We start from the raw sequence: 56110 nt of genomic DNA, 5'->3' as shown, positions 1-56110 counted from the left end.
TGCGTATACAAAGTCGCGGTCTGAAAAGAGGATGAAATGAACGAACCGATGATCCAGTTGCTGGTCCTGGCCGGAATTGCCGTTTTCCTGATCCTGCGCCTCAAAAGCGTGCTGGGCACTCGTGAGGGTTTTGAAAAGCCCCCTGTCCAGCAACAGCCCGATACAAACGCGTCGCGTCGCGGGTTCGAGGTGATCGAAGGCGGTCCGGATCATGACATCACCGACCATGTTGCCGAAGACAGCGAGCAAGCCCAAACGCTGGCTGCGATGAAGCGGGTTGAGCCCAGCTTCTCTGTCAGTGAGTTCGTGCAGGGCGCGCGCGGTGCCTATGAGATGATCGTCATGGGGTTCGAAAAGGGCAATCTGGACGAAATCCAGCCGTTCCTGTCCGAAGAAGTGTTCGATACTTTCGTCTCGGTCGTGGCGTCCCGTGAAGATCAGGGGCTGACCATCGAGGCCGAATTCATTGGCGTCCGCGAAACCACGCTGGCCGATGTGAGCTTTGACAAAGACACAAACCATGCAGAAATCACCATGCGGTTTGTGGGTGAGCTGACCTCGGTCGTGCGTGATCGCGGCGGCGACATCATCGAAGGCAACCCGAACACAGTTAAACGCCAAAAGGACAGCTGGACCTTTGCCCGTGTCATGGGCTCGGACGATCCGAACTGGCTGCTTGTTGCCACGGACGCATGATTGGCGCGCTCCGGTCGCTTATACTGGCGGCGGCGATGACCACTGCCGCCAGCGCTGAACCTACGCGATCCATCCTGTCGTTTGACGACCTTGATGGCTGGGCTGCCGATGATCATGGGGCGGCCCTTTCGGTTTTTCTGAACACTTGCGGCGATCTGGATGACCTGGACTGGCAAGCGCTATGTGGCGTGGCCCAAACCTATAAGGCGGATGCTGCGCGGTCGTTCTTTGAGTTGTTTTTCCGGCCGGTTCTGGTTGAAGACGGGGAAGACGCGCTGTTCACGGGCTATTTTGAACCTGAATTGGACGGCTCAAAAACGCGGACGGATCGCTTCAAATATCCGATCTACAAAATGCCACCCGAGGCACGCGCCGCTGACAAATGGCTCAGCCGTCGTGAAATCCTGACCGGGGACGCGATGCAGGGACGCGGGCTTGAGATTGCCTGGGTGGATGATCCAGTCGAGTTGTTCTTTCTGCAAATCCAGGGCTCGGGCCGGGTCCGTTTGCCCGATGGTGGTGCCCTGCGCGTGGGTTACGGCGGGGCGAATGGGCATCCCTATCGTTCCATCGGTGCAGAGCTGATCCGACAGGGTGCCTTGGGTGCACATGAGGTCAGTGCCCAGATGATCCGCGCTTGGGTGCGCAAGAACCCCGAGGCCGGTGCTGAGTTGCTGTTTCACAATCCCTCATACGTCTTCTTCCGTGAAGTTTCGCGTGTGGCACCTGAACTTGGGCCGTTGGGCGCAATGAATCGATCCGTCACGACCATGCGCAGCATCGCGGCCGATCCGACCTATACGCCGCTGGGCGCGCCGGTTTGGGTTGAGAAAGATGGTAAGTCTCCTCTACGCCGTTTGATGATTGCGCAAGACACCGGGGCTGCCATCAAAGGTGCACAACGCGCGGACATCTTCTTTGGCACAGGTGATGAGGCCGGAAAGGCCGCAGGGCGTCTCAAGGATCCGGGGCGTATGGTCCTGTTGCTGCCGATCCAGCGGGCCTATGCCCTGTTACCGGATGAGTTCTGATGTCCCGGCGCAAACTGACGGCAGAAGAGGTCGAGCTTTGGCGCAAGGTCACCAAACAGGCGGAGCGTTTGCACCCCGAACTGCCGCAATCGGTTCATCCGGTTACCTTGCCCAAACCGAAACCGACCAAAACACCAAAGCCCCGGTTTGAAGCCTTCGAGGTCGGGCAAAATGCGACCGGCAAACCAGCGCGTAACGCGTTGAAGCCTTCTATCGGCGAAAGCCTGAGGGCGAGGCCGGTGCAAATGGATACCAAGGCGTTTGGCCGCATGAAGCGCGGCAAAATCAAGCCCGAAGGTAAGCTGGATCTTCACGGGATGCGTGTGGACACGGCTCATCCGGCGTTGATCCGGTTCGTACTGACGGCACAGGCGTCAGGCAAACGGCTTGTTCTTGTTGTCACCGGCAAAGGCAAGGATCGGGATGAACCCGGCCCCATCCCCACACCGCGCGGTGTTCTGCGCAATCAGGTGCCACAATGGCTGGCCTTACCGCCTTTGGCTCAGGCCGTGCTGCAGGTCGCCCCTGCACATATCAGCCACGGCGGCGATGGGGCTTATTATGTCTATCTGCGCCGCACGCGTTAGAACGTCCGCACAGCGCGTGAAATCCCAATCCTGACTGACAGGCATACGAGGATAAAGAACCCTCCGATCCACAGGAATTGATCGTCCAGTGAGATTCCTCTGTCCAAAAGAACGCCGGTCAGGCCGGGGCCGATGGCAGACCCAAGCACCATCACCGCGGTCGCCATTGCCTTGATCGCGCCGATGTGCCGTGTGCCATAGAACTCGGCCCAGAACGCGCTGGGCAGGGTGTTATTGGCGCCGACGGTGAGGCCCAGAAACCCCATCGCGATCATGGCCCCGAAAATTGAGCTTGTCGTGCCCGCGACCACGAAGCCAATCGCGATGGGGATTTGGTAAAACGGCATCAGCCGGGCGGTGCCCCATTTGTCCAGCGCCCATCCGGCCGCGAACATTGAGATCAAAGAAACACCCGTAAAAACCGGAAACAGAGCGACCAGATCGATATGCTGCCAACCCTTCACCTCGGCCAGATGAACCTGATGAAAGAAAAACGCGGTGATAAAGGCGGACGGGCCCAACACCGCCGGTGCCATGAACCAGAAAAGCGGGTGAAACAGCGTCTCTTTCCGCGTCCAGTGCCGCCCCATCATCCCGGTTGCCGCGTATTCTGCGGCCAGGCTTTGTGGGGTTCTTTCTTGCCGCAAGAGACGCGTAAGAACCGGGATACCCATTAGGACGATCGCCGCAGAGATCACCCACAGCCAGCGCCAATCTAGAACCGTCATGGCGGCGACAAAAGCCAGCGGCAACAGCGCTTCACCGATTGCATAGCCGACCGAAGCGATCGACAAGGCCTTGCCGCGTGAAACAGTGAACCAGCGCGCCATCGCGACCTGTGCCAAATGGGTGCTCATTCCCTGCCCGAACAAGCGCAGCAGAAACACCACCAGAGGCAACAGGATCAGCCAGCTGTTTACCGCCATTGCCAGCGCTGCCACGGCCAGACCGGCCAGAACCGCTGGACCCAGAACGCGGACACGAAAGATATCCGTCAATCCTCCGGCCCAGATCATTACCACTGCGGACACAGTCGTGCCCAGCGAATACAGTCCTCCCCACGCTCCGTGGCTTAGGCAAAAATCTGCCCGGATGTTTCCGGCAAAGACCGAGATAAAGAAGGTCTGCCCAAAGCTGGACAAAAAGGTCAAAAGAACGCCCGCGCCCAGCCAGGTCGCATTGTCCCGCAGGTATTGCCGCAGTCTGAACTGCGTCACGGGGTGGTGACCTGCGCCTGTCCTGTTTCAGTCAGAACAATTTCCGTGGCACCATCCGCATTCCGCTCGCTGGGTGGGACTAGAATATCAATAACAGGTCGATCTTCACGCCCAAACGTGTTGTTGACAAGGCGCAACGAGCTGATGATCGACAACAGTGCCGGAGAGGTTGCAGCGACGAAATGCGAGGATTGGGCATCGCGGTTGAACGCAGTTGTATCGACGATACTGATCGGGAATTCTTCGAGCGACGCAACTGAGCTGATGTTTCCCAATCTCTGACCCTCATCCGTGCCGCGCAGGCGGCCCGAGATGTTCAGGATTTTGTCCTTTTGCGAGACCATTACGATGAATGGATCGGGCGGGTTGTCGATACGTTTCATCTGAGATCGAAACAGATCAAGATCCAGATCAGGTGAAATCAATACGACGCCTTCGATGTTTCGATTTGCCCAACCGGGCTCCTGCAATTCAGCTTGCCGCATCATTTCCATCGACAAAGCGCCACCCATGGAATGCGCGACGAGTGTAACGCGTTTGACACCCAAGGACTTCAATTCGCGAATGGTTTGTTCGAGGCCATCACGGGCGAACAACATGCTGTCCAGATCGTAGGCGTATCCGTAACCCGTCGCGCGACTGGGCCAGGAATAGACCAGCGTCGATCCCGGCAAACCAATGTCATGGGTCAATTGGGCCGCGCGAAAGATCGTTTCGGTTTGGGTCGAGTTGTAGCCATGTACAAAGATCGTAACGTCGTCCTCGCCGCGCAGATGCTCGCGCAGTCCGCTTGGCCCACTCAGCTCGGTGACGTTTGCCAGAACGAATTCTTTTTGCGGATTTGGGTTTGCGTAGGAAAATTTGAGCGTTCCGGGCGTATGGTTGGGTGGGATCGAGACTGTGGTGTCCAGAAACTTGATCGTCTCGCCCCGTCGAAAACCATAATATCCGTTCGCCTCGCGCGCCCGGCTGGTGCTGACAAAGATGGTCTCAGGCGTACCAATCGTCGCGGCCGATGGCACGACCTCGGACACAGTCCGGTCGACGCAGGCGTTCAGCGAAATGGATACGAAAAGAATTATGAAATAGCGCAGCACGGGTCAGCCCTTGGGGGTGAGTCGTGCATACGCTATCGCATTCTGGCGACACGTCCAGCAGATGGGCGTGATTTAAGCGGTGAAATCCGGCTTGTGGCGTTACAAAACGTAACGGCTGAGGTCCGTGGACTTGGTCAATTCGCCCAAATTGTCGTTCACGAACTGAGCGTCGACTGTAATTGCGGTGCCGGCCTTGTCGGGTGCTGCAAAAGACAGGTCTTCAAACACCCGCTCCATCACCGTGTACAGACGCCGCGCGCCAATGTTCTCGACGCTCTGGTTCACATCTGCCGCAATGCGCGCCAAGGCGGCGATGCCGTCATCGGTGAAGCTGACGGTGACTTCTTCGGTGCCCATCAGCGCAGTGTACTGTCGGGTCAGGGCATTGTCGGTTTCGGTCAGGATGCGCACAAAGTCTTCTTCGGTCAGCGCGCGCAGTTCTACCCGGATTGGCAGGCGGCCCTGAAGTTCAGGCAAAAGGTCCGAGGGTTTTGCGATGTGGAACGCGCCGCTGGCAATGAACAGGATATGGTCAGTTTTGACCGGTCCATGCTTTGTGCTGACAGTTGTGCCTTCGATCAGGGGCAGCAGATCGCGCTGGACCCCTTCGCGGCTGACATCGCCGCCGCGCGCGTCCGTGCGGGCGCAGACCTTGTCGATCTCATCCAGGAATACGATGCCGTTCTGTTCGACTGATTCCAGCGCTGCGCGATTGACGGTTTCATCGTCTAGCAGCTTGTCAGCCTCTTCGCCGATCAGTGCGTCATAGCTTTCGGCAACGGTCATCTTGCGTTTCACGGTCCGGCCACCGAAGGCTTTGCCAAAGATATCGCCCAGGTTCATCATGCCCATCTGGCTGCCAGGCTGACCCGGAATGTCGAACATCGGCATCGGGCTCGAGGTGTCGGACAGCTCCAGCTCGATCTCGGTATCGTCCAGCTCACCTGCTTTCAGTTTCTTGCGGAACATCTCGCGCGTGGCCTCGCGAGCATCCGTCCCGGCAATGGCTTCGATCACACGATCTTCGGCGGCCTGATAGGCGCGGGCTTTGACGTCTTCGCGCATGTACTCGCGGGTTTGGATGATCGCGGCATCCGCCAGATCGCGCACGATCTGTTCCACGTCCCGACCTACATAGCCGACCTCGGTGAACTTGGTTGCCTCAACCTTGATAAATGGTGCGCGGGCCAACTTGGCCAGACGGCGGCTGATCTCGGTTTTACCAACGCCGGTGGGGCCGATCATGAGGATGTTTTTCGGATAGACCTCGTCCCGGATATCATCGGCCAGCTGCTTGCGCCGCCAGCGATTGCGCAACGCGACCGCCACGGCCCGTTTGGCATCCTTTTGCCCGATGATGAAACGGTCCAGTTCCGAGACGATCTCGCGCGGGGTCAGGTCTGTCATGAGTTTTCTATCCAATTGTTTCGCACCGGAACCTAATCATACGCCACGAAAACACAAGCTGATCACGAAAATCTCACGCCAACACACGGGATGCACACGGAAATTCGTGGTGATGTGAATCGCCAGATGGATGTCGGCTGCGCATAGTCGCGGGCGACGGGCAAGTTCGCCTGCGTTTTGAAATGGAGACCCACATCATGATGACTCGTCGTTCGCTCTTTTTGAATGCCGCTGCAACCGGTGCCGCCCTGACGCTTGCCAGTGCCAGCGGTGCTGTCGCCGGAGGTGCAAAGAAAAAGGGCACTTTCGAGGGCCGTTCGAAACACATCACCACTGGATCGGTCAAAGTGGTCAAAGATCGCGATCGCTTTATCGTAGAGCTGGGCGAAGACTTCTCGTTGGACAATGGCCCAGATCCACGCGTGGCTTTTGGTAAGGACGGCACCTATGACCCGAACTCGAAACTGGGCGCGTTGCTGAACCTGAAGGGCAAACAGAAATACGCTGTTCCGCCGACAATGGATATTTCGGGCTATAACGAAGTTTACATCTGGTGCGAAGTTGCCGGCGTACCGCTGGGTGTTGCGGCGCTTTCGTAACCCAACAACGACTAACGCCCAGAGGCCGGGAAAATTCCGGCCTCTGACAAGGCGTTAGGTGGCAAAGCGCCTATCTGCTACACTCACCTGCAGGAACAAGTTCCGGGGTGCGTGTCATGACCAAGATTGCCAAGATCACACTGCTGTTCGTGGTGTTTGTAGACTTGATCGGGCAAGGTCTGGTCTTTCCCATCATCAACTCGCTCATCATGGAAACGAAATCCGGGTTTCTGCCAGAGAACACCCCGATGGGGCGACGCCATTTCTACTATGGCCTCGTGATTGGATGTTTCTTTCTGTCCTGGTTTCTTGGGGTGGTCTACGTCTCGAAGGTTTCGGACTCGATCGGGCGCAAGAATGCCTTGTTGGTCTGTCTGGGCGGGGCGCTGGCCGGGTACGCCATCACGATCGCTGCGCTGTATCTCAACAGTTTGGTGCTGCTGATCCTGGGCCGGTCCATCACCGGATTCACCGCCGGCAACCAACCCATCGCACAGGCGGCGATGATCGACGGCAGCACGGATGCTGCCGATCGAGACCGCAACATGGGCTATATCATAACCGGGGTCAGCTTTGGTCTGGTCGGCGGCCCGATTATCGGAGCCGTTCTGTCTGATGCCGCCATTCTGGGCAGTTACGCGACGTTGAAGATGCCGTTCTACGGCGCTTTTGTTTTAGTGCTGATCGCGATTTTCCTGGTGACGTTCTTCTTCAAAGATACCCGCACCGAACGGGCGGCATTCGTCTTCCGCCCCCGCGACATCACCGACAGCCTGATCGCGGTGCGTGATCACCCGATGGTTCTGAAGATTCTGCCGGTCTATGCGCTGTTCATGGTTGCGAACGTCACGTTCTATGTCTTCGTAGACAATTACCTGACCAGTGCTTGGGGATACGGTGTGATCGGTGGCAGCATGGCAATGGTGGTGATCGGCTTCGCACTGGCGTTTTCCAGCACGTTCCTAGTGAAACCGGCGCAAGAGAGGTTCAGCAAGCACAAGATCATCCAGACATCTTTGGTTGTAATGGTGATCTGCGGTTTTGCGTTTGTCTTCAGCCCAAGCGCCGTGCTCAGTTATGTTCCGATCTTCTTTTTCTATTTCTTCTTCGGTGTGTCTTACCCAACCCTGCTGGGCCTTTTTTCTTCCAGCGTCAGCGAGGCGGACCAAGGTTGGGTCATGGGGGTCACGACAGCCGTCTTCTGCCTTGCAGGCGGTGTGATGTCCCTGATCGGCGGCGGATTGATGAGCATCGACATCCGAGTGCCCTACTACATCGTCATTGCGACCGCCCTGCTGGGACTGGTCGGCATGTATCGTCGCTGGAAAGGCAAAGAGATCTCGGCGTTGCTGGCCTAGATCGTCTCAACCGTTAGATTGCCGTTGGTATAAACGCAGATGTCGGCGGCAATCGCCATGGCCTCACGCGCGACCTGTTCGGCCGTTTTGTCGCTGTCCATCATCGCGCGCGCCGCGGCGAGCGCGAAGTTGCCACCCGATCCGATGGCGGCGACGTTGTGTTCAGGCTCCAGCACGTCCCCTGCCCCGGTAATGACCAGCAGGTCGGTTCCGTCGGTGACGATCAGCATCGCTTCGAGCTTTTGCAGGTACTTGTCAGTCCGCCAGTCCTTGGCCAGCTCGACCGAGGCGCGGGCCAGTTGGCCGGGCGTTGCCTCAAGCTTGGCTTCCAACCGTTCCAGCAGCGTAAAGGCATCCGCGGTCGATCCGGCGAATCCCGCGACAACTTCGAACCCGCCGGGTGACAAGCGGCGTACCTTGCGTGCGGTCCCCTTGATCACGGTCTGGCCAAGGCTGACCTGCCCGTCACCGGCAATGACGACCTGACCGCCCTTTTTGACACCAATGATCGTGGTCCCGTGCCATCCGGGAAAATCGCTGTCCGCCATGAAAGCCTCCGTGTTCTCAGGGGCTATATATGGGCCGGGCGCGGGATCGGCGCAACCCGTTGCAAAACTGCCTAAAAGATATGCACAGAATGCAATTCGGGGTTACCAGACCAGCAATTGTGAGTCCGACAGCGTGGGACTACATGAGGCTTACAACCGACAACGGGTCGGCTGTTTCACAAATTAGGACCGGACACATGGCAACCACAGCAAACATCCATGCGCCGCTCGGAGCAGCTACCATCCTGCACGTAGCGGACGCGATCAAAGGCTTCTATCGCTCGACAGTCGAGTGGAACGAGCGCCGCGTAACGCGCAAGCTTCTGTCGGCACTGACCGACGCCCAGTTGGAAGACGTAGGTCTGGTGCGCGCGGATATCGCAAAGATCTGATCCCGCACTCAGAACCAGATTTTGGAACAGCCGCCCGGACACCCGAGCGGCTTTTTCTTTGTCAGCTTTGCACGTAGTTGCCAACCTGGTCGGGCAGAAACGCCTCAATCGCGGCGGTGGCGATGACATGGCGTGTCCCCGCAGCGTCATCCACAACATCCAGCCCGCCTTTGACGGCGCGAACCTCGGCCCGGCCTCGTGGCAGATCGGCAGCGACCTGATCGCAATCAACCGCATCGGGGTTTTGCACCGCAATCGTCACCTGAACCCGCATCTCAGTGTGGTCGATCCCTAGCTTGGAAAACAGCGTGATCGAGGAATGATGCAGCGCGTCCTGCACCGCGCGGCACGCGGCTTTGGTGTAGTCCTGACCATACAGGTCGTTGCCGGTGCCCATTTCCAGAATGATGCGTTTTTTGGTCATTAAGCGGGCTCCATGTCGAATGAGACGATGACGGCTGCATTGGCAATGACCGTGCGACCTTCAGTATGCGGCTTTTCGATATCCAGACCGCCCTGTGTGACGGTGATGTTCGGCTGGCCGTAGGGAAAAATCGCCTTCAACGCCTCGGTGTCCACCTTGCCGGGATGCTGCACACCGACCTCGGCATCAATGATCATCGCTTCTTTTGGAAACCCGAACAGTTCGGCCATGTTGACCGAGTTGTGCCACAGCGCATCTTTGATCGCGCGCAAGGCGGCTTCGGTATAATCCTCGCGCCTGAGGGATGTGCCCATCCCGAACTCCACCAGAACCCGTGTTTTGGGCATATCGCCTCCTGTTTCATTTACAGCGGTACTCTGCACGAGTTGGCTGGGACGAAAAGAGCCAGAACACCGAAGTGTATCCGGCCAAGGTCGATTGACCAGAAAATTGGCCCGAGTCCGCAATATCGAGTAAAATTGCTGGACTTTGAGCGTTGTCAGCGAAGGATTTGGTTCGATGAAGTCATTTCAACTCACATTAGCGGCGTTGGTACTTGGACTGGCGGCAACATCGGTGGTTGCGGAGGAGATAGAAGACCAACAAAAATTCATCGACCTGGTCGTCGGCAAAAAGCTTGTTCAGGGTGAGACCTGGGTGAAAATCCTCAAAGACGGGAAGGTTGAGGGCCAAGGTCCAAAGGCCGGTGATATCAGCGGGACTTGGGAGTGGAAGGGTCGTTACTACTGTAGGAACATTAACATCGAAGAGGTTGCCATGCCTCGCGACTGTCAGGTTGTTACGATTGATCAGGACAAGGTGACGTTCACGCACAAGGAAGGGATCGGCGTTTCGGTCCGCTGGACGATCGAATGAGGCCTTTTGAAAACGTGCACGAAGCCTTTGAGCTTTAAAAAAAGGCGCCCCATGCGGGACGCCCTTTGGATCAGTAAATCGGCAAATCCTTAGATGGATTCGTCAATCCAGCTTTGCAGCGCAGCCTTGGGTGCCGCACCTGCCCGGTTCGAGACAACCTGGCCATCTTTGAAGATGAACAGCGCCGGAATACCGCGTACGCCCATTGCGGCGGCCGAGTTCGGGTTGCTGTCCACATCCACCTTGGCGATCTTCACCTTGCCGCCATACTCGGCTGCCAGCTCTTCCAGAGCGGGGCCAATCTGCTTACAGGGGCCGCACCACTCGGCCCAGAAATCCACCACAACGGGGACATCGGAGTTTTTGACTTCGGCGTCAAAGGTATCGTCGGTAACGGCTACGGTCGACATATTCTGTCTCCTGAATGGGGTAACTCGGGAACAGAACGTAGGGGTCGGGCTGGGTAAGGTCAAGATATCTGGGTACGGTCCAACGCATCCGTCACAAGATCGTGTGGCAACCACATGAGCGTGGCTGTCCGGGTCCACAGGATTGCGGTTCGGATTTCATGGCTTGGATAGATCTGCGACATGGCCTGAGCATAGGCCCCCATTTGTCGCAACACGCCCTCGGGGCAGGTTTGCGCGTCCCTCGGCACGGTCGCATTTGATTTGAAATCAATGACCTGAACCTCGGTATCTGAGACAATCAGCCGGTCGATAATGCCGTGCATTCGACGCCCGTTCAGATCGGCCGTCACCGGCACCTCAGCCAGAGCGTTGTCGGCAAAGACTGCCTGCAGATGCGGTGCGGCCAAAACGTCGCAGGCCTCGGCCAACAGATCTTGCCGGTCCGGGTCTTGCAATTCGGGTAGAAGCCGGGCGCATAGCTCTGGCCAGCTATCCTGCGCGACCGAGGGCAAATGTTCCAACAACAAGTGCAGGCGCGTACCGCGAAGTTTTGCGGCCTCTTCATCCTGTCCCGCATCGCCAGGCAGGGCCTTGGCACCCCCAAGGTCCGACGGGCTGATGGTTTCAGGTTCCGCATCAGGTGTTTTTGCTGATGTCAGGAATGACGGCGGCATATCCCGGTCAGCCACTGTGGCCTCATGCGTTTCGATCATGGGCAGAGCGTCCCAATCCCCGTGCGAAAGACGCAGGGTTTCAGTGCCGGTCAATTGCACAGCCCCTGCCCGTTCCATCGCGGCTTGCACCATCAGATACCAGCTGTTGCCATCTTTACCGACATCGCCCGCAGCGCCGACAATCAGCCACTTTTCGGCCCGTGTTAGAGCCACATACAGCAACCGAAGCCGCTCATTCTCTTCTCGGGCGCGGGCCTCATTGCGGGCCTGTGCAATCAGCGCCGGAGAGGCATCGGCTGGCACCTTCCACAGGGGTGTTCCATCCGCAACCATAATCTCGGCGTCGCGCGGGGCTTGCCGTTTTCCGGTATCCGGCAGGATTACAATCGGTGCCTCCAGACCTTTGGAGCCATGCACCGTCATCACCCGGATCATATTGCCCACGCCGCTCATTTGACGTTTGATTTCCAGATCATCTGTCTGCATCCAGACAAGGAAACCTGTCAGGCTGGGGATGTCGGTCCGTTCATAGGCCAAGGCTTGGGATAGCAGGGCGTTGATACCATCTTCGGCCTCGGCCCCTAGGCGACCCAGCAATTTGCGGCGGCCGTCATGGCGGGTCAGGATACGTTCGATCAGGTCATAAGGGCGCAAAAAGTCGATTTGGCCACGCAGATCATTCAGAACGGCCAGCGTTTCCGGGAATTCGTCGGCTCGCTGGCGCAAGGCAGCCCACAGGAATTGTTCTTTCCGGCGGTGCGCTAGATCGAACAGCTGCTGCTCGCTCCAACCAAACAGCGGGGATTTCAGGACGGTGGCCAGTGACAGACTGTCCTCGGGCGTAGCCAGAAAGCTCAGCAGAGCGGCCAGGTCTTTGACAGCAAGTTCTGCGCCAACTTTCAGACGGTCTGCCCCGGCGATGGGCAACCCTTGCGCCTTGCAGGCTCGGATGATCTCGGCAAACAGGTCCGAGCGGCGTTGGACCAGGATCAGGAAATCCCCGGGCTGCACTTTGCGCCGGACAAATGTGCCGGGCTCGCCATCTTCGGGAATCGTTTCGCCGCTGTCGATCATATCCTTGATCGATTTGGCGACCTTCTCAGCCAGAATGACATTGTGATGCCGCGCTCCGGGCCGATCCACAGGATCGGTCCAGTCGCTGTCATCATCGTCTTCGACCTTTTCCACGACGGGCCACAGATCGACCCTGCCCGGCAAATCTGCTTTGAAGGCGCGGTGCTGGCTGTCCTTGTGAAACCCGGCCTCAGCTCTGTTTTCGAACAGGATATCCACCAAAGACAAAATCGCGCTGGAGGATCGGAAGGAATACTCCAACGTCGAATCCCATAGTTTAGAGCCTGATTCCGACAGTTTTCGCCCAAACTCGGCCTGCATCCTGTCAAAGGCCTGAGGGTCTGCGCCCTGAAAAGAATAGATCGACTGCTTCTTGTCGCCGACCACGAAAATCGTGCGCTCGACTCCGGACCGGGCCCCTTCCCCGCTGGTGAATTCCTGCGCCAGTTTTTCGACCACGTCCCATTGATCCGGGCTGGTGTCCTGCGCCTCGTCGACCAGAATGTGGTCGATTCCGCCGTCCAGACGGTACAACACCCACTCGGCCACCGCGGGATCGTTCAGGACTTGCCGCGCACGCAGGATCAGGTCGTCAAAATCCAGCCATCCCCGCAGCTGTTTGCGCCGTTCGTATTCCGGCAGGAAAGCGGTTGCGAACCGGTGCAGGAAATGAGTCTTTCGCGCTGCGATCAGGGCAAGCCGGTGTTCCCGAGCGGCCTCGACCCGCAGCATGAACGCCTCAAGCTGAGGCATCTGGCCCGCCAGAATCCCTTCACGCAGGGCTTTGGTGGGGAAGCTGTTGATTTTGGCGGTGAACGGCTCTTTCGCGCTTTTGCCGGTCAAAAACACGCTTTCCAACATGGGCAGGCTGGTGATCCGTGCCTCTGAAAAGGCTGACAGTTTTGCTGCCGCTTTGGCATTGTTCCCGCCGCTTTCATTCAATGCGGGCAGGATGGTGCGGATCAACTCCACTTCTCCGCCCAGAAACACGCGGCTGAGCAGGGTATCTTCGTCAAACCCTTCAGGCAGTTCAAATCGCTGCAGGACGCCGTACCAGTCCAGTGGCTGCGCAAACAGGTTGCGTTTGTGGGTGATCGCAGCCGTGAGATTGTCGAACCCGGTATCGGTGACAAACCGGGCGACATCTTCGATGAGTGTGGCCTGAGGGCCTTCTGCGAAATCCTCGACAATCTCTTCCCGCAAAAGGGCTGCCGCGCGGTCCTCCATTTCTGAAAATTGCGGGCTAACCCCGGCTTCTAGCGGGAAGCGCCGCAGCAACGAGGCGCAGAACGAGTGGATCGTCTGGATTTTCAATCCGCCAGGCGTTTCAATTGCGCGGGCGAACAGCGTGCGCGCCTGCGCCAGCCGATCCGGGTCGATGATCCCCGGCACACCCAGATCGGTCAATTGCGCCAGCAGCGGGTCATCGCCAAGCATGGCCCATTCACCCAACCGTTTGAACAACCGGTTCTGCATCTCGCTGGCGGCGGCCTTGGTGTAGGTCAGGCACAGGATGTGTTGCGGCTGCACGCCAGCCAACAACAAACGCGCCACCCGGTCGGTCAGAACCCGAGTCTTACCGGACCCCGCATTCGCTGCGAGCCAGGTCGAAGCGTCGGGACGTGCGGCCTGCACCTGCCGCTCGGTCGCGTCATTGCGGGCGCTCATGTCAGATCCTCGGGCGTTGTGTCATCGGTGCGATCCCACTCGCCAAACCGGGCCAGATGGTCATAGTCGCCAATGTCCGTGTCCTTGTGCAGCATCCGGCGGGAAGAGAATCCCTGATCAGGCTCTAAATAAGCTGAGATCAGCTCTTTGAGCTCGGCCAGAACCTTGTCGGGTGGTTCTTTTGCCAGTGGTGCCGGTATTTCTTTGTAGCTGCCGCCCATGCCGATAAAGACCGCCTCGGCCACCGGAAACGGATCAAACCCTTCGATACCGCCCTGCTCGGCCATCATCGCTTCGATCAGCAGCTGTTTGTCGAACTTGGATTGCTGGCTTTCGGTCGGAGGGGTGCCCGTCTTGTAGTCCACAATCCGCAGCGCGCCGCGGCTGTTACGGTCGATCCGATCCGCGCGCCCGGCAATGGTGAAATCCAACGGCGACAGCACCAGCTTCATCGCGGCTTCAAAGGCCACGGGACCACCGTCACCACGCCGCGCGGTTTCGGCGGACAGAAAATCATCTGCGATGCGCTCCAACCGGGCCAGCCAAAGTTTGCGCGCCGTCGGCCACGCCACGTGCTGATCCAGCAAGGTTTCTGCACGTTTCAAAAAGTTCTCGCGGGTCAGCAAAGCGCTGTCCAGAACGCTGTCCTTGATGAAGTGTTCCAGGACTTCGTGGATCACGATTCCGCGCAGCAAAGCATCCGGAGCCTGAACCAGCGGGTCCAGCGGTTTCAGTCGCAGAACGTGTTTGGCGTAAATGGCATAAGGATCACGGATCAGTCGTTTGATCTCGGTCACGCTCAGCCGGTTGGGTCGAGATGTCACCGGAGGCCGCGGTGACGGGCGCGGCGCGGGTTCGATGTGGGGCGCTGCCTCCAACTGTTCAGACCATCGCAGCCATTGCCGCCCACGTGCGCGCATCGCCGACAGGGCGTCCGGCCCACCCTGCCCTGGCAGGCCCTGCAACAGGTTCGTTAACCGGTTCAGCCAGCGCGACGGAACGGTTTCAGCATCATCAGAACGAGTCGCGCGGGTCAGCCAGACCTCAGGCGCGCCGATGGCCTGTTGGAAGTCATGAGCAGACAATCCGATCCGACGTTCGGGTAACAAAAGCCCGGCCTTGTCGCGCATTTGACGGTTCAGCCACGGGTCGGGAGCGGCGGCTTCTGGCCAGCTGCCTTCGTTCAGCCCGCCGAGGATCAGCAGATCAGCCCCCTGCACGCGCGCCTCAAGCGTACCCCAGATCATGATGTGTGGATGCGGGGCGTCGCGGTCGCGGACCTCTTCGCCTGCCAAAAGTGCGCCCAACAGGTCGGCAAAGTCGTGGGCGGTCATGGGGCCGCCGTGCTGCGCCTCTTCTTCCAGCCCGGTCAGTACGGCCAGTGCCTTTTGGCCTGCGTTCTTATCCCATAATGTGCCGGTTTCCCCCTCGCTTCCGGCGGAAATCGCTTCGGCCAGTTTGCGCAGGGCGAACACCCAGTCGGACAAGGGACGCTGACCAAGAACCTGTTGATCGCAGAAATGCGTTACCACCCACCGAACCCACTCCTCGGGTACCTCTTTGCGAATAGCAAAAGCAGTCAGGCTGGCGCTGTCAGGGAACGGTGGGCCATGGCGGCGCAAGTCCAGTTCAAGATCGCGGGTGTGAAGCAAATGCACCCCACGCTCGCCACCGTCGTGGCACAATGGGTGTTTCAACAGGGTCAGCAGCGCCTCACCATCCAGACGCCGGGCAAACAAACCCGCGACATGGCGCAGGAACCGGCCCGGCGGCGACAACTGTAGCGGCAGACCGGCGCTGTCATCGGGCAGGATATTCCAGCGATCCAGGGCGGCGCTGACCTGACGGGTCAGCATCCGGTCGGGCGTGATCAGCGCAGCGGTCTGGCCGGACTCAGCGGCTTCGCGCAAGCGCAGTGCGATGGCCAGCGCCTCTGACCGTGGTGACTGCGCCTCGACAAGCGTGAGGTCTTTGGTGGCACCATCCAGATCGGTCAGCTTTGGGCCTTCGGACATCCATGCGTCAGTGATCGGCGCTGGCCGTAAAGCCAGCGATGCCAAACGGTTACGAGAGGGCGAGGGTGCCGGATCATCGGTCCACGGACGAACCTGACCCGGCTCAAGCCCAAGCTGGGTCATCAGTTTACGGAACCGGTACTGAGGGTGATCTTCGGATGTCAGCGCATCGTCCAACCCATGCCAGACATCCTCTGGCTGATCGAAATCATACCCTGGCAGGATCAATGCACCCTGAGGCAAGCGGGCGACGGCCTCCATCAACATCAGTGTGGTCCCGCGCGAACCGGTCGAACCCGCAAGGATCACCGGATGCTGCGGGGGCGCGTCGTGCCAGCGTGCGATCAGGTTCTCCACCACCAGCCGTTGCCGCGCCTGTACGTCCAAAGCATTCGGACCGGAGTCAACAAAGTGATCCGCGATCCCGAAAAATGTCTGGGCGCGGGCCCAGTGCCCGGACATATCGCTGACGTCCAATTGGCGGATCGCATCAGGCGAAACCCCTTCGCCCTGCATCTCGTCAATCAGCGCGGCCAAGCTGTCAGACAGATCAAACAACGACGACCGCGCGGCCAGATCGGGCTGTTGCTCCAACAGTTTGGCGATCAACTGGGTCAGCTCCAGCCTGCGGCGCAGCGGAGGAACAGCCGGCGGGATCTGAGCCAGATCGACACTTTCCCCCAGATCGGTGACAAGTGACAAGCGTGGCAAAAGGCAAGCCGGACCCTGATCGAACAGATCTCGGACCCGCCGGGCCATGCGCCGTGTGTTGACCACCAGCTGAACCCGCGCCAGAGCGTCGGGCGGATGCGCGGCGCTGCGATTCCGAAGGCCCTGAACCAGCATTTTCGGAAAGTCCGCTCCGGGTGGAACAGCAAAAACGCGCGGCGCGGGGCTGGGCTCAAACATTGGCGATCAGATCCTCGGCCAAGGCAATCCCTTCCGGATGGCCGACATCGCACCACCGCCCGGGATAGATACAGGCAAACAGGCGGTTGTTCTGTTGCATTTTGTCCCACAGCAAGTTCAGCGAGAATGACGTCTCTGGGATATCCAACAACCCTTCGGTTTTCATGATCTGGGCACCGCCATAGATCAGCGTGCCGCCACGGGTGATCCTACCGTTTTTATCTGCAGTGAAATCACCTTTGCCGGCGTGCCCGACTGTCTGGTCCACCGGAACGCACATCAACAATGCGTCCATGCGATCCGGGTCCCACGCCTTTTGCAACAGGGTCAGCGGGTTTGGCCCGGACCAAATGGCATCGGGGTTAAGTGTGAAAACGGGTTGAGGTCCCAGCAAGGGCAGCGCAGCGCGCAATCCGCCGCCTGTTTCCAGTATCTGCCCGGTTTCATTGGACAATAGAACGCCTTTGGGGGCCAGATGTGCTTCCAGCTGTTCGGGCAGATAGTGCAGATTGGCCACCACGCGCTTGGGGCGCAGCTCGTCCACAAGACCCAGCGCGTGATCGATCAGCGGCTGTCCCGCGACCTCGATCAGGGGTTTGGGTCGGTCCTTCGTCAAAGCACCCATACGGGTGCCAAACCCGGCGGCAAACAGCATGACGGCTTCGGGTGTTTGGGTCATTTCTGTCTGAGCCTGTCCAGATTTTCAGGAGTGGGTGCAGGCAGGGCGTTGCGCACCAGATCAGCGACCGAGACCAGCGCGGGATGTTCCAGATCCCGCATCAGATGCGACCAGGTTGCCGGGATCAGGTCGATATAGCCGGGTTTGCCATACTCGGTGGCAAGCCGGGCAAAGACGCCCAGAATTCGCAGATTTCTTTGCGCTCCCAAGACGGCATAGGCTGTGCGGAAGTCGTGATCGTTCATCCCGGTCGCCGCAATGTAACGGTTGACCATCTGCATCTCGGTTCCGGGTGAAACATACCGGCGCACATCCTGCAGCAATGAAACCAGATCATAGGCCGGATGGCCCAGCATGGCGGATTGAAAATCCAGCAAACCAACGCGCTTTACGCCGGTGCGATCGGGCAACCAGATCAGGTTCTCGGCATGATAATCCCGCAGCACGACGGTTTTGCTGCCCGAGGTTTCGCGATGCAGGATGTCCGAGAACCGGTTTTCAAACCGATTTCGCGCATCGGTGTCATGAGTGCCCAGGATTGCCTGCGCGTATTTCGTAAATGACAACGCGGCCAGCTCAGTCATGAGTGACGGATCATATGAGGGAAGGGACAGGGTGGCTGCATTGTGCAGGTCGACCAAAACATCTGTAGCGGCAGCGTAAAGTTCGCGCTCTTTTTCGGGGGTCTGTTCCAGCACGCGGGCGAACAGATCGTCGCCAAGGTCCTCAAGCAGGAGGAACCCGTAATGAGAGTCCTCTGCGTATATTTCCGGAGCACTCAGGCCAAGGGACAGCAGGTATTGAGCGACGCGCACGAAATCATCGACATTGCCCATCTTGTCCGGAGGAGAGTCCATCAGAACCGCCGTTTTACCGGTGTCAGGATCGGTCAGCCGTTCGTACTTTCGGTTCGAGGCATCGCCGGCCAGTGGCGCGTGCTGTGCGTTGGCCCATGGTGTCTGCGCGATCAGCGCTTCGGCCAAAACCGCCCGGTTCGTCATTCATCAATCCTTAGTTTCTGAGGCCATTTCGGATCCGACCATGACAAGGTCAAATGGCGGATTCCCGTCGTGTTAGGGTCTGTTTTGAAGGTCAGAGTGGCAGCTGTTTCCGGCGTCAGCGGACCCAGCTTTCCAGGCCATTCAATCAGGCATATTGCGGTGTCAAAAGCCTCGGTCAGGCCCAGTTCTTCGACCTCTTCGACGGCGCTCAGGCGATACAGGTCACAATGCCAGATTTCTGCCTGAGGCGTGTCATAGGCCTGAACCAACGTGAAGGTGGGTGAGGGCACATCCTCTGGCTCGGCCATCAGCGACTGTATCAGACTGCGTGCGAAATGCGTTTTGCCGCTGCCAATTTCGCCTTCAAGCAACAGGATGTCGCCGGGCACAAGTGTTGCGCCGACGCGGGCTGCGAATACGGCGGTGTCCTCGGGGGAGTTCAAAGTCATAGTGCAGGGCGATTTGGTCATGGCGCCACAATGGCCCTGAGCCCGGTTGCCTGCAACCCGGTTCAGGCGCTGATTTGCTGCACCTCTTGCCGCATCGCCTCTGGCGGGTCCATGTTGAAACGAACAATGGTCGCCCCGTTCTGCATCGGGCACACGATACAGGTTAGCGGTGTTCCGTTGCGCAGATAAATCACGCCTGACCATTCTGCCCGGTTTTCGCGCATTTCCACAAAGTCCCGAATTTCGCCCAGGATCGGGGTCGCGGTGCAGTGTTCCTGCCAGGTTTTGGTGACATCCAGAACAGTATCCGCATCAAACCCGGAATCCCCGGTGTCGCCCCAAAGTTTCTGATAGGCATAGTTTGTAAACGCCAGTGTGCCATCATCGCTGAAAACCGCCACCGCGTCGGCCAGCTTGTCCAGAATGGATTGCATCAGGTCCATTTCCGACCGAAAGCGCCGGGTCAGAGTGATTTCGGCCGTAATATCCTCGAACAGAAAGGCGACCGCGCCGTCCGGATGCGGTCGCCCGCTGACCGAATAGACCGAGCCCGAGGGCAGGGACCATGTTTCTTGATAGTTGCCGTCTTCTGCCGCCTCGAGCAGGTCGTTCATCTGCCTGCGCCAACTGCGATAATTCTTGGGCTCAGGCATCATATGCTGGTCGCGCAGACGGTCGAAAAAGCTGGACAGGCTGGGGCGGCAGCTCAGGAAATCAGGGGGCAGGGTGGTCAGGTCAATCAGGGCAGGGTTGAACAGCGCCAACTGGCGATTGCGGTCGAAAATGGCCAGCCCAATGGAAAGCTGGGCAAAGGTCTTGGTCATTGTCTGAACGAATTTGCGCTGCGCGGTCTCAGCCTCGACAATCGCGTTGATGTCCACAGCATAAGACAGGTGACCTTCGGGATGATCGACCAGCGTAAGATCGAACCACAGTTTGTTGTCGCTGAATGCGGAGGAAATCGAGACGCGCGTCTTTGCGCTCAGCCTTTGGTCGTCGTCGTGCACCGGAAACAAGGGGGCGGTCAGGTCCGTATCCTGCCCCCGCACCTTGCGAACCAGCGAGACATAAGCCGCATTGCACCAGCGCACGGTACCTTGATGATCCAAAAGCCAGACCGGGTAGGGCGCCTTTTCCATCGCGAGGCGATTGGGATCGTTGGGTGCGCGGTGGGTTGAGGACGGGCACTCGCTTTGGTTGCGCAATTGCACCCGTACAATTCCGTCGATCCATTCACACATAACATCGCGTTCGACGGTGCAGTCGATGGCCGGAATGACCATGTTGCCCTCACGGCGAATGCGGTCTGGCGTTTCGGGAAAGGTCGGGAAATCCCGCTGTAGCAGGCGCCGCAAGTCGGACCAATCACGCACCTGTTCGAACCCTTCCAGCGCGATGTCCGAATGGCTGATCAACTTGTCCCCGTCGAACAGAAACACCGCGTCGAACAGCGACGCGGGCGCAGAAAGGCCAAAATTGTCACCTCCTTGCCGCCGACGTGGCAAAAGCCACTGAACGGCAAGACTTGCGGATACAAGGCTGATGATGGCCAGAAAGATCCAGTCGATCATGCGCTCTCCGGTATGCGAAACAAAGCGTTAAGACTATGCGCCATATTGGTTAACGGTGTCTTAACTCCGGAGCGTCGGGCGGTGATCAGGTCTGGAAGCGCTGGTTGACGCCTGATGGAACCGGGGTATCGCCGGTCTGCGCGTCCACAAGGTTTCTGGGCCAGGTTACCCTGACGATCGCGCCCCGGCGTTCAGGGTGGTCTGACAGGGTTTGATAGGGATCCGAGCCGTTTGCAAAATCCAACTCGGCACCGCTGCGTTCCAGCAGCGTTTTGGCAATAAAAAGGCCCAAACCCATGCCCTCGTATTCCGGGCGGGTCTTCTTATCACTCTCGCTGCGGCGGCGGCGCATGAATGGATCGCCAATACGGCCGATCATCTGAGACGGGTAGCCGCGGCCGTCATCCATGATGCTGACGGTGATTTGTTTGGTGGACCATTCCGCCTCGACCCAGACGTTATCGCGGGAAAAATCCACCGCATTCTGGATCAGGTTGCGCAGACCGTGAATGATCTCGGGCTTGCGCAGGATCGAGGGTTGTTGGACATCACCATCTTCGGCCGGGCCTTCGGTGAAATGTACGGTCTTGCCCCGGTTGATATGCGGTTCGGCCGCTTCGTGGACGACGGTGGACAGGGGGGCCTGTCGCAGATGCAGATCGTCTTTGCCCGCGCGGCCCATATCGCGCAGGATATCGCGACAACGGTTCGCCTGCTCCCGGATCAGGGCGGCGTCTTCGATCAGATCGGGGCGGTCTTCCAACTCCTCGATCAATTCGGAACTGGCCAGTTTGATCGTGGCGAGCGGGGTCCCCAGTTCGTGGGCGGCGGCAGCCACGACACCCCCCAGATCGGTCAGCTTCTGTTCACGGGCCAGTGCCATATGCGTGGCGGCCAGAGCTTCGGACATGGACTGCACCTCGGAACTGACGCGGTGCGAATACGCGCCCAGAAAGACGATGGCGATCACGATGGCGGCCCAGTTTCCGAACAGCAGAATGTCGGGAATATCCAGCTCGGCCCCCAAAGCCGTGCGCAGGGGCTGGTGGAATTCGGCCAACAAGGTGGTCAGAACAATCGCTACGCCCCCGATTATCAACGTTGACCGCGTGCTCATCACACTGGCCGAGATAGTGACAGGCCCCACCAGCAACAGGGCAAAGGGGTTGTTCAACCCGCCCGTGAGGTACAATAGGACTGTCAGCTGAAGCAGGTCAAACAACACCATCAGAAAGTTCTCAAACTCGGACAGGCGTTTGTTGCGGGGAAACAGTAGGATCGCGGTCAGGTTCCCCATGACCGAAATACCGATCGCCAGATAGCACAAGGTAGCATCCAGCTGGATTTCATAGGTGTGCTGAGCCACGGTGATCGCGGTGATCTGGCCAATAATCGCCACCCAGCGCAGCAGGATCAGTGTACGCAGACGGATCCAACTGCTGCGTTCCTGACCGCGCCAAAATGTGATGTTGGAATTTGCCATCGGTCGATTATGTCCTGTTGCATCGGCTGAGCTTCTTGATAGGTGTCCCGGCCGAAACGATCAACAACCCCTATTTCGTCAGGATTGAAGTCATGGTCCGTCTTTATGCCATCCTTGCAACCGTCGTGCTGGCCGTAGGTCTGGGCGCCATGTGGCTGCTGACCCGGGGCACCGGATCGGATGACAAGTTTGCCCAGTGCCGAACCAGCCAAATTGCGGGTGGCACGGCAGCCATCGGCGGGCCGTTCGAACTAATCGACGGTCAGGGTGCAACAGTCACCGACAAGGATGTCATCACCGAGCCGACGCTGGTCTATTTCGGATATACCTTCTGCCCCGATGTCTGCCCGTTTGACATGTCCCGCAATGCCGAAGCCGTGGATATTCTGGCCGAGCGGGGCCAGTCGGTGACGCCCTTATTCATCTCGATCGACCCTGATCGCGACACACCCGAAGTTGTTGCGGACTACGCGTTCAACCTGGGTGGCAAGACCATTGCGCTGACCGGCTCGCCCGAGCAGGTCAAGGCGGCAAGCCAGGCCTACAAGACCTATTACCGGGCTCATGACAAAAGCGATGAGTACTATTTGGTCGACCATTCGACCTTTACCTATCTGGTCACGCCTCAGGACGGTTTCATCGAGTTTTTCAACCGCGATGACACCGCAGAACAGATGGCGGATAAAGTCGGTTGCTTTCTGGACAAGATCTAGAGGGCGACACCTTGTTTGACCTTTGGGATGGCGCTGCTATTACTCATGGTTAAGCCAAAGGCGTGAAATAGCGGAAAGAACAGAATATGGCGGACAGCTCTGACCTCGACATCGGCCCCGACAAATCCCTGCTTTTGGTGGACGATGACGAACCGTTTCTGAGACGTCTGGCAAAGGCCATGGAAAAACGCGGGTTCGAAGTTGAAACCGCGGGCTCTGTTGCTGCAGGCCGTGCTATTTCGACCGCTCGCCCGCCTGCCTATGCCGTGGTTGACCTGCGGCTTGAGGATGGCAACGGTCTGGACGTAGTCGAAGTTTTGCGCGAAAAGCGCCCCGACAGCCGGGTTGTGGTCCTGACCGGATACGGCGCGATTGCAACCGCTGTTGCTGCCGTCAAGATCGGAGCAACCGACTACCTGTCGAAACCCGCCGACGCTACCGACATCACCAACGCGCTACTGGCCAAGGGCGATGAACTGCCCCCGCCACCAGAAAACCCCATGAGCGCGGACCGCGTGCGTTGGGAACATATCCAGCGGGTGTATGAGCTGTGTGACCGGAACGTGTCGGAGACCGCGCGCCGCCTGAATATGCATCGCCGAACTTTGCAGCGGATTTTGGCGAAGCGCAGCCCGCGGTAATTTTCAAAACAGTCAATAACACCTTATATTCTATAGCTACCTTTCAATTGATTGGTGGCTATAGAATATATGAATATGCAAGGGGGCGTCAGCCCGAGAACTCCAGAAATCCGACCCGGCGGGTGAACTCGAACGCGGCTGAAAACCGGGCGTCATCGCGTACTTGCAGCCAGTAGTCGGACATCTCTGTGGAAAATCGGATATCATCCAGAACGATCAACGTGCCTTTGTGAGATCGTTCCAGAACTAGATTTAGCTGGGTATCGACAAATTCCGGTGTGTGAATTGCATCGATGAACGCAAGATCGATGGAATCGGGTGCCTCGGCCAGATTCTCTTCGAACGTCCCTTTGATCAATCTCGCGTCTTTCAAAATCGCGGTTATGTTGGATTTAGCATATGGGGACCAGGCTGAATTCGGTTCGAAGCCAGTGAATTCCCCGGCGCGCAAGGCAGAGAGACCTGCGCACCAATACATGCCAGAAACTCCAAATGCACTGCCGATTTCAACGACTTGATTTGGTTTCAAGACACAAACCAACCATGCAAAAAACTCGCCCGTGCGTTTCACGGTACGCACCTGATCAGAAGATCGAGTTGCGGATGAGGATGTATCCGTCGGGTAGTTTTCAAGTTTATGATAGCCTTCCCAAAGTGGCAGTGCGCCGACGGTGGCAGTTTGCTTTGATCGTGTTTCGATTTCTTCAAACAACGGTTTCAGGAATACATCTTCGGGCGCCGATTGCGGCAATTCACGAGCGACCCATGACTCTGGTTCTGCTCGGTGGATTTGGATGCCCGCTTTTTGTGCCTGTTTTATCTGCAAAACGTTACTTCTTTATGCTTCAACGTCACAAAAGTACTTACCATTCAGCTACCTGTTTGCGCTTTGGCGCATAAACCGTTTTCAAGAGATGACCAGGATATAGCCAGGGTATGCTCGTGACATCCAGTGTTTACGTTGCGATTCATATCCTGTCCAGTAGCGCCTGATGCCGATCGGTATAGGCCCGCCGCACGTCAACTGGCGGCCTCAGCCTGATCTCCAGCCCCTCCATCACCGCTTTGTCCGGATGGCCAAAAAATTTCGTCGCCTCGGCCTCGGAAAACCCCGCAATCTGTGTCGCCTCCATCCAGGCACTGATTTTGTCGGCCTTTTTGATCTGGCGTTTCACCGTTTTCGGAACCTCAGCAGGTAACCCAAAGCGGATGTGGATCGCCGCCGCCAGACGATCATCAAGCGCACCGTAGTCAGGGCCGACGGCGGATTTGACGGGTGAGATCATATCTCCGATCACATATTCCGGCGCGTCGTGTAACAGGGCTGCAAGCCGCCATTTCACCGGTGCATTGGGCGCGATACGGCCAAAAAGCTCTTCGACAAGCAAAGAGTGTTCAGCCACGGAATAGGCGAAATCGCCCGCCGTCTGACCGTTCCAGCGCGCCACAAACGCAAGACCATGCGCGATATCTTCGATCTCGATATCCACCGGGGTCGGGTCCAGCAGATCCAGCCTGCGGCCAGACAGCATCCGCTGCCACGCTCGGGGTTGTGTTGCCATTATGCCATGCCTTGTGAAGTTGGACACGTTGAGTTCGCGTTTTTGTGCTATGATGTACCTGTCAGGATCACATGCTGCCAACATTTTCTTGAGCTATCGTGCTTTGAACCTACACGATCTGATCCCGACATTAGGACTGAGGGGGGCATACTCCTTTCAGTTATGCCCTCTCGAAACGAAACACGGATCGAAAGGAGCATGTTATGTTCAAACGTTTGTTCGCAATCGCCCTGACCTTTGGAATGGCCGCCACTGCGCCGCCCGCCTTCGCCAAAAACTGTGCGCAGCGCGATCATGTGATCGCCAAGCTGCAGGACAGCTACTCGGAAGAGTTGGTGTTTGGCGGGTTGCAGAAAACCCGCGGTGCGCAGGCTGTGATGGAGGTTTGGACCTCGAAAAAAACCGGAAGTTATACGGTTCTGGTGACTCAGGCGAACGGCATTAGTTGTATTGTCGCCGTTGGCACAGATTTTTTTGAAGCGATACCAAAGATTGAGCTCAAGGGTGAACCAAGTTGATTTAACCGGACGGTTCACCCGGTTTCCGGCCATTCGCGTTGCCACCTGCCCCAAGGAATGCTAGGGGCTGCCCGGACTGTGATTTACCGGAATGGAGCACCTGATGGCCGGGGACTATATCGTCAAAGACATCTCATTGGCCGGGTTTGGCCGCAAAGAACTGGATATCGCTGAAACCGAAATGCCGGGCTTGATGGCTCTGCGTGCAGAATACGGTGAAAGCAAGCCTCTGACAGGCGCGCGGATCGTGGGTTCGCTGCACATGACCATCCAGACTGCCGTATTGATCGAGACACTGGTCGCACTGGGCGCGGATGTGCGCTGGGCGTCGTGCAACATCTTCTCGACCCAGGATCACGCGGCTGCTGCGATTGCCGAGGCAGGTATTCCGGTCTTCGCTATCAAAGGCCAGACACTTGAAGAGCACTGGGATTACCTCGACAAATCCTTCCTGTTCCCTGAAGGCCCAAACATGATCCTGGACGATGGCGGCGATGCGACGCTGTACATCCTGCTGGGTGCGCGTGCCGAAGCAGGCGAGGACATTATTCCTGTGCCGTCTTCGGAAGAAGAAGAGGTGATCAAGAAGCAGATCGCCAAGCGTATGGCAGCAAGCCCGGGCTGGTTCACCAAGATGCGCGATCAGATTCAAGGCGTGTCCGAAGAAACCACCACTGGCGTCAACCGCCTGTATCAACTGGTGAAAGACGGCCATTTGCCCTTCCCGGCGATCAATGTGAACGACTCGGTGACCAAGTCGAAGTTTGACAACAAATACGGCTGTAAGGAATCGCTGGTCGACGGTATCCGCCGCGCCACCGACACCATGATGGCCGGTAAGGTGGCCGTTGTGTGCGGCTATGGCGATGTGGGCAAAGGCTCTGCCGCGTCGCTGCGCGGTGCCGGTGCCCGTGTGAAAGTGACCGAAGTTGATCCGATCTGCGCCCTACAGGCCGCGATGGACGGCTTTGAAGTCACCCTGCTGGAGGATGAGGTCGCCAGCGCCGATATCTTCATCACAACCACAGGCAACAAGGACGTGATCCGCATCGAGCATATGCGCGAGATGAAGGACATGGCCATCGTTGGTAACATCGGTCACTTCGACAACGAAATTCAGGTGGCCAGCCTGAAGAACCACAAGTGGACCAACATCAAGGAACAGGTAGACATGATCGAGATGCCCTCGGGCAACCGGATCATCCTGCTGTCCGAAGGCCGTCTGCTGAACCTCGGCAACGCGACCGGCCACCCATCATTCGTGATGTCGGCGTCCTTCACCAACCAGGTTCTGGCGCAGATCGAGCTGTTCACCAAAGGTGACGAATACCAAAACGAAGTCTACATCCTGCCCAAGCACCTAGATGAAAAGGTTGCCCGCCTGCACCTGGATCGCATCGGCGTCAAGCTGACCCAGATGGATAACGAGCAGGCGGCCTATATCGGCGTGAAACCCGAAGGCCCCTATAAGCCGGAACACTACCGTTATTGAGTGCTAAGAAAGCATGAGTAAACATTCTGGACGCCGCCGATTCCTGTTATCGGCGGCGTCTTTCGTTTTTGGTATCGCCATCGTCGCCATACTTTTCATAGGAGGAGGGTGGTGGTTGTTGGCGCACCCGGAAACTCCGGTGCCATCGCATTGGAACCCACTGCGCGCGTTGAAAGTGACCGCGCCGGTCACTCCAGTCACCCGGTATCAGCTTAATCGCGCATTGGCGAACCCAGCACAGTGCCGGGCCACTCTGGCTGAAGCTGGCGTCGACTTTGATGCGATGGAGGATCTGGTCGTGGATGAGAATTGCGGCATCATCGGGCGCGGCCGTTTGTCTGCGCTGGTGACTTCAGATGTAAAGGCGGTCGAAACCAGTTGTGCGACGACCCTGCGGCTGGCCATGTGGGAACATCATGTGGTCCAGCCAGCGGCACAAGATTTGTTAGGCAAACAGGTCAGCCGGTTGCAGCATGTAGGCAGCTACAATTGCCGCCAGATTCGCACCGCTCAGGATCAAGGCAGTGGTTGGAGCAGCCACGCCACGGCGGATTCCATTGACATCGTTGGTTTGCAATTTGCCGATGGGCGCAGCCTAACCTTGCTTTCGGATTGGGGCAACGAAGGACCTGAAGGCGTATTCTTGCGCGAGATATGGCAAGGAGCCTGTGACTGGTTTCGGGTCGTTTTGGGAACAGACTTCAATCGTTTGCACGCGAACCATTTTCACCTGCAGGGTCCTGGCTGGGGATACTGCCGATAGGTCAGCCTTCACCGCAACGACGGAAAGAAATCCCCGCGTCCTTGCGGAGTGAAATCCAGAATGTTCCAAAGGGGCCAGGCTGCATCTACGTGCCGCGGGTGCCAATCGCTGGGTTCAAAGAACAATTCAGAACTCCAGAAATGGTGAATACCGTCCTGATCACGTTGAAAAACGTTCAGGATCGGCAATTGGCTGCCGTCTTCGGATTCGGCCAGATAGTCGCGCTGATAATCTGTTCCTAATGCGGAATAGAGGGGCAGGTCACTCCAACCCATGCGCGCCTTCAGGTCCACGAGTTTTTCGCTGGTATTTTGAGCCACCACCGCAAATGCAATCTTGTGCGAGATATGAGCAATCTGCCCATTCAAACCGTCCAGAAACGCCGAACACATGGGGCAGGGTGCCTCTGCGTCTGGTCCGTACATGAGCGAGTAGATGGCCAAGGTGTCATGCGACCCGAACAGAGACGAAAGCGGCGCCGGCGCACCGTGTTCGGAGCGGAACGTATAGTCCTGCGGAACAGTTCCACCTTTGGGAAGACCGCGCCGCAAATTTGCGACCTGTTCGATCTGGGCGCGCAATTCCGCTTCGGCTGTCAGCAGAGCGTTTCTGGCGGCTCGGTATTGCGGGCTTTCGTTCGGTAGCGATACGGGCATGGTGGCCTCCTGAACTTCGAATGAAACTAATATTTAACAATATTGTTAAATAAAGGACAGCTTAAATCAAGCCCCCGATCACGCGTAACCGAGCTAAGGGGGAATGCCGAAAAATTTTTCCCTTTGTGCAAATTCCCGCGCCCGTTACCGTGTCAGCGGCGCTGGAGTGGCCAGAAAACGAATTTCAACCGGGAGATAACCATGGGAAAACGCGACGAGCTGATCGCAAAATATGCCGAGGATCTGAAATCCAAATGCGGTATGGACGCAGATATGGACTTGCTGACCAAAGTCACGATCGGCTGCGGACCGGCCATCTATGACGCGGACGCATCGACCGTCGCGGCCAGCCAGGAAGGTGAGCTGGAAACGGTAAAAAACAACTTTCTCATCAAAAAGCTGGGCCTGGCGGATGGCCCTGAACTGATGGAAGGGATCAACAAGGTTCTGGAAACCTATGGCATGTCCGAGCGCAACAAGTATCGCGCCGTCGTTTATTACATGCTGACAAAGCATTTCGGCAAAGAGTCGGTCTACGGCTAAGCCCGTCAAACTCATCCGCCACGCCCGTCAGTCCTCTGGCGGGCGTTTTCAATTTTAGACACTTGCTGTTTGAACTGCGCCCGCAGGGTCGGTTCGTGTCAGACAGCGACCAGGACGGTCAGAGCCATAATTTCCATACGCGTGTGGTGAGTTGGGAGCACGCGGGGTAGGGAAGGTTCTGCATCGGTCAGGGCCTTCCCTTTTTTCGCAGTCAGTCCGCTTGAGTTTCTCCCAGCGCACAGATCACCCGCCATTCCGCCTCGGTGACGGGTTGAACGGACAAGCGCGAGTTTTTCACCAAGACCATCTCGGCCAGACGTTCCTCGGCCTTGATCTGGTCTAGCGTGACCGAAGTTTCAAAGGGCCGAACGGCCTTGATGTCCACGCATTCCCAGCGCTCATCATCTGTGGTGCTGTCGGGATGCGCCTCGGCGCAAACCTCGACAATGCCGACAATCGCCTTGTCCTTTTGCGAGTGGTAAAAGAACCCCCGGTCGCCCAACGCCATCTGACGCATAAAATTGCGCGCCTGATAGTTGCGCACGCCGTCCCACTCTTCGCCTGCATCCCCTTTGGCAACCTGTTGGTCCCAGCTCCAGGTCGATGGCTCGGATTTGAACAGCCAGTACGCCATCAGCCTATGACCTTCTTCCACGCGATCAGGTCAACCGACTGGAACAGGCCCGCTTTTGCGTAGGGATCGTTATCCGCCCAGTTTTGTGCGGCGGCCATGTCTTCGACCTCGAGAATGATCAATGATCCGATCATCGCGTCTCCGTCCAGCAGTGGACCGGCCTGCGCGACGACACCGGTTTCCTCGATATACGCCAGATGGGCTGCGCGATTGTCCAGCCGGGTTTGCAGCGCGCCGTCCTTGTCACGGGCGATAAGGGCGATCAGCATGTTATTCCTCCTTCAGGGGTCGGTTGAGCAGGGTTTGAATGGCCTGCGTGACGCTATAAGCGCCGTGGCTCAGGTCGGCCACCGTGGTACTGATGGGCATGTCCAGCCCTTCGGCGGCGGCGATGTCTGTCATGGCGCGTGCAGTTGCAACGCCCTCGACGGTTGTTTCTGAATCAAATGTCTTTTTCTGACCCAAAGACAGGCCAAAACGATAGTTGCGCGACAGTTCAGACGAACAGGTCAGAACGAGATCCCCGAGGCCTGACAGTCCCATCAGAGTGTCCGGCTGCGCACCGCGCATTAGGGCAAAGCGCTGCATCTCGGCAAACCCACGCGTCATCAGGGCGGCGCGGGCGCTGTCGCCCAGACCGGCCCCGATAGCAGCGCCGCATCCAATGGCCATGACGTTTTTTAATGCGCCCCCAAGCTCGGCACCGATCACGTCTGTGGTTCGGTAAAGGCGCAGATTTGCGGTGGTCAGTTCATTCTGCAGCTTTGTTCCCAGCGCATCATCGGCGCAGGCCAGGGTCAGCGCCGTAGGAAGCCCCCGCGCGATGTCGTCGGCAAAACTGGGGCCTGTCAGCAGGGCAGGGTGGGCGTCCGGGATCACTTGCCTTATCATCGAAATAGGCCCCAGCCCTGATGACAGCTCGATCCCTTTGCAGCACGCCACCAGAGTTTTTCCTGCCAGTGCCTCGGCATGCTCAGTCAAAGCGCCGCGCAGCTTCTGCATTGGCACGGACACAAGCAGGACATCAGCATTTGCGGCCTGATCGATGTCCGACGTCACCGTGATTCCGGTAGGTAAGGTTACGCCGGGCAGGCGCTGGGCATTCTCGCGCGCCTGCCGCATCTGCCGCGCCTGTTCCGCGTCCCGAGACCACAGCGTCACCGGCCCGTTCCCAGCCAGAGAAATGGCCAAGCTTGTGCCGAAAGCGCCAGATCCCAGGACGGAAACACTCATGCTTTGGCGCCCTTTTTTCCGCTGCCCAGCATTGCGGGGCTGGTTTTGTCCAGTGGCCAGCGTGGACGTGCGGTCAGGTCCAATCCGTCGCGCGCCCCTGCGCGAAAGCGTTCCATCCCGGCATAGGCGATCATCGCGGCGTTGTCGGTGCAAAAAGCCAATGGCGGGGCAGTGAACCGGGCACCTTTTTCGGTGCAAACAGTCTCTAACGCCGCGCGAATTGCCGAGTTGGCCGCCACCCCTCCGGCAACGGCGATAACCGGGTCGGCGGGATTCTCTTCCAGATAGCGGTCGATGGCGCGGCGGGTTTTCTCGGCCAGTGTGTCGACAATCGCTTGTTGGAACCCTGCACAAAGATCGGCGCGGTCCTGACGGGTCAGACCGCCTTTTTCTGCGACAATCTGATCACGCATTCGCATCAAAGCTGTCTTTAGCCCTGAGAATGATAGATCGCATCCCGGTCGATCCAAAAGCGGCCGTGGAAACCGGAATCGCTTGGGATCACCAACCCGCGCCTCGGCCTCGACCGACGGGCCGCCGGGTTGGGGCAGGCCCAGAAGTCGCGCGGTCTTATCGAAGGCTTCGCCAGGCGCGTCATCGACGGTGCCGCCTAGGCGAGTGAATTGTTCGGGTCCATGCGCGATCAGGTATTGGCAATGTCCGCCCGAGACCAACAGCATCAGGTAGGGAAAAGCGATGTCATCCGTCAGGCGAGGCGTTAGGGCGTGACCCGCCAGGTGGTTCACGCCGATCAATGGCAGGCCTGTCGCGGCGCTCAGGCCCTTGGCGCACATGACGCCGGACATGACTCCGCCAATCAGACCCGGACCCGCGGTGACGGCGATTGCGTCCATGTCGGAAAGGGACAGACTAGCAGCCTCCAGCGCCTGTATGACACAGGTGTCCAGCTTCTCTGCATGTGCCCGCGCGGCGATTTCGGGCACGACGCCGCCAAACGCGCTGTGCAGCTCGGTCTGGCCGTGAACGATCGACGACAAAATCTCGGCCCCTGCACCGTCGGACTGGCGCACGACTGCGGCGGCCGTGTCATCACAGCTGCTTTCCAATCCAAGTACGGTAAGTGTTTGCACCATAGGCCTGATCCGTTGCATCATGACACCCAAGCGGGGTATCACCCTGCGCGGACGCAAACAATCCCAAGGCCGAAGGCCCCGCTATTGTATTTGTTGATGACCCGCCCACGCGCCGCCTCTGAAAGGTTCGTCGCGCAACTGCCGACCCGCGTCAGGTCACGGGTTGAGGTCATCTATTCCCCCATTCTGGAGATTCGTCCTGTCCGGGTCACGGTTCAAACAGACGGTATTCGGGGGCTGATTTTTACCTCAGCCAACTCGGTCAATGCAGCAGCCTCGCTTGGGGTTTCGCGCGAGTTACCCGCCTATTGCGTCGGCCCGGCAACCACCGGAACCGCAAAGGGCGCGGGATGGGACGCCATGATGGTGGGCCAAACCGCTGAAGAACTGGTGGCCTATCTGCTGAAACACAGGCCCGAAAGCCCTTTGATGCATCTGCGCGGTGAACATACCCGCGGCAATGTCGCTGGCCGTCTGACCGAATCAGGCCTAACAGTGCAAGAACAGGTCGTTTATCAGCAGCGCCTGTTACCGGTGACATCCGAAGCTGCTGCCGTTGTTGCCGGCGAAAGCCCCGTAATAGCGCCCTTGTTTTCGCCGCGCACGGCGCGACAATTTGCCGAAATCTGGACCGGCCCGGCACCCTTGTGGTTGGCCGCAATCAGCGAAGCGACCGCCGAGCCCCTTTATTCTTTGGACTATCAGCGCCTGAAGATTGCTAACGAGCCGACGCCAAAGAAAATGCGGAAAGCCGTTAAAAAGCTTGTGAAACACGCGATGCGGGTTGAGGGTATAGAGACCACTGATTAACTTAGAGTGGCCTGTTATTCATATGAAATTGGATTCGATAAGGGGAACGTCGCGGTGGCTCGTAAGAAAAAAACCGATCAAAAGCCGGTGGAAGACCCCAAGTCGGACGAAGCGGTTGAATTCACTTCGCAGCGTGAAGGAACTTCTGTTGACGCGGACGAGCCGGTAGAAGAACCCCTTTCCGAAGCCGAAGCCGAAGCCGAAGCCGAAGCCGAAGCCGAAGCCGAAGCCGAAGCCGAAGCGCGTGTTGAGGAGCCGGTTCAGGAAGAACCTGTGGCCCAGACGGAAGAAGCACCGCAGCAAGAGCCGCAAAAAGAAGAAAGCCGCGGCGGTTTCATACCCGCTTTGCTTGGCGGTGCTCTGGCTGCAGGGATCGGATTTGCGGCAGGTAGCGCGGGATTGTTCGGATCGTCCGATTCAGATGCGCTCACGGCGCTTGAGGCCAAGCTGAACGATCAGTCCAGCCAGATCGAAGCCTTGACGAAATCCCTGTCCGATACGTCGGATGTTGACGGAAAACTCGCGGCCCTGACCGATCAGGTCACACCGCTGGGCGAAGAGTTGAGTAGCTTGAAAACCAGCCTCGATGGGCTGACAGGTAAGATTGATCCTCTGGCCAGTCGTTTGACCGCACTGGAAAGCGGGGCGTTGACTCAGGGTGCCTCGCCCGAGGTTTCGGCAGCGTTTGAAGCCGAATTGAAGAAGTTGCAGGATTCTCTGGCGGCGCAGCGCGCCGAAGTGGAAAAAATGGTTTCGGATGCGCAAGCGCTTGAAGCCAAAGCCTCGGCCGAAGCGCAGGCCGCGGCGAACGCGGCCACCCTGTCCCGTTTGACCGGACAGTTGGATGCCGGACAGCCCTATTCTGATCTGGTTGCCGAGCTGCAAGCAGGCGGTGTCGAGGTGCCCGACGCGCTGTCTGGCCCGGCGGATAAGGGTGTTGCGACCTTGGCGGCGTTGCGCAGTTCGTTCTCGCCTGCGGCCCGGACCGCGCTGGCGGATGCGCGCGATGCAGATAAGACCACCGGGTTGGTGGCCTTCCTGCAGCGGCAGACCGGTGCACGTTCAGTCACGCCGCAAGAGGGGGACAATCCAGATGCGATCCTGTCGCGGGCCGAGGCCGCCCTGTCCAGCGGCGATGTCACAACCGCTCTGACCGAATTGAAATCCCTGCCCGAAGCGGCGCAGGCAGCGATGGCTGATTGGGAGCAGGCCGCACAGACGCGGGTTTCCGCGGTGGATGCCGCCAATGCGCTTCAGCCTAGCGTGAACTCGAACTGAAGGACCTGCCATGCTGTGGTCACTGTTTAAGATTTTAGTCTTTGTTGCGATTATTGGCCTGTTGGCTGTAGGCGCTGGGCTGCTGATGGAAACCAGCGGTGGGGTTCAGATCACGGCCGGTGGAACAGAATACACGCTGGGGCCGCTACAGTCGGTGATCGCGCTGGGCGTTCTGGTGTTTGCCATCTGGGTGTTCTTCAAGCTGCTGACCCTTTTGATCGCGACGTTGAAGTTCCTCAACGGGGATGAGACCGCCCTGTCGCGGTACTTCGACCGCAGCCGTGAACAGCGCGGGTATCAGGCCCTGTCTGATGGGCTGATGGCGCTGGCCTCCGGCGAAGGGCGCGTGGCGCTGAACAAGGCCACCAAGGCAGAACGGCTGTTGAACAAGCCCGAGCTCACTAACCTGCTGGTCGCGCAGGCGGCCGAGATGAACGGCGATACGAAAAAGGCTGCGGACACCTACAAGAAGCTAGTGACAAATAATGCGACTCGCTTTGTTGGTGTGCGCGGCATCATGAAACAGAAGCTGGCCGAAGGTGATGATGACACCGCGCGCAAGCTGGCCGAGAAAGCCTTGGCCATTAAGCCGCGCCATCAGGAAACGCAGGACATTCTGCTGGGCCTTCAGACCAAGGCGCAGGATTGGGCGGGCGCGCGCTCGACCCTGACTGCCAAGCTGAAATCGGGCCACCTGCCGCGCGACGTGTTCAAACGCCGTGACGCCGTTCTGGCCCTGTCTGAGGCCAAGGGCATTCTGGATGAGGACGCCACAGTCGAGCAGCAGGAGCGCGCGATTGAAGCGAACCGCCTGTCGCCTGATCTGGTGCCCGCAGCAGCGATGGCCGCTCGGGCCTATATCGAAAAGGGCAAGCCGCGTTCTGCGACCAAGATCCTGAAAAAGGCTTGGGAGGTGCAGCCGCACCCGGATCTGGCCCATGCCTTTGCCGAGATTTTACCGGATGAAACACCTGATCAACGGATCAAACGCTTTGCCGCGCTGACCCGTATTCATCCTGAAAACATGGAAACCCGTCTTATTCTGGCCGAGTTGAACATCGTCGCCGAGGACTTCCCCGAAGCGCGTCGTGCGCTGGGCGATGTGGTCGAAAAGAACGCGGATGCGCGCGGCTATACCCTGATGGCTGCGATCGAACGGGGCGAGGGCGCCTCGGACGCGGTGGTGCAGGGATGGCTGGCCAAGGCGCTGATCGCGCCGCGCGGGCCGCAATGGGTTTGCGACAATTGCCACGACATTCAGCCCGAGTGGGCTCCGGTCTGTCAGAACTGCGGCAGCTTTGACACGCTCAGCTGGCAGACACCGCAGACACCCGAAATCGCTTCTGCGACAGGTGTTCACATGCTGCCTCTGATTGTGGGCGCGCTAGAGGACAAGAGCGAAGCGGACGCTGAGGTCGAAGTGGATGAAGCCGAGGAACCCGCCGAACCGGATGTCATCGAAATGGACGCCGAACCCGTCCGCCCGGATGTGGAACCTGAGGTCGAGAAACAGGCCTGACGAACTTAGTCCTCTGACGAGGGTTCGACGTAAGTCCAACGATACTTGGGCGGGGTTGGGCCCTTATTGCGCCCGCCTTGCTGTGTCTGCTCCCACGCATGTGCAAGTATGCCTACGGAACGCGACAGGCAGAACAGACCGCGCGCAAGGGGCGGTTCAAACCCAAGCTCTGCGTAGATCACTGCGGTAGCTCCGTCGATATTCATCGGAACGGGTTTACCTTTGCGCCGCGCGAGTTCGGCTTCGATATCCAGCGCGATTTGCCTGAAGCGCCCATCGCACGCACCGTTCTCAACAGCCTCGGACACCAGCGCCATCAACCGTGGCGCGCGTGGGTCGGTAGGCGTGTGAAACCGGTGGCCAAAGCCGGGCAGGATTTTTCCGCGCTCTGCGATCCAGTCATCCAGCGCCGTGCCCAACTCACCCGAGTGAGTGTCGACGAAATGATAGAGCTCAACCGCTTGTTCACCAGCTCCGCCGTGGATGTCACCCAGCATGTTCACTGCACTGGCCATCGCGTTGTTCAAAGGCAACCCGCATGTCACAGCCATCCGAGCCGTCGCGATGGACGGTGCCTGCGGTCCATGGTCCACAGCGGCAACTAAGGCGGCTTCGAACAGATGGGCTTGCGCAGGTGAGGGGCGATCACCGCGAACCAGAAGCCAGATCATTTCGGCAAAGCTCAGATTGCCGATCAGGTCTTGGATGGGTTCTCCTCGCAAGGCGATGCGGCCGGGTTCCATGTCGATGATAGATGTGCGCCACCAGTCGGAAACGTCGCTCATATCACTCCTTCCTTCACCAATGCGTCGATCTCATCTGTGGACAGACCAAGTTCCGCCCAGATTGCCGCGTTATCCGCGCCCAGTTTGGGCGGCGGGGTCTGCGGCATGTTCCTCTGTCCGTCCATCATCACCGGGCTACCAGCCAGTTGCATATCCTCGCCATGTACCGGCAACGTGCCGATCAACCCGCGACCGGCCAATTGTTCATCCGCCAAAGCCTCGGGGACCGTTTGAACCTGCCCGGTTGGCACACCCAGGCCGTTCAATTCAGCAACCCATTCGTTCGCCGGGCGCGATTTCAAGGATTTCTCCAACTCGTCCCTCAGCGCGTGACGGTTCCGTTTACGATCCTCGCGCGTCGCGTAATCCGGGTGATCCAGCAGGTCCTCTCGGCCCAGGTGTCGGGCGAGGGCTTGCCATTGCTCATCCCGATTGGCGGCGATGTTGATCGGACTATCGGATGTGGCGAATGTGCCAGAGGGGGCTGAGGTCGTGTTCTCGTTGCCATGTGCGCCTGGCATCACTCCTCCGACGAGGTAGTTGGAGACGACCCACCCCATGGTCGAGATCACGGCCTCGGACATGGCGATATCCAGAAATGCGCCGCGGGGGTTTGCGTTCAACGCGGCGCTAACCGCGAAGGCGGAGGTGAGCCCGCCAACGGTGTCGGCCAGTGGATAGCCGACACGATAAGGCGCAGTATCCGGTGCGCCGGTGATCGACATGACGCCACTGATCCCCTGCACGATCTGGTCATAGGCCGGGTCATCGCGGCGTGGACCGTCCTGCCCAAAGCCGCTGATGGCGCAGTAGATCAGGGTGGGGTTTTCGGCGCGCAGAACTTCATACCCAAGACCCAACCGGTCCATGACGCCGGGCCGGAAGTTTTCGACCAGAACATCCGCCGTTTTCACCAGCTGTTTCAGCAGAGCCTTACCCCGGCTGGATTTCATATCCAGCGTGATCGACTTCTTCTGAGCGTTCTGCGCCAGAAAGCTGACCCCCATACCGGCTTTGTTCCGGTCGGGATCAGCGCCAAGCACGCGGGCCAGATCCCCGCTGCCGGGGCGTTCGACCTTGATCACCTCGGCCCCCATAAGGGCCAGTTGGTAACAACAATACGGGCCTGCCAGCACGTTTGTCAGATCAAGAACCCGAACGCCCCTGAGCGGTTCAGTCGCCATCGGCCACACCAGCGGCCCGCGCCCGCGCCCGACGTGCGCGGTAGCTGGGCAGCAGCACCAGCAGGACAGCAATTGTCAGCAGGCCCAGCGTCATGGGACGTTGCCAGATGAAGGAGATGCCGTCATAGAGCTGCATCGAGCGGGCAAAGTTGTCCTCCATCATACCGCCGAGGATGAATCCGATCAGCAAGGGGGCCAGAGGATAGTCTGCGAACTTCAATGCTGTTGCGCAGACGCCAAAGCCCACAAGGATCAGCAACTCGGTCGCGTTGTTCTGCCCGATATAGGCCCCCATCAGGGTGAAGAACAAAATGAACGGGATCAGGTAGTTGCGCGGAACAGCCAGCACTTTGGCGATGTAGGGGATCAGCGGCAGGTTCAGGATGAGCAGTACCAGATTGCCGATGAACATGGACATGATCACCGCCCAGAAGATCTGAGGCTCGTCCACCATAAGCCGGGGACCGGGTGTCACGTTCAGCGCAATCAAGGCACCCAGCAAGATCGCCGTCGTCCCGGATCCGGGAATACCCAGCGTCAGCAGCGGAACAAACGATCCGGTACAGGCCGCGTTGTTCGCCGACTCGGGCGCGGCCAGACCTTTGATCGAGCCCTTGCCGAACTGTTCCTGCTCTTCCTTGGGGGCGATGTTCCGTTCGACCGCGTAGCCAAGGAAGCTTGCGATGGTCGCACCCGCACCAGGCAGGACGCCGATAAAGAAGCCCTGCACCGATTGGCGACCGATAACCGGGGCGATGGCCTTGGCCTCGTCCTTGGTCACGCGCAGGTCTTTGATCTCGCCATCGTCGCCTTTCAGGTCTTTCGGCTTGAGCACAAGGAACAGAGCTTCGGGGAGGGCGAACATGGCCATCGCCAGAGTGATAAAGCCAAACCCGGATTGCAGGTCCATTATGCCCATTGTGAAGCGTGGCAGGTTGAACAGGGCACCTTCACCGACCGTTGCCATGATCAGCCCAAGGGTCGTCATGATGATTGCCTTGGCCACTTGCCCCGATCCGGCAAAGGCGGCGATGGCTGAAAGACCGACCACCATCAGGGCGAAGTATTCGGCGGAATGGAACAGGAGCGCGACGGATGACAAAGCCGGTGCAAAGATCATCAGCAACACCGCGCCCAGCGTACCGCCTGCGAAACTGGCGATCGCGGCGATGGTCAGCGCCTTGCCTGCCTTGCCTTGTCGGGCCATCGGATAGCCGTCAAAGCTCGAGGCCACGGTACCCGCGACCCCCGGCGCGTTCAGCAGGATGGATGAGGTCGATCCACCAAAGATCGCACCATAATAGACACCGGCCAAAAGGATCAGCGCGGCAGATGGATCGCCCATCGAAATCGCGACCGGGATCATGATCGCGATGATCGACATCGGACCCAGCCCCGGCAGCATGCCGATGAACGTGCCGATGAGGCATCCGGCGATGACCATCAGCAGGTTTTGAATTGAGAATGCCGTTTGCAGGCCGATCAGAAGTCCTTCAAGCATGTCAGCCTCCGATCAAGCCCGGCAGGGGGCGCATGTAAATTCCAAGAACTTCCTGAACTAGATACCAGACGGCTCCGGTCGCGAAGAAAGCCACCGGCAGCATGATGTGCCACTTGCGTTCACCAAGGATGAAGGATCCGAGGATCAGGAATGAGGAGGTCGCGATCAAAAAGCCCACGGGGCGCAGGCACAGGGCGTAGACGACCATCAGAACCAGCAGCGAGATGGCCTGACCCAGATGATATTCACCCAACCGCCGATAATCGATGTCGGCCTCTTTGACTTCGCTCTTTTCGAGACCGAGTAGGATGATTGTGCAGGCCACCACACCCAGAACCGACAGCACCTTGGGGAATGTGCTGGGCCAGATCGGGTTTCTCTGCATGAAAGGAGGAAGACTTCCATCCATCGTGAACCAGGCGGCGTACCCGTATGTCAGGCAAACACCCAGTAAAACAAGCGCGATCCAGCGATCCAGCGCCATAGCGTCCCCTCCCTTTTTTCACTTATTGGGGACGGCAGAGCGACCAAACGCTCTGCCGTAGATTGCTTTAGAGGAAGCCCAGCTTCTTCATCAGGTCGCTGATCTGCTGTTCCTGATCTTCCAGGAATGCTTCGAAATCAGAACCCGAGTTGTGGATGTTGACCCAACCGTTGCGGGCGCGAACTTCTTCCCACTCTGGCGTGTCGTACATCTTGGTGATGGCTTCCTGATAGGCGACCAGCTTGTCCTCGGGCAGGCCGGGGGCTGCAAAGAACCCGCGCCAGTTCACGAAGGTGGTGTCGATGCCCTGCTCTTTCATGGTCTGTGCATCAGGCGCGGCGTCTACGCGTTCTTCAGCGGTCACACCGATGATTTTGACCTCACCCGCATTGGCCAGATCGACGGCTTCCGAGAAACCGGTCGACAGCGCCGCGATCTCACCCGACAGCAAGGCCGCCATGGCTTTACCGCCCGCGTCATACGGAATGTATTTCACGCCCAGCGCGTCCTTGCCGGCGGCTTCCATGACCATCGCTGCAACCAGGTGGTCCATGCCGCCCGGAACCGAGCCGCCGCCAATCGCGGTTGCACCGGGATCAGCATCATAGGCGGCCAGCAGATCGGCCATCGAGTTGATGGGGCTGTCTTTGCCGACAACGATCGCTGCGTAGTCGCCGATTGTTCCCGATACCAGTGTCAGGTCGCGGAAGTTATGCGGGAATACACCGGTCAGCGAACGGATCACGATGGGGGTCGAGTTGACCATCAGCGTGCCGTGGTTGCTGTCGGCGTTTTCGATCAGGTAACCGATGGCCTTACCGCCGCCGCCGCCCGACATGTTCTCGTAGGATGCGGTCCCAACAAGACCTGCGTTGGTCAGCGCTTCGCCGGTGCCGCGCGCGGTACCGTCCCAGCCACCGCCAGCACCGCCGGGGATCAGAAAGTGGATGCTGTCAACGACCTTGTGGCCGTCAGCAGCTGCGGGCCCAACCAGACCGATTGCGGCAACAGCTGCGATCAGGGCCCGACGGCCCAGTTTGAAAGTTGTCATTATGTCCTCCCATTTGACAACAGGCCGCTCAGCGGCACAGATTATCCCGCAACTAAACACGCCAACCTGACATCAACCTGTCATGTAAAAAGAAACTGCCTGCAGCCCATGAAATTTCTGCTCGTCGAAGACAATCTGGACCTCGCGAATGCGATCAGTTCCCGCATGCGACTGGACGGTCATGTCGTTGATCATGCAGCAGATTTAGAGGACGCTCGTGCCTTTGTGGCGACCGAAGAGTACGACCTGATCCTGTTGGATATCATGCTGCCGGATGGGGATGGTCGCGAGTTCCTCAAGCAGCACCGCGCCAGCCATCTAGACACTCCGGTCATCGTTCTGACCGCGCGCAGTCAGGTTTCGGATCGAATCGGTTCACTTGATCTTGGGGCGGACGACTACGTGACCAAACCCTTTGATCATGCCGAACTTGAAGCCCGCTGCCGCGCGGTTCTGCGCCGCAAATCCGGCAGCGCGAAATCCACAATCGAGATCGGTGGGATCGTCTTTGACCCCGTGGCGGGACATTTGACGGTGGCGGGTGACACGGTCTCACTCCGCAATCGCGAGCTGCGGATGATCGAGTTGTTCATCAACGCGCCGGGTCAGGTGTTTTCCAAGCAGAAGCTGGCTGACCGGTTGTTTTCCTACGACGACACCGTTTCGGACAATGCGATCGAGGTCTATGTCGGTCGCCTGCGTAAACATCTTGAACGATCCGATATGAAGATCACCACGTTGCGCGGATTGGGATACAGGCTGGACCATGACGACTAGCCCAACCGTTTCAGGGTCACTGCGGAATCGCCTTGTGCTGACCCTGATTGGCGGGGCGGCTGTCCTGGCGATCCTGTTGTTTTTGACGGTTCGCAGCTATGCCGCGAAAGTCGCTCAGCAGGGACAGGACGACATATTGGGGGCGTCTGTTACATCAATCCTTGATGCCGCTGCGCTCAGGGATGGTCAGCTTGAGGTGGATATTCCCTATGCCGCATTCTCCATGCTCAGCACGCCGTCGGATGACCGGGTGTTTTATGCGATCTATCAGGATGGGGCATTCCTGTCCGGGTACGAAGATCTGGGCCTTGCAGCAGGCCCGGTTGGCGGCAGGCTGGCATTCGAAACCGGTGAGGTGCGGGGGGAGCGTGTCCGTCAGGTCAGCGCCGGACGAACTCTGGTCGGATTGGGTCGCCAGACCGAGATCGAGGTTGCGCTGGGCCAGACGCAGGACGCGTTATCCGACACGCTGGATCAGATCTCGCGCAATGCGGCGTATCTGGGGATCGGTTTCTTTCTGCTGACCGCTGCCCTGTCGTTTTGGGTTACGTCCACAACGATTGGCCAGTTGAACAAGCTGACGAACTCGGTCACGCGCAGAGGGCCACAGGACTTAAGCCCATTCAAAAAACCGGTACCAAAAGAAATGGCACCGCTGGTGATGTCGCTGAATTCGCTGATGGGGCGCTTGGATCAATCGCTCAGCCAGTCCGAGGACTTTATCGCCGAGGCCGCGCATCGGGTGCGAACTCCGCTTGCTACGGTCAGGTCTTACGCCGAAACGACCCTTCACCGCGTCGAGCGTGAGGAAAACCGCGAGGCCCTCAAAGCCATGGTCCGCGCAATCGACGAAAGCTCGCGCGCGGCGGGGCAGTTGCTGGATCATGCGATGATCACTTTTCGCGCGGATCATCTGGAGCGGGAAGAGATTGATCTGGTCATTCTGTGCCGCGACCTGGTGCAACGCTTGATCCCCATTGCCGAGATGAAGGAACTGACGCTGTCTCTGACCGGAGAGCCTTCGGTTCCTTATTCGGGCGATCCGATCCTGATCCAGAATGCGGTTCGCAATCTGATTGATAACGCGATGAAATACGCGCCCTCGGACAGCAAGGTCGAAATCAGCCTTCTTATGCATCCGACGCCTCAGATTCAGGTGCGGGACGCAGGGCCGGGGTTTCCGCCGGACGAAATCGATACCCTCACGCGCCGCTTCGAACGCGGGCAGAATGCCGCCGGGACCATCGGGTCCGGTCTGGGATTGACCATTGCGCAGGATGTGGCAACGGCGCATGGCGGTTCTCTGATCCTGCGAAACCGCAAAAAGGGGGGCGCATGCGTTACCTTATCGCTTTAGTGCTCTTGTTCTGTCCGCTGGTCGGGTGGGCCGACGACTGGGAAGACCGGCTTGTCTTTAACGAAGGGGCCGAAGGTCCGCGCCTTCGCGTAATCTCAAGCACGGATACGGTTCTGTTTGCCCCGGTGATCGAAGGGTTTGTGGCCGAAAACCCCTTAATTAGTGTCGAATATCTTGTGTCTGGTACGGCTGACATCAACCGGCGCGTCCGGGAAACGCCCGAGGCGTTCGATGTGATCATCTCCAGTGCCATGGATTTGCAGCTGAAACTGGCCAATGACGGGTTTGCCTTGCCGATAGATGACGTTCCGGTGCCAAGCTGGGCGCAGTGGCACCACAGCCTTTTTGCCTTTACCTCGGAACCCGCAACCATCGTGATCAACCGTACTGCGTTCGAAGGGCAGCCGGTCCCGCAGACCCGGCAGGGCTTGATCGAAGCCTTGCGCAAACGCCCAGAGGCATTTCGGGGCAAAGTCGGGACATATGACGTGCGCCAGTCCGGTCTTGGATACCTGTTCGCAACGCAGGACGCCCGCGCATCCGAGACCTATTGGCGACTGATGGAAGTGATGGGGAGCTTGGACGTGCAGCTCTATTGTTGCTCGGGCGATATGATCAACGACCTTGCCGACGGAACGATCCTGGTCGCGTACAACGTTCTGGGCAGCTATGCGGCTGTTCGGACCGAGGGCAAGGATGCGCTTGAGGTCGTTCTGCCGACCGACTTTCAAACAATCATGATGCGCACCGCGATGGTGTCCCGTGCGACTTCTGAACCGAAGGCGGCCGAGATGCTGTTACGCTACATCGTGGCCGAACGGCCCGCGACCGAAGACACTAGCCCGCTGCCGTTACTGCAGTCAGGTGGAGCAAACGGACGTGAAACGATTGGACTGAACCCTGCGTTGCTAACCTTTCTGGACGGGTTGAAGCGTACAAAATTCCTGTCTGCTTGGGAGGATGCGGTAATCCAATAGAAACCGCCGCAAAGGAGCACCTCTATGTGTTGGCGGGAATTCCCTGCGAACATCCAATTGTCCCAATCAATTCCGTTTGCTAACGTCACTCTCGCGTCGGGGAGGGCGGGCAAACCCATATGTTGGATTACTCACATAACGCCTGGCTTGTGGCGGCGTCTCTCGCCGTTGCGATGATGGCCGGGTTCACCGGGCTTTACCTGACGCATGGCGCTTCGAAACTGGACGACCAGAGGCGCAAACTGGTGGTGGCGCTGGCAGCGATCATTCTGGGCGGCGGCATCTGGTCGATGCATTTCGTCGCCATGCTGGGCCTGCAGCTTCCGATTCTGTTCTACTATGACGCTTTGATCACGCTGATCTCTGCGCTTGTTGCGATACTGATGGTGGGTCTGGCCTTGCTGATCCTGCATTTCCGGCCCCGTACCATGGGGACACTGGTCGCTGCGGGCGTGATCGTCGGCCTTGGTATTGTTGTGATGCACTATGTCGGCATGGCCGGGATGGAGCTGTGTCGCCCCGTCTACAACGTATGGGATGTGACGATCTCGACTGTGGCCTCGGTGCTCTTGTCAGTTCTGGCGATCTGGGCGGCTTACGACAATCGCACCCAACGCAACATCCTGCTGGGGACGGTGTGTTTTGGTTTGGCGGTTTTCACGATGCACTTCGTCGCCACAGGCCTGACGGATTTTGTGGCCACAGACAGCGCCGGAGGGGCCGGTCCGGCCCTGAACAATCAGGTTCTGGCGATGGGCGTCACTGTGGCGGTTTTTCTGATCTGCGGTGCGTTCCTGTTGACCGGCATCACCTTCATCGAACCCGCGCCGGCGCCCGTCACACCCACACCCGAACCGGAACCCACCGTTTTGCGCGCAGGCGTCCCGTTTGAGCGTGAAGGCCAGACATTCTTCGCCGAACCTGCTCGAATAGCGGCGATACGTGCCGAGGGGCACTATACCGTCCTCTATATGGGCAGCGAAAAGCTGTTCTGCCCCTGGTCCATCACCGAAGCGGAAACACGACTGAAGCAAGACGGGTTTCTGAGGGCGCATCGCAGTTACCTTGTGAACCCCAAACACGTCTCAAGCTTTGAGCGGCACAAGGACAATGGCACCTGCTATTTCGACGGGGTGGATGCCCTGACCAAGGTACCGGTTAGCCGATCGCGACTGACGGATATCCGCGAGGCGCTGGGCCTCTGATCGCATCTCGTGCAGCTCATTCGCATTTCGTGAAACAAGCTGCGCCCCCCGTTCCCGTTGACTGGATTGGCTGATCTGACCGCTCTTTCCTTACGCCAGGTCCCCCAAGGCATACCGCTCGGACCCAGGGAGGAAAAACATGATACCAGCCGGTTTTGAGTATCACCGGCCAGGCGACATCGCCTCGGCCATTGGCATTTTACAGGAACACGGGGATGAAGCGCGCGTGATCGCGGGCGGGCACAGCCTTATCCCGATGATGAAACTGCGCATGGCCGAGATGGGCCATCTGGTTGATCTGCAGGCCATCGAAGAACTCAAGGGTATTGAGGTCGGAGCGGACACCGTGACATTGGGCGCGATGGTGACGCAGCACGAACTGATCACCCATGACGGTTTGGCAGAGGCGATACCGTTGATCCGCGAAGCCGCGCTGCAGATCGCAGATCCGCAAGTGCGCTATATGGGCACCGTCGGCGGCAATGTCGCGAACGGCGATCCGGGCAATGACATGCCGGGGTTAATGCAATGCCTCAACGCCACTTTTGAGCTGTCCGGTCCTGATGGCACCCGCAGCGTCGACGCACGGGACTTCTATGAGGCCGCGTATTTCACCGCGCGCGAGGACGAGGAAATCCTGACCCGAATTTCGATCCCCGTACCGGGCGCGGGCGTAGGTCAGGCCTATGAAAAGCAGAAACGCAAGATCGGCGACTATGCGACAGCTGCGGCTGCGGTGATGCTTGGCAACGGTCAGGCCTCGGTCGCGATGACCAATCTGGCGGATACGCCGATCTGGTCCGAAAGCGCCAGCAACGCGCTGGCCGATGGTGATATCAGCGGCTGCGTCACCGCGATGCTGAGCGCCATCGACCCGGTCGCTGACAACCGCGGGCCGGTCGAGTTCAAGAAACATGTGGCCGCCGTGATGCTGCGCCGCGCCATCGATCGTGCGCAAAGCCGCGCGGGTTGAGGGGAGGAAATCATGTCAAAAATGCACGTCAAACTCACCGTGAACGGTCGCGAGGTCGAAGGACTGGCCGAGCCGCGCACGCTGTTGATCCACTTCCTGCGGGAAGATCTGAAAATCACCGGCCCTCATATCGGTTGCGAAACCAGCCATTGCGGGGCCTGCACCGTGGATATCGACGGCAAGTCCGTCAAATCGTGCACTACTTTTGTGGCGCAGGTGAACGGGGCCGATATCACCACCGTCGAAGGGCTGACCAATGACGATGGCAGCCTTGGCGTCCTGCAAGAGATGTTCCGCGAACATCACGGGCTGCAGTGCGGTTTCTGCACGCCGGGCATGATCACCCGCGCACACCGCTTGCTGCAGGAAAACCCGAACCCGACCGAGGAAGAAATCCGCTTTGGTATGGCCGGCAACCTGTGCCGCTGCACCGGGTATCAGAACATCGTCAAGGCAATCTCGGCCTCGGCTGACATGCTGAACGCTCAGAAGGAGGCTGCGGAATGAACGATCAAACCATGACCCCCGAAGAACGCGCCGCCAATCTCAAAGGGATGGGCAGTTCGCGTAAACGCGTTGAGGATGTGCGCTTTACTCAAGGCAAAGGCAACTATGTTGATGACATCAAGCTGGACGGCATGTTGTTCGGCGATTTCGTGCGTTCCCCCTATGCGCATGCTCGCGTCGTCAGTGTGAACAAAGAGGCGGCACTGGCGCTGCCTGGTGTGATTGCCGTTCTGACCGCCGAGGACCTCTCGCCGCTGGGTTTGCATTGGATGCCGACCTTGGCAGGCGACAAGCAGATGGTGCTGGCAGACGGCAAAGTGCTGTTCCAGGGCCAAGAGGTCGCTTATGTGGTGGCCGAAGACCGCTACATCGCGGCGGATGCCGTGGAACTGGTCGAGGTCGAATACGAGGAACTGCCCGTTCTCACTGATCCGTTTGAGGCGTTGAAATCAGATGTTGTCCTGCGCGAAGACCTTGAAGGTCAGACCGAAGGCGCACACGGCCCCCGCAAGCACCACAATCATATCTTCACTTGGGAACAGGGTGACAAAGACGCGACCGAAGCCATTCTGGCCGAGGCCGATGTCGTCGCAGAAGAGATGGTTTATTACCACCGCACGCATCCCTGTCCGCTGGAAACCTGCGGTTGCGTCGCATCCATGGACAAGGTGACCGGCAAGCTGACGCTCTACGGTACGTTTCAGGCACCGCACGCGATCCGGACCGTTGTGTCGCTGATCTCGGGTCTGGCTGAGCACAATATTCGCGTCATCAGCCCGGATATCGGCGGTGGCTTTGGCAACAAGGTGGGTGCCTATGCGGGCTATGTCTGTTCGGTCGTTGCCTCGATTGTCACTGGCAAGCCGGTGAAATGGGTCGAGGATCGGATGGAAAACCTGATGACCACTGCCTTTGCTCGGGATTACTGGATGCAGGGCAAGATTGCTGCCACGAAAGACGGCAAAATCACTGGCCTCTGGTGCCATACGACAGCGGATCATGGTGGATTTGACGCCTGTGCTGATCCGACCAAGTTCCCTGCCGGTTTCATGAACATCTGCACCGGATCTTATGACATCCCGACCGCTTATCTGGCGGTGGATGGTGTCTATACCAACAAAGCTCCGGGTGGCGTGGCCTATCGCTGTTCGTTCCGCGTGACCGAAGCCGCCTATTTCATCGAACGGATGATCGAGGTTCTGGCGATCAAGTTGAAAATGGACGCGGCCGAGCTGCGCCGGATCAATTTCATCAAGGCCGACCAGTTCCCCTATCAATCGGCGCTGGGATGGGAATATGACTCGGGCGACTACCACGCCGCGTGGGACAAGGCGCTGAAGGCGGTGGATTATGATGGTCTGCGAGCGGAACAGGCGCAGCGGATCGAGGATTTCAAGGCTGGCAAAACCCGCAAACTACTGGGCATCGGCCTGACGCATTTCACCGAAATCGTCGGAGCCGGACCGGTGAAGAACTGTGATATCCTTGGGCTGGGCATGTTCGACAGCTGCGAAATCCGGATTCATCCGACCGGCTCTGCCATCGCACGGCTTGGAACGATCTCTCAGGGTCAGGGCCATGCCACGACCTTTGCCCAGATCATCGCCAGTGAGATCGGTCTGCCCGCCGATGACATCACGCTGGAGGAAGGTGACACCGACACCGCGCCTTACGGTCTCGGGACCTATGGATCGCGATCTACGCCAGTAGCGGGTGCTGCAACGGCCATGGCTGCACGCAAAATCCGCGCCAAGGCGCAGATGATCGCGGCTTACCTGCTTGAGGTTCACGACGACGACGTCGAATGGGACGTGGACCGGTTCTCAGTCAAAGGCGCGCCAGAGCGCTTCAAGACGATGAAAGAGATCGCCTTTGCTGCCTATAATCAGGCTATTCCGGGGCTGGAGCCGGGTCTGGAAGCCGTCAGCTATTATGATCCGCCAAACATGACCTACCCCTTCGGCGCGTACATCTGTGTCATGGAGATTGACGTGGATACCGGCGAATGGGAGGTCCGGCAATTCTATGCGCTGGACGATTGCGGCACCCGGATCAATCCGATGATCATCGAAGGACAGGTCCATGGTGGCGTGACCGAGGCGCTGGCCATCGCGATGGGTCAGGAAATCGCCTATGATGAGATGGGCAACGTGAAGACCGGCACTCTGATGGACTTCTTCCTGCCCACGGCATGGGAGACGCCCAACTACACCACCGACCACACGGTGACGCCGTCCCCGCATCACCCGATCGGTGCCAAGGGCGTTGGCGAAAGCCCAAATGTCGGCGGTGTGCCCGCGTTCTCGAACGCGGTGCATGATGCATTCCGCCCATTTGGCTTGGTTCAGAGCCACATGCCGCATGACCACTGGCGCATCTGGAAGATCGCCAACGGTCTGGGAATGCACGGCTAACAGGAAAAGCCGCCGCGCTGGAACACGGCGCGGCGGCAATCCGGGAGAATGGCATGAGCTTGAAGGACATTCAGCAGGGCCTCGCCGAGGTGGGCTATGTTGCCGACGACCGTTTGGCGATGGCGTTGCATCTGGCCCAGACACTGGGGCGTCCGCTGCTGCTGGAAGGCCCGGCTGGGGTCGGAAAAACCGAGGTCGCAAAGGCGTTGGCCGCCCAGCGCGCCGCGCGGTTAATCCGGTTGCAATGCTATGAAGGGCTGGATGCCAGCCACGCGATTTATGAGTGGAATTACCAGCGCCAATTGCTGGCTATTCGCGCAAGCGAGGCGCAGGGCGGCACTAGCGAGGCGCAGTTGTTCACCGATGACTATCTGCTCAAACGACCATTGTTGGAAGCAATCAGCGAAGAAGAGCCACCTGTTCTGCTGATCGATGAAATCGACCGCGCGGATGAGGAGTTTGAGGCCTATCTGCTCGAGATTTTGTCGGACTATCAGATCACCATCCCTGAACTCGGCACCATCAAGGCGCGGTCTCGGCCCATTGTGATCCTGACGGCAAACGGGACGCGGGATCTGTCGGACGCGCTGAGGCGTCGGTGCCTGTATAGTTTCCTCGATTACCCATCGCGTGAAACGGAAATGGCGATCCTGAAAGCCCGAATGCCCGAAGTCGAAGGGCTGTTGGCGCGCCAGATTGTTGGCGTTGTGCAGGCCTTGCGCAAAGAGGATTTGGAAAAGACCCCCGGCATCGCCGAGATGCTGGACTGGGCGGCGGCCCTGTCGGGGCTGGGAGTCAACGATATGGCGCAATCGCGTGAAGAGGTTCAGGCGACGCTTGTCTGCCTCTTGAAAACCGCAGCCGACTATGACGCTGCCCCGCCCGAAGTGATGGATCGCCTGATTGGAAAGGTGGCGTGATGCAGGTCACCCGTTTCCCCTCTCGCGCGTCTTGTTTAGCGGATCGCATGTCCGGCTTCATCGCGCATTTGCGTATGAACGGACTGCGCGTAGGGCCGGCTGAAACCGGGGATGCATTGGCTGCTTTGGCGGCGATTGAGGCGACGGATGTCAGGCAGGCCCAGCACGCACTTTGCGTGTTGCTGGCCGGCGACGCCGATGATTGGCGGCGGTTCGATGAACTGTTCGAAGCTTATTGGTTCAATACAGGGAAGCAACGCGCGGGAACCGCCCAAACCGCGCATGTGCGGGTTCAGTCCGCCAAGCCGATGATCTGGCAGCAGGAAGGCCAGGATACTCAGGAATCTGAGACCGGTACGGATCAGGCCGCCGAACCTGATTCCGGCGACGGGGAGGCCGTGGGGAGAGACGGGAAGCTGATGGCAACCCGTACGGCCAACCTGTCGCGCCGGGATTTGCGCGAGTTGATGGACGAAGACGCGCTGCGGCAGGCCGAGCAAGCCGCAACCGCCATCGCGCGCGCTATTCGCGACCGGCGCTCCCGCAGACGTAAACAGGCGGTGCGAGGACCTGCTTTGGATATGCGTCGCATTCAGCGCGCCAGTCTTGCACGGGGTGGAGAGCCGATGGACCTGTACCGCCGTGCGCGCCCGTCGCGTCCGATGCGGATCGTGGCCTTGTGTGACGTAAGTGGGTCCATGACGGTCTATTCGCGTGTCTTTTTGGCCTTTCTCAAAGGTCTGATCGGCAGTGGAACAGAGGCGGACGCGTATTTGTTCCACACCCGCCTGATGCGCGTCACGGATGCGCTGCGCGACCATGATTCATTGCGTGCGGCGGGGCGGCTTTCGCTGATGGCCGAAGGGTTCGGCGGTGGTACAGATATCTCCGGCAGCCTTGAGGGCTTTCTGAACGGATATGGCGCTCGCGCGCTGAACGGTCGTACTATCGTGCTGATCTTGTCCGATGGGTATTGCAGTTCCGACCCGCAGGCGCTGGGCGATGTGTTGGCTCGTATCCAGCGCAAGGCGCGCCGGATCGTATGGCTGAACCCCCTGAAAGGCTGGCGGGACTACGAACCCATTGCCGCCGCAATGCAAGCGGCCGAACCTCATCTGGACGCGCACCTGCCCGCCAACACACTTGAGGCGTTGGCGGCGCTGGAACCGCAATTCCGTAAGCTGTGAAAGGAGCCCAGAATGGCTAGTTTCGACATATTCGATACAATTGAGCAGCTGCGAAAAACCGACGAAGCCTTCTGTGTCGCCACAGTACTGCGCACAGCGGACGCGACCTCGGCCAAGGCTGGGGGCAAGGCTGCAATCGCCAGGGATGGGCGGATACTTGGCCATCTGGGCGGTGCTTGCGTTCAACGTGCGGTGCGCGCCTCTGCCCAGCAGGCGCTCGCCAGCGGCACCCCGCAGATGATCCGGGTCAAACCTTCGGAAAAGGTGGTGAATATGACCGATCCTGACGGTGTTCAGACATTCAAAAGCGGATGCCCGTCCGGCGGTACGGTCGATCTGTTGGTCGAACCATATCAACACGCGCCGCGTCTAGTGATTTTTGGCGAGTCGCCGATTGCAACCGCGCTGGCGGCACATGGGGCGCTGGCCGGCTTCCGGGTTCTTCTGAGCGACGCCGCCGAAGCAGACGGTGACCTTCAGCGTTTCAAGATCGAAGACACTGCAGATTTGGGGATCGAACCACGCGATTTCGTCGTAGTCGCCTCACAAGGCAAAGGCGACGCCGCGGCCCTGACCGCCGCCCTTAAGACCGATGCAGACCGCGTGTCGATGGTCGCCAGTCGCCGCAAGGCCGAGACGCTGACCGCCAAACTGATAACGCAAGGCATAGACCCGATCCGAGCTGCGCGCCTGAAATCACCTGCGGGGCTGAATATCCACGCCATCGATCCGCATGAGATTGCCGTGTCCATCCTGGCTGAACTTGTGTTGTGGCGAAACAGTGACAAATCCAAAACGGAGTCCCATGATGAGAAACGTGCTTAAGCGTTTGCGGTCCCTGTGGCCCGCGCGTCCCGAACAAACCCCGGAAGAGGCGACAGAAACGGCGCTTCTGGTTTACCCAAGATGCTGTTGAGCAAAGGAAAGACAAATGGAACTGAGTGACGAAGTCCGCATCGCTGCGCCGCGGGATGTGGTGTACAAGGCCCTGAACGATCCGGAGATCCTGCAGGAGTGTATTCCGGGCTGCGAAGAGTTGATCCAGAACTCACCCGAAGACCTTGAGGCAAAGGTGGTTCTCAAGATCGGGCCGGTCAAAGCGCGGTTTGCCGGTGCTGTGACATTGGACAACACCAACGCGCCGGATGGGTTTTCGCTGAGCGGCGAAGGCAAAGGCGGTGCTGCCGGATTTGCCAAGGGCGGAGCAGACGTGACGCTAACCGAAGACGGGGATGAAACCATTCTGGCGTATACAGCCAAGGTAGATGTCGGCGGTAAAATCGCACAACTGGGCAGCCGCCTGATCGCTGGCACTGCGAAGAAGCTGTCAGGCAAGTTCTTCACCAAGTTTGGCGAAGTCGTGTCTGAACAATCCGTCACTCAATAGTCCGCGTTGGGCCGGCTAACCGGTCGGCCCACATCTTACTGATCCAACAGGAATGCAAATCCCTAGCGGATTGAAAAGGTTACCGATTTTTAGGGGATTTGGTGCCCAGGAGAAGCTGTTTCTTTGGTTCCGTTCCCGTTACAGGCACCCTCATCAGGTCTCCCGTCAGCAAAACAAGGCGTATCGCGGCAGCTCAGCTGAGGTCAACAGGCACTTTGTGTACTACGGTTTGTGCTACGGCAGTCTCAAAGACCAATTGGATGCATAGGAATATCGTCAGACACTGGAGCTCCCCTGAGATCAAGCTGAAGACCTCTGCAGCCAGTTACGGTCAAGGTATCCGATGGGGGAGATCCAGAGCTGTCGTACTTTCATATGACCTCTGATACGTGCGCCTCAAAAACAACCACGGTTCAAGCTGCTTCGGCCTCGTCAGTTATCTCGCCAGTAGGTGGATCAGGAACATTTCCTCTTACCACGTTGGCGACGCCGGCTCTCCAAGCAGAACTACGGCAATAGCGATCGGCGGCTAAGTCCAAACCCCACTCTCCTGAAAGGATAAGAGCTAAGACATTTTTCACCAATTTGGCGATTTCCGCTTGGAAGGGGCGGGTGATCTATCCTACAGATGTCGGGCGCTTCTTCCGATGCTACAAATCCGGCTGAGTGGGAAGTTTGCTCAAAGAGACAATTAGCGAATAGTAGAATTTGTGCAGTTATCATATTCAGTAAATAATCTGCGAAGCCTCACGGGCTTGCCGCTCATAAACATCCGACCAATAACCATTTTGGTAGGGCGCAACAGCGCCGGTAAAAGTACGTTCCTCAGAACTTTCCCGCTGATCAAGCAATCGATCGAAGCACGAGCAAGTGCCCCAATATTATGGTTCGACAGAAACAGTGTTGACTATGGGGACTTTCAAACTGCGGTTCGCAACAACAACCCGGAAGACAGCATCTTGTTTTCGTTTGAGGCGCAGGATGTCGAGGTGCGAAATGAACGTTGGCAGCGGCACTACTATTTTATGGACGAGCCCTATGGTCGAAGAACAAGAACAAGAATATTGAGTGCTAAGCTCGACTTCGAAATTGGTCTGCAAGTCCAACGAACATCTAAGTTAAGAGTGAACTTCGATCTGCCAGAGCACGAAATCTTCACAAATATTGTTGTGGCAAAGGATGGGCGCCGTTGTGAGGATGTCATCGTAAACGGCATCTCTGCAGCAAGCATGTTGCCAAAGACTAATTTCAGCTTCCTAAGCAGCGCACTCTTCGCACCATTGCGAATGACACAAGAGGTGAAGAGCGAAAAAACGCGCCAACTTCCCTATTGGACTGAAGAACCTCTAATTTCCGATATTTTTTCGCTACTTAAGCCGCATGTGGACAAGCGAATTGCTGATCACAATTTGATGCTCGAGGCACTAAAAATCCTCCAAAGCCCGCGACTGTCAGATGACGTAGTTCGAAATCTGATAGAACGAACGGAACTTAGATCCGTACAAAAACTATATCGAAAGTGGCTGGAATCGGACGACCAAAGAGAAAGAAAGGAGATAGATTGGATATGTGCTCTGAGTTATGCGGTATCCAACTATACAAATGTCTGTCACGCACTGCAGGGAGCATACGGTTCTACGCTTTATATCGGTCCGGCGCGAGCAAGCGGCGAGCGATTCTATCGGAATCAAGAGCTCGAAGTCTCTGAAATTGCACCTGATGGCGAAAACCTACCGATGTTTCTCGCGTCTCTTAGCCATTCTGAACTTTCCGAGTTCTCGGATTGGGTCGAAGGGATTTTTGGCTATGGCATTTCAGTTACCAGAAACGTTGGGCACGTAAGCATTACGCTCAAGCGTGACGGCTTCCATGCGAACGTTGCCGACACTGGCTACGGTGTTTCTCAAGTCTTGCCTATTTTGGCTCAGACTTGGTGGGCCAATAGGGTCAGAGGGCGTGGTCCATCCGGTCGTTTGCCAAGCAATCAATCAACATTCCGAATTTTCGCTATGGAGCAACCCGAGTTACATTTGCACCCCGCCCACCAAGCTAAACTCGCAGACGTTTTTGTTGAAGCATATGCTCAGTCAAAGAGACCGATTCACTACGTGATTGAAACGCACAGTGAGTCCCTGATTAATCGGCTTGGTGAATTAATTGAGGATGGCAAAATACCTTCCTCAGCTGTGCAAATCGTTATCTTCTCAGACGACGGTAACGGCACCGACCCAAATGGAGCTGGGATCAGCATTTCGAATTTTGACGAGCAAGGTCACCTTAAGTCTTGGCCCTACGGATTCTTTTCATACTAAAATGATAATATTGTTTGCTATTACCTCGGATGAACTCGAGCAGCTTCCGAGATTCGAAATGGAAGAGTTACTCACTGAAGTTGCCAGATCCAGTCGGTGCGGAAATCACATTTTTGTCTTGCAGCGTAAGCTTGCTAAATTTGCCTCAGAACAAGAGTGTCTGGCTGACCTCCACCGAGCAGAGTTTAGGAAATTGTCGCAAGCGGCTGCGCAGAATTTTTCACTTCTTTCTAAGGCAGCAGGCTATGTCGAAATAAAAATTGGGGATCAATTCCAGACCAACACAAGGGAAAATAGCTGGACCGTGGGACACAGAAAGTTGCTGCACGGCAGACTGCTCGAAAAACCACGGTTGATCCTCGAAGACGCTCACTCAGATGGTGAGGTATACGCTTTAGTACTCGGTAAGGGTACTGTAGTCGGTCGTGAGATGCAGATTGAGTTTGATGCTTGTCACGGTGGCGGAAATCAAACTTTCCGAAGACTTAGAGAGCAGGTGCAAGCCGGCGCAGTAAGCATTTGTATTTGCGACAACGACATGCTTGCTCCAGGAAGTGCTCGCTCAGAAACCTTCAATAAGGCAGAGACTGAAGCAAACAAATGTGAATTTGTTGGAGGTTTCTTTAATCCACCATATCGAGAAATTGAAAACCTTATTCCAATTGAAATTCTTCGCGAGTGTTATCCGCGTGTTTCACCGAAGCGTCTCGACAAACTGCAGAAGTTGATTGCGGATCAAGATGAAGTTGAACAGGGTGATTGTCTATGGCTTTACTTTGACGTTAAAGAAGGTGTCGAGGGAGAAAAACTCATAGAGAAGTGTCCCAACAGTGCAAGCCAAAACTGGTTGGCATCAAAATATACAAACGGCGACATAGGTTGTTTGACAGATGTAAGTTTTCCTGGATTTGGAGACAGTGTTGTCAGCACTCTCCTTGACAGTGGACCAGCACTTAAAGAGTTTCACAAATTTCTACGATCCGATTATTGGGCTCAGCATCTCCAACCATTCTTCGAGCAGATTGCGTGGTATCTTGTTGGTGAGAAAAAAGCCCGGATTTAGGTATTCGCGGTTTCCTAAAGATAACTAAACCAATGGGAACTTGAATGAGTATTCGGGAAATAATTCAATCAGTGGGCTCGAATTGGAGCGACTATAAGGCAACGAAGACAACGGATAGCGACAACTCGACTCATCAACTCGTTGAGACCCAGTTTCCAACTTGCCTGGAGAAGATAGCGGGAGACTCAACTCACCTTATTTTTTCTGGATCTTGCGGGCTTGGAAATGTTTCCGCTGCTCCCTGGGTCGCTACTTTCGACAGCCGAATAACTAAGTCCCCACAAGACGGTTACTATCATCATACTGGAAAGGACACGTCACGCGGAGCGCGCGGTCATTCCTCTCTCAAAGGTGCCGTCGATGCCGAAATCTCAATCACACGTGATGGCGACATAATCACGGCAG

General features: G+C 58.0%; 56 protein-coding genes. 30 read left to right on the top strand and 26 right to left on the bottom strand.

Annotated features, from left to right (window positions below; all coding sequences use genetic code 11):
• Positions 1 to 36 precede the first annotated feature (36 nt).
• The 3 genes from GOV53_RS15885 to GOV53_RS15875 are packed head-to-tail and all read left to right on the top strand — an operon-like array spanning position 37 to position 2314.
• A complete protein-coding gene (locus GOV53_RS15885) occupies positions 37 to 696 on the top strand; it encodes a Tim44/TimA family putative adaptor protein (RefSeq protein WP_170426330.1) in 660 nt (219 codons plus the stop codon).
• Positions 693 to 1727 carry a murein transglycosylase A gene (gene mltA / locus GOV53_RS15880; protein WP_170468208.1) on the top strand — a complete coding sequence of 345 codons (1035 nt, stop codon included), beginning with the start codon at positions 693 to 695 and terminating at the stop codon, positions 1725 to 1727. The genes GOV53_RS15885 and mltA overlap by 4 nt, the downstream gene beginning before the upstream one ends.
• Complete coding sequence (locus GOV53_RS15875; RefSeq protein ID WP_170468206.1) at positions 1727 to 2314, top strand: Smr/MutS family protein; 588 nt, start codon at positions 1727 to 1729, stop codon at positions 2312 to 2314. Before mltA ends, GOV53_RS15875 begins: the two co-directional genes overlap by 1 nt.
• On the opposite strand, the gene GOV53_RS15870 is transcribed toward GOV53_RS15875, so the two are convergent.
• The 3 genes from GOV53_RS15870 to hslU all read right to left on the bottom strand — a co-directional run bounded on the left by GOV53_RS15870 (position 2311) and on the right by hslU (position 6035).
• Positions 2311 to 3531 (bottom strand): MFS transporter, encoded by a 1221-nt coding sequence (locus tag GOV53_RS15870; RefSeq protein WP_170468204.1) that lies wholly within the window; start codon positions 3529 to 3531, stop codon positions 2311 to 2313. The genes GOV53_RS15875 and GOV53_RS15870 overlap by 4 nt on opposite strands.
• A complete protein-coding gene (locus tag GOV53_RS15865; RefSeq protein WP_170468202.1) occupies positions 3528 to 4628 on the bottom strand; it encodes an alpha/beta hydrolase in 1101 nt (366 codons plus the stop codon). The genes GOV53_RS15870 and GOV53_RS15865 overlap by 4 nt, the downstream gene beginning before the upstream one ends.
• 99 nt (positions 4629 to 4727) lie before the next feature.
• Positions 4728 to 6035, bottom strand: coding sequence for an ATP-dependent protease ATPase subunit HslU (gene hslU, locus GOV53_RS15860; RefSeq protein ID WP_170426340.1), 1308 nt, complete (start codon positions 6033 to 6035; stop codon positions 4728 to 4730).
• A 197-nt stretch (positions 6036 to 6232) separates the two neighbouring features.
• Here hslU and GOV53_RS15855 point away from each other — a divergent pair, with 197 nt between their 5' ends.
• Together GOV53_RS15855 and GOV53_RS15850 are read left to right on the top strand one after the other, a co-directional pair.
• Positions 6233 to 6634: a DM13 domain-containing protein gene (locus GOV53_RS15855; protein ID WP_170468200.1), complete on the top strand. Its 402-nt coding sequence runs from the start codon at positions 6233 to 6235 to the stop codon at positions 6632 to 6634.
• Between the two features lie 116 nt (positions 6635 to 6750).
• The gene (locus GOV53_RS15850; protein ID WP_170468198.1) at positions 6751 to 7992 is read left to right on the top strand and encodes an MFS transporter; all 1242 of its coding nucleotides are present in this window, start codon (positions 6751 to 6753) and stop codon (positions 7990 to 7992) included.
• On the opposite strand, the gene hslV is transcribed toward GOV53_RS15850, so the two are convergent.
• A complete protein-coding gene (hslV, locus tag GOV53_RS15845; RefSeq protein WP_170426346.1) occupies positions 7989 to 8540 on the bottom strand; it encodes an ATP-dependent protease subunit HslV in 552 nt (183 codons plus the stop codon). The genes GOV53_RS15850 and hslV overlap by 4 nt on opposite strands.
• A 197-nt stretch (positions 8541 to 8737) precedes the next feature.
• Between hslV and GOV53_RS15840 the strand changes: the two genes are divergently transcribed.
• Positions 8738 to 8932 (top strand): DUF1127 domain-containing protein, encoded by a 195-nt coding sequence (locus GOV53_RS15840; protein WP_170426347.1) that lies wholly within the window; start codon positions 8738 to 8740, stop codon positions 8930 to 8932.
• A 61-nt stretch (positions 8933 to 8993) separates the two neighbouring features.
• On the opposite strand, the gene GOV53_RS15835 is transcribed toward GOV53_RS15840, so the two are convergent.
• A complete protein-coding gene (locus GOV53_RS15835) occupies positions 8994 to 9356 on the bottom strand; it encodes a Lin0512 family protein (protein ID WP_170468196.1) in 363 nt (120 codons plus the stop codon).
• The gene (locus GOV53_RS15830; RefSeq protein WP_170468194.1) at positions 9356 to 9703 is read right to left on the bottom strand and encodes a Lin0512 family protein; all 348 of its coding nucleotides are present in this window, start codon (positions 9701 to 9703) and stop codon (positions 9356 to 9358) included. Before GOV53_RS15830 ends, GOV53_RS15835 begins: the two co-directional genes overlap by 1 nt.
• Positions 9704 to 9875: 172 nt before the next feature.
• Between GOV53_RS15830 and GOV53_RS15825 the strand changes: the two genes are divergently transcribed.
• Complete coding sequence (locus GOV53_RS15825) at positions 9876 to 10232, top strand: hypothetical protein (protein WP_170468193.1); 357 nt, start codon at positions 9876 to 9878, stop codon at positions 10230 to 10232.
• An 89-nt stretch (positions 10233 to 10321) separates the two neighbouring features.
• On the opposite strand, the gene trxA is transcribed toward GOV53_RS15825, so the two are convergent.
• The 8 genes from trxA to regB form a co-directional block, all read right to left on the bottom strand.
• Positions 10322 to 10642 carry a thioredoxin gene (gene trxA, locus GOV53_RS15820; RefSeq protein WP_170426355.1) on the bottom strand — a complete coding sequence of 107 codons (321 nt, stop codon included), beginning with the start codon at positions 10640 to 10642 and terminating at the stop codon, positions 10322 to 10324.
• 59 nt (positions 10643 to 10701) lie between these two features.
• A complete protein-coding gene (addA, locus tag GOV53_RS15815) occupies positions 10702 to 14058 on the bottom strand; it encodes a double-strand break repair helicase AddA (protein ID WP_170468191.1) in 3357 nt (1118 codons plus the stop codon).
• Positions 14055 to 16982 (bottom strand): double-strand break repair protein AddB, encoded by a 2928-nt coding sequence (addB, locus tag GOV53_RS15810; RefSeq protein ID WP_170468190.1) that lies wholly within the window; start codon positions 16980 to 16982, stop codon positions 14055 to 14057. The genes addA and addB overlap by 4 nt, the downstream gene beginning before the upstream one ends.
• Complete coding sequence (locus tag GOV53_RS15805; RefSeq protein ID WP_170468188.1) at positions 16975 to 17661, bottom strand: nucleotidyltransferase family protein; 687 nt, start codon at positions 17659 to 17661, stop codon at positions 16975 to 16977. The genes addB and GOV53_RS15805 overlap by 8 nt, the downstream gene beginning before the upstream one ends.
• Complete coding sequence (locus tag GOV53_RS15800) at positions 17658 to 18662, bottom strand: aminoglycoside phosphotransferase family protein (protein ID WP_170468186.1); 1005 nt, start codon at positions 18660 to 18662, stop codon at positions 17658 to 17660. Before GOV53_RS15800 ends, GOV53_RS15805 begins: the two co-directional genes overlap by 4 nt.
• The gene (tsaE, locus tag GOV53_RS15795; RefSeq protein WP_170426365.1) at positions 18659 to 19132 is read right to left on the bottom strand and encodes a tRNA (adenosine(37)-N6)-threonylcarbamoyltransferase complex ATPase subunit type 1 TsaE; all 474 of its coding nucleotides are present in this window, start codon (positions 19130 to 19132) and stop codon (positions 18659 to 18661) included. Before tsaE ends, GOV53_RS15800 begins: the two co-directional genes overlap by 4 nt.
• Before the next feature lie 41 nt (positions 19133 to 19173).
• Positions 19174 to 20682, bottom strand: coding sequence for a PAS-domain containing protein (locus tag GOV53_RS15790; RefSeq protein WP_170468184.1), 1509 nt, complete (start codon positions 20680 to 20682; stop codon positions 19174 to 19176).
• A gap of 85 nt (positions 20683 to 20767) precedes the next feature.
• The gene (regB, locus tag GOV53_RS15785) at positions 20768 to 22165 is read right to left on the bottom strand and encodes a sensor histidine kinase RegB (RefSeq protein WP_170468182.1); all 1398 of its coding nucleotides are present in this window, start codon (positions 22163 to 22165) and stop codon (positions 20768 to 20770) included.
• A 92-nt stretch (positions 22166 to 22257) separates the two neighbouring features.
• Here regB and GOV53_RS15780 point away from each other — a divergent pair, with 92 nt between their 5' ends.
• Together GOV53_RS15780 and GOV53_RS15775 are read left to right on the top strand one after the other, a co-directional pair.
• The gene (locus tag GOV53_RS15780; RefSeq protein WP_170468180.1) at positions 22258 to 22878 is read left to right on the top strand and encodes an SCO family protein; all 621 of its coding nucleotides are present in this window, start codon (positions 22258 to 22260) and stop codon (positions 22876 to 22878) included.
• An 86-nt stretch (positions 22879 to 22964) separates the two neighbouring features.
• Positions 22965 to 23519: an ActR/PrrA/RegA family redox response regulator transcription factor gene (locus GOV53_RS15775; protein ID WP_142637470.1), complete on the top strand. Its 555-nt coding sequence runs from the start codon at positions 22965 to 22967 to the stop codon at positions 23517 to 23519.
• A gap of 88 nt (positions 23520 to 23607) precedes the next feature.
• Here GOV53_RS15775 and GOV53_RS15770 read toward each other — a convergent pair whose 3' ends face one another.
• Together GOV53_RS15770 and GOV53_RS15765 are read right to left on the bottom strand one after the other, a co-directional pair.
• A complete protein-coding gene (locus GOV53_RS15770; RefSeq protein ID WP_367648789.1) occupies positions 23608 to 24090 on the bottom strand; it encodes an O-methyltransferase in 483 nt (160 codons plus the stop codon).
• A 397-nt stretch (positions 24091 to 24487) separates the two neighbouring features.
• On the bottom strand, positions 24488 to 25081 hold the full coding sequence (locus GOV53_RS15765) for an HD domain-containing protein (RefSeq protein WP_170468176.1): 594 nt from the start codon (positions 25079 to 25081) through the stop codon (positions 24488 to 24490).
• 203 nt (positions 25082 to 25284) lie between these two features.
• On the opposite strand from GOV53_RS15765, the gene GOV53_RS15760 reads away from it, so the two are divergent.
• The 3 genes from GOV53_RS15760 (at position 25285) to GOV53_RS15750 (ending at position 27854) form a co-directional block, all read left to right on the top strand.
• Positions 25285 to 25599: a hypothetical protein gene (locus tag GOV53_RS15760; RefSeq protein ID WP_170426377.1), complete on the top strand. Its 315-nt coding sequence runs from the start codon at positions 25285 to 25287 to the stop codon at positions 25597 to 25599.
• 103 nt (positions 25600 to 25702) lie between these two features.
• Complete coding sequence (gene ahcY, locus GOV53_RS15755; protein WP_170468174.1) at positions 25703 to 27091, top strand: adenosylhomocysteinase; 1389 nt, start codon at positions 25703 to 25705, stop codon at positions 27089 to 27091.
• A 13-nt stretch (positions 27092 to 27104) separates the two neighbouring features.
• Positions 27105 to 27854 carry an extensin-like domain-containing protein gene (locus GOV53_RS15750; protein ID WP_170468172.1) on the top strand — a complete coding sequence of 250 codons (750 nt, stop codon included), beginning with the start codon at positions 27105 to 27107 and terminating at the stop codon, positions 27852 to 27854.
• A gap of 8 nt (positions 27855 to 27862) precedes the next feature.
• On the opposite strand, the gene GOV53_RS15745 is transcribed toward GOV53_RS15750, so the two are convergent.
• Positions 27863 to 28510, bottom strand: coding sequence for a DUF899 family protein (locus GOV53_RS15745; protein ID WP_170468170.1), 648 nt, complete (start codon positions 28508 to 28510; stop codon positions 27863 to 27865).
• A gap of 201 nt (positions 28511 to 28711) precedes the next feature.
• Here GOV53_RS15745 and GOV53_RS15740 point away from each other — a divergent pair, with 201 nt between their 5' ends.
• Positions 28712 to 29053 (top strand): DUF2853 family protein, encoded by a 342-nt coding sequence (locus GOV53_RS15740; protein WP_170426381.1) that lies wholly within the window; start codon positions 28712 to 28714, stop codon positions 29051 to 29053.
• A 211-nt stretch (positions 29054 to 29264) separates the two neighbouring features.
• Here GOV53_RS15740 and GOV53_RS15735 read toward each other — a convergent pair whose 3' ends face one another.
• The 4 genes from GOV53_RS15735 to tsaD are packed head-to-tail and all read right to left on the bottom strand — an operon-like array spanning position 29265 to position 32014.
• A complete protein-coding gene (locus GOV53_RS15735; protein ID WP_170468168.1) occupies positions 29265 to 29687 on the bottom strand; it encodes an EVE domain-containing protein in 423 nt (140 codons plus the stop codon).
• Positions 29687 to 29956: a YciI family protein gene (locus GOV53_RS15730; protein ID WP_058275177.1), complete on the bottom strand. Its 270-nt coding sequence runs from the start codon at positions 29954 to 29956 to the stop codon at positions 29687 to 29689. Before GOV53_RS15730 ends, GOV53_RS15735 begins: the two co-directional genes overlap by 1 nt.
• 1 nt (position 29957) lies before the next feature.
• A complete protein-coding gene (locus tag GOV53_RS15725) occupies positions 29958 to 30920 on the bottom strand; it encodes an NAD(P)H-dependent glycerol-3-phosphate dehydrogenase (RefSeq protein ID WP_170468166.1) in 963 nt (320 codons plus the stop codon).
• The gene (gene tsaD / locus GOV53_RS15720; protein ID WP_170468164.1) at positions 30917 to 32014 is read right to left on the bottom strand and encodes a tRNA (adenosine(37)-N6)-threonylcarbamoyltransferase complex transferase subunit TsaD; all 1098 of its coding nucleotides are present in this window, start codon (positions 32012 to 32014) and stop codon (positions 30917 to 30919) included. Before tsaD ends, GOV53_RS15725 begins: the two co-directional genes overlap by 4 nt.
• A gap of 96 nt (positions 32015 to 32110) precedes the next feature.
• On the opposite strand from tsaD, the gene GOV53_RS15715 reads away from it, so the two are divergent.
• The 3 genes from GOV53_RS15715 to GOV53_RS15705 are packed head-to-tail and all read left to right on the top strand — an operon-like array spanning position 32111 to position 35621.
• Positions 32111 to 32824 carry a uroporphyrinogen-III synthase gene (locus GOV53_RS15715; protein WP_170468162.1) on the top strand — a complete coding sequence of 238 codons (714 nt, stop codon included), beginning with the start codon at positions 32111 to 32113 and terminating at the stop codon, positions 32822 to 32824.
• A 54-nt stretch (positions 32825 to 32878) separates the two neighbouring features.
• Positions 32879 to 34102, top strand: coding sequence for a COG4223 family protein (locus GOV53_RS15710; protein ID WP_170468160.1), 1224 nt, complete (start codon positions 32879 to 32881; stop codon positions 34100 to 34102).
• 10 nt (positions 34103 to 34112) lie between these two features.
• Positions 34113 to 35621 (top strand): heme biosynthesis protein HemY, encoded by a 1509-nt coding sequence (locus GOV53_RS15705; protein WP_170468158.1) that lies wholly within the window; start codon positions 34113 to 34115, stop codon positions 35619 to 35621.
• A gap of 5 nt (positions 35622 to 35626) precedes the next feature.
• On the opposite strand, the gene GOV53_RS15700 is transcribed toward GOV53_RS15705, so the two are convergent.
• The 5 genes from GOV53_RS15700 to GOV53_RS15680 form a co-directional block, all read right to left on the bottom strand.
• Complete coding sequence (locus tag GOV53_RS15700) at positions 35627 to 36406, bottom strand: citryl-CoA lyase (protein WP_170468156.1); 780 nt, start codon at positions 36404 to 36406, stop codon at positions 35627 to 35629.
• Positions 36403 to 37590 (bottom strand): CaiB/BaiF CoA transferase family protein, encoded by a 1188-nt coding sequence (locus tag GOV53_RS15695; protein ID WP_170468154.1) that lies wholly within the window; start codon positions 37588 to 37590, stop codon positions 36403 to 36405. The genes GOV53_RS15700 and GOV53_RS15695 overlap by 4 nt, the downstream gene beginning before the upstream one ends.
• Complete coding sequence (locus GOV53_RS15690; RefSeq protein ID WP_170468153.1) at positions 37580 to 39091, bottom strand: tripartite tricarboxylate transporter permease; 1512 nt, start codon at positions 39089 to 39091, stop codon at positions 37580 to 37582. The genes GOV53_RS15695 and GOV53_RS15690 overlap by 11 nt, the downstream gene beginning before the upstream one ends.
• Before the next feature lies 1 nt (position 39092).
• Complete coding sequence (locus tag GOV53_RS15685) at positions 39093 to 39575, bottom strand: tripartite tricarboxylate transporter TctB family protein (RefSeq protein WP_170468151.1); 483 nt, start codon at positions 39573 to 39575, stop codon at positions 39093 to 39095.
• Positions 39576 to 39642: 67 nt separating this feature from the next.
• On the bottom strand, positions 39643 to 40626 hold the full coding sequence (locus GOV53_RS15680; protein WP_170468149.1) for a Bug family tripartite tricarboxylate transporter substrate binding protein: 984 nt from the start codon (positions 40624 to 40626) through the stop codon (positions 39643 to 39645).
• A gap of 108 nt (positions 40627 to 40734) precedes the next feature.
• On the opposite strand from GOV53_RS15680, the gene GOV53_RS15675 reads away from it, so the two are divergent.
• From GOV53_RS15675 to GOV53_RS21535, 14 genes are all read left to right on the top strand, one after another.
• Positions 40735 to 41403, top strand: a complete 669-nt coding sequence (locus GOV53_RS15675) for a response regulator transcription factor (RefSeq protein WP_170468147.1) — start codon at positions 40735 to 40737, stop codon at positions 41401 to 41403.
• Complete coding sequence (locus tag GOV53_RS15670; protein WP_170468145.1) at positions 41393 to 42760, top strand: sensor histidine kinase; 1368 nt, start codon at positions 41393 to 41395, stop codon at positions 42758 to 42760. The genes GOV53_RS15675 and GOV53_RS15670 overlap by 11 nt, the downstream gene beginning before the upstream one ends.
• Positions 42739 to 43737: an ABC transporter substrate-binding protein gene (locus tag GOV53_RS15665; protein ID WP_170468143.1), complete on the top strand. Its 999-nt coding sequence runs from the start codon at positions 42739 to 42741 to the stop codon at positions 43735 to 43737. Before GOV53_RS15670 ends, GOV53_RS15665 begins: the two co-directional genes overlap by 22 nt.
• A gap of 119 nt (positions 43738 to 43856) precedes the next feature.
• Positions 43857 to 44942 (top strand): MHYT domain-containing protein, encoded by a 1086-nt coding sequence (locus GOV53_RS15660; protein WP_170468141.1) that lies wholly within the window; start codon positions 43857 to 43859, stop codon positions 44940 to 44942.
• A gap of 139 nt (positions 44943 to 45081) precedes the next feature.
• Positions 45082 to 45915 (top strand): FAD binding domain-containing protein, encoded by an 834-nt coding sequence (locus GOV53_RS15655; RefSeq protein WP_170468139.1) that lies wholly within the window; start codon positions 45082 to 45084, stop codon positions 45913 to 45915.
• Between the two features lie 12 nt (positions 45916 to 45927).
• Positions 45928 to 46422 (top strand): (2Fe-2S)-binding protein, encoded by a 495-nt coding sequence (locus GOV53_RS15650; RefSeq protein ID WP_170386829.1) that lies wholly within the window; start codon positions 45928 to 45930, stop codon positions 46420 to 46422.
• Positions 46419 to 48836 (top strand): aerobic carbon-monoxide dehydrogenase large subunit, encoded by a 2418-nt coding sequence (locus tag GOV53_RS15645; RefSeq protein ID WP_170468137.1) that lies wholly within the window; start codon positions 46419 to 46421, stop codon positions 48834 to 48836. The genes GOV53_RS15650 and GOV53_RS15645 overlap by 4 nt, the downstream gene beginning before the upstream one ends.
• 53 nt (positions 48837 to 48889) lie before the next feature.
• A complete protein-coding gene (locus GOV53_RS15640) occupies positions 48890 to 49756 on the top strand; it encodes an AAA family ATPase (RefSeq protein ID WP_170468135.1) in 867 nt (288 codons plus the stop codon).
• A 47-nt stretch (positions 49757 to 49803) separates the two neighbouring features.
• Positions 49804 to 50943 carry a vWA domain-containing protein gene (locus tag GOV53_RS15635; RefSeq protein WP_254439305.1) on the top strand — a complete coding sequence of 380 codons (1140 nt, stop codon included), beginning with the start codon at positions 49804 to 49806 and terminating at the stop codon, positions 50941 to 50943.
• Between the two features lie 12 nt (positions 50944 to 50955).
• Positions 50956 to 51768, top strand: coding sequence for an XdhC family protein (locus tag GOV53_RS15630; protein WP_170426408.1), 813 nt, complete (start codon positions 50956 to 50958; stop codon positions 51766 to 51768).
• Between the two features lie 106 nt (positions 51769 to 51874).
• A complete protein-coding gene (locus tag GOV53_RS15625) occupies positions 51875 to 52330 on the top strand; it encodes a CoxG family protein (RefSeq protein WP_170468131.1) in 456 nt (151 codons plus the stop codon).
• A gap of 710 nt (positions 52331 to 53040) precedes the next feature.
• Positions 53041 to 54642, top strand: a complete 1602-nt coding sequence (locus GOV53_RS15620) for an AAA family ATPase (RefSeq protein ID WP_170468129.1) — start codon at positions 53041 to 53043, stop codon at positions 54640 to 54642.
• Positions 54643 to 54700: 58 nt separating this feature from the next.
• Complete coding sequence (locus GOV53_RS15615) at positions 54701 to 55705, top strand: hypothetical protein (protein ID WP_170468127.1); 1005 nt, start codon at positions 54701 to 54703, stop codon at positions 55703 to 55705.
• Between the two features lie 44 nt (positions 55706 to 55749).
• On the top strand, positions 55750 to 56110 hold a 361-nt coding region (locus GOV53_RS21535; RefSeq protein ID WP_170468125.1), incomplete at its 3' end, for an MrcB family domain-containing protein.

This window comes from Ruegeria arenilitoris (assembly GCF_013035315.1).
GTDB classification, from domain to species: Bacteria; Pseudomonadota; Alphaproteobacteria; order Rhodobacterales; family Rhodobacteraceae; genus Ruegeria; species Ruegeria arenilitoris_D.
The sequence above is the reverse complement of the archived record's forward strand: the minus strand, read 5'-3'. Positions and strand labels throughout refer to the sequence as shown.

Bases quoted from the DNA above. Each gene is read 5' to 3' on its own strand.
- GOV53_RS15885 (WP_170426330.1), top strand. From the start codon at position 37: ATGAACGAACCGATGATCCAGTTGCTGGTCCTGGCCGGAATTGCCGTT.
- mltA (WP_170468208.1), top strand. From the start codon at position 693: ATGATTGGCGCGCTCCGGTCGCTTATACTGGCGGCGGCGATGACCACT.
- GOV53_RS15875 (WP_170468206.1), top strand. From the start codon at position 1,727: ATGTCCCGGCGCAAACTGACGGCAGAAGAGGTCGAGCTTTGGCGCAAG.
- hslU (WP_170426340.1), bottom strand. From the start codon at position 6,035: ATGACAGACCTGACCCCGCGCGAGATCGTCTCGGAACTGGACCGTTTC.
- GOV53_RS15855 (WP_170468200.1), top strand. From the start codon at position 6,233: ATGATGACTCGTCGTTCGCTCTTTTTGAATGCCGCTGCAACCGGTGCC.
- GOV53_RS15850 (WP_170468198.1), top strand. From the start codon at position 6,751: ATGACCAAGATTGCCAAGATCACACTGCTGTTCGTGGTGTTTGTAGAC.
- hslV (WP_170426346.1), bottom strand. From the start codon at position 8,540: ATGGCGGACAGCGATTTTCCCGGATGGCACGGGACCACGATCATTGGT.
- GOV53_RS15840 (WP_170426347.1), top strand. From the start codon at position 8,738: ATGGCAACCACAGCAAACATCCATGCGCCGCTCGGAGCAGCTACCATC.
- GOV53_RS15835 (WP_170468196.1), bottom strand. From the start codon at position 9,356: ATGACCAAAAAACGCATCATTCTGGAAATGGGCACCGGCAACGACCTG.
- GOV53_RS15830 (WP_170468194.1), bottom strand. From the start codon at position 9,703: ATGCCCAAAACACGGGTTCTGGTGGAGTTCGGGATGGGCACATCCCTC.
- GOV53_RS15825 (WP_170468193.1), top strand. From the start codon at position 9,876: ATGAAGTCATTTCAACTCACATTAGCGGCGTTGGTACTTGGACTGGCG.
- trxA (WP_170426355.1), bottom strand. From the start codon at position 10,642: ATGTCGACCGTAGCCGTTACCGACGATACCTTTGACGCCGAAGTCAAA.
- addA (WP_170468191.1), bottom strand. From the start codon at position 14,058: ATGAGCGCCCGCAATGACGCGACCGAGCGGCAGGTGCAGGCCGCACGT.
- addB (WP_170468190.1), bottom strand. From the start codon at position 16,982: ATGTTTGAGCCCAGCCCCGCGCCGCGCGTTTTTGCTGTTCCACCCGGA.
- GOV53_RS15805 (WP_170468188.1), bottom strand. From the start codon at position 17,661: ATGACCCAAACACCCGAAGCCGTCATGCTGTTTGCCGCCGGGTTTGGC.
- GOV53_RS15800 (WP_170468186.1), bottom strand. From the start codon at position 18,662: ATGACGAACCGGGCGGTTTTGGCCGAAGCGCTGATCGCGCAGACACCA.
- tsaE (WP_170426365.1), bottom strand. From the start codon at position 19,132: ATGACCAAATCGCCCTGCACTATGACTTTGAACTCCCCCGAGGACACC.
- GOV53_RS15790 (WP_170468184.1), bottom strand. From the start codon at position 20,682: ATGATCGACTGGATCTTTCTGGCCATCATCAGCCTTGTATCCGCAAGT.
- regB (WP_170468182.1), bottom strand. From the start codon at position 22,165: ATGGCAAATTCCAACATCACATTTTGGCGCGGTCAGGAACGCAGCAGT.
- GOV53_RS15780 (WP_170468180.1), top strand. From the start codon at position 22,258: ATGGTCCGTCTTTATGCCATCCTTGCAACCGTCGTGCTGGCCGTAGGT.
- GOV53_RS15775 (WP_142637470.1), top strand. From the start codon at position 22,965: ATGGCGGACAGCTCTGACCTCGACATCGGCCCCGACAAATCCCTGCTT.
- GOV53_RS15765 (WP_170468176.1), bottom strand. From the start codon at position 25,081: ATGGCAACACAACCCCGAGCGTGGCAGCGGATGCTGTCTGGCCGCAGG.
- GOV53_RS15760 (WP_170426377.1), top strand. From the start codon at position 25,285: ATGTTCAAACGTTTGTTCGCAATCGCCCTGACCTTTGGAATGGCCGCC.
- ahcY (WP_170468174.1), top strand. From the start codon at position 25,703: ATGGCCGGGGACTATATCGTCAAAGACATCTCATTGGCCGGGTTTGGC.
- GOV53_RS15750 (WP_170468172.1), top strand. From the start codon at position 27,105: ATGAGTAAACATTCTGGACGCCGCCGATTCCTGTTATCGGCGGCGTCT.
- GOV53_RS15745 (WP_170468170.1), bottom strand. From the start codon at position 28,510: ATGCCCGTATCGCTACCGAACGAAAGCCCGCAATACCGAGCCGCCAGA.
- GOV53_RS15740 (WP_170426381.1), top strand. From the start codon at position 28,712: ATGGGAAAACGCGACGAGCTGATCGCAAAATATGCCGAGGATCTGAAA.
- GOV53_RS15735 (WP_170468168.1), bottom strand. From the start codon at position 29,687: ATGGCGTACTGGCTGTTCAAATCCGAGCCATCGACCTGGAGCTGGGAC.
- GOV53_RS15730 (WP_058275177.1), bottom strand. From the start codon at position 29,956: ATGCTGATCGCCCTTATCGCCCGTGACAAGGACGGCGCGCTGCAAACC.
- GOV53_RS15725 (WP_170468166.1), bottom strand. From the start codon at position 30,920: ATGAGTGTTTCCGTCCTGGGATCTGGCGCTTTCGGCACAAGCTTGGCC.
- tsaD (WP_170468164.1), bottom strand. From the start codon at position 32,014: ATGGTGCAAACACTTACCGTACTTGGATTGGAAAGCAGCTGTGATGAC.
- GOV53_RS15715 (WP_170468162.1), top strand. From the start codon at position 32,111: ATGACCCGCCCACGCGCCGCCTCTGAAAGGTTCGTCGCGCAACTGCCG.
- GOV53_RS15705 (WP_170468158.1), top strand. From the start codon at position 34,113: ATGCTGTGGTCACTGTTTAAGATTTTAGTCTTTGTTGCGATTATTGGC.
- GOV53_RS15700 (WP_170468156.1), bottom strand. From the start codon at position 36,406: ATGAGCGACGTTTCCGACTGGTGGCGCACATCTATCATCGACATGGAA.
- GOV53_RS15695 (WP_170468154.1), bottom strand. From the start codon at position 37,590: ATGGCGACTGAACCGCTCAGGGGCGTTCGGGTTCTTGATCTGACAAAC.
- GOV53_RS15690 (WP_170468153.1), bottom strand. From the start codon at position 39,091: ATGCTTGAAGGACTTCTGATCGGCCTGCAAACGGCATTCTCAATTCAA.
- GOV53_RS15685 (WP_170468151.1), bottom strand. From the start codon at position 39,575: ATGGCGCTGGATCGCTGGATCGCGCTTGTTTTACTGGGTGTTTGCCTG.
- GOV53_RS15680 (WP_170468149.1), bottom strand. From the start codon at position 40,626: ATGACAACTTTCAAACTGGGCCGTCGGGCCCTGATCGCAGCTGTTGCC.
- GOV53_RS15675 (WP_170468147.1), top strand. From the start codon at position 40,735: ATGAAATTTCTGCTCGTCGAAGACAATCTGGACCTCGCGAATGCGATC.
- GOV53_RS15670 (WP_170468145.1), top strand. From the start codon at position 41,393: ATGACGACTAGCCCAACCGTTTCAGGGTCACTGCGGAATCGCCTTGTG.
- GOV53_RS15665 (WP_170468143.1), top strand. From the start codon at position 42,739: ATGCGTTACCTTATCGCTTTAGTGCTCTTGTTCTGTCCGCTGGTCGGG.
- GOV53_RS15660 (WP_170468141.1), top strand. From the start codon at position 43,857: ATGTTGGATTACTCACATAACGCCTGGCTTGTGGCGGCGTCTCTCGCC.
- GOV53_RS15655 (WP_170468139.1), top strand. From the start codon at position 45,082: ATGATACCAGCCGGTTTTGAGTATCACCGGCCAGGCGACATCGCCTCG.
- GOV53_RS15650 (WP_170386829.1), top strand. From the start codon at position 45,928: ATGTCAAAAATGCACGTCAAACTCACCGTGAACGGTCGCGAGGTCGAA.
- GOV53_RS15645 (WP_170468137.1), top strand. From the start codon at position 46,419: ATGAACGATCAAACCATGACCCCCGAAGAACGCGCCGCCAATCTCAAA.
- GOV53_RS15640 (WP_170468135.1), top strand. From the start codon at position 48,890: ATGAGCTTGAAGGACATTCAGCAGGGCCTCGCCGAGGTGGGCTATGTT.
- GOV53_RS15635 (WP_254439305.1), top strand. From the start codon at position 49,804: ATGTCCGGCTTCATCGCGCATTTGCGTATGAACGGACTGCGCGTAGGG.
- GOV53_RS15630 (WP_170426408.1), top strand. From the start codon at position 50,956: ATGGCTAGTTTCGACATATTCGATACAATTGAGCAGCTGCGAAAAACC.
- GOV53_RS15625 (WP_170468131.1), top strand. From the start codon at position 51,875: ATGGAACTGAGTGACGAAGTCCGCATCGCTGCGCCGCGGGATGTGGTG.
- GOV53_RS15615 (WP_170468127.1), top strand. From the start codon at position 54,701: ATGGAAGAGTTACTCACTGAAGTTGCCAGATCCAGTCGGTGCGGAAAT.